This is a genomic window from Xanthomonas sp. LF06-19, from assembly GCF_034105425.1.
Lineage (GTDB): Bacteria > Pseudomonadota > Gammaproteobacteria > Xanthomonadales > Xanthomonadaceae > Xanthomonas_A > Xanthomonas_A sontii.
Genome location: NZ_JAXGGH010000008.1, coordinates 56,514 through 114,184, shown reverse-complemented (window position 1 = coordinate 114,184; position 57,671 = coordinate 56,514). Strand labels below are relative to the sequence as shown.

General features: G+C 67.1%; 44 protein-coding genes, 1 tRNA gene and 1 pseudogene (1 of these 46 only partly in view). 24 read left to right on the top strand and 22 right to left on the bottom strand.

Annotation, left to right across the window (positions count from 1 at the left end; translation table 11 throughout):
• The 5 genes from SLW55_RS16230 to SLW55_RS16210 form a co-directional block, all read left to right on the top strand.
• Nucleotides 1-2,166, top strand: partial view of a maltotransferase domain-containing protein gene (locus tag SLW55_RS16230; protein WP_320745471.1) — the 3' portion only. 936 nt of this gene lie to the left of the window's left edge; the window shows 2,166 of its 3,102 coding nt (coding positions 937-3,102); its start codon lies beyond the left edge, outside the window; the stop codon is at nt 2,164-2,166.
• On the top strand, nt 2,163-5,516 hold the full coding sequence (gene treS / locus SLW55_RS16225; RefSeq protein ID WP_320745400.1) for a maltose alpha-D-glucosyltransferase: 3,354 nt from the start codon (nt 2,163-2,165) through the stop codon (nt 5,514-5,516). Before SLW55_RS16230 ends, treS begins: the two co-directional genes overlap by 4 nt.
• Entirely contained in the window at nt 5,513-7,696 is a 2,184-nt protein-coding gene (gene glgB / locus SLW55_RS16220) for a 1,4-alpha-glucan branching protein GlgB (RefSeq protein ID WP_320745399.1), read from the top strand. The genes treS and glgB overlap by 4 nt, the downstream gene beginning before the upstream one ends.
• Before the next feature lie 120 nt (nt 7,697-7,816).
• The gene (locus SLW55_RS16215) at nt 7,817-8,182 is read left to right on the top strand and encodes a hypothetical protein (protein ID WP_295924090.1); all 366 of its coding nucleotides are present in this window, start codon (nt 7,817-7,819) and stop codon (nt 8,180-8,182) included.
• Between the two features lie 238 nt (nt 8,183-8,420).
• Nucleotides 8,421-8,496: transfer RNA gene (locus tag SLW55_RS16210), tRNA-Ile, on the top strand.
• A 100-nt stretch (nt 8,497-8,596) separates the two neighbouring features.
• On the opposite strand, the gene SLW55_RS16205 is transcribed toward SLW55_RS16210, so the two are convergent.
• On the bottom strand, nt 8,597-9,379 hold the full coding sequence (locus tag SLW55_RS16205; protein ID WP_295909970.1) for a DUF3883 domain-containing protein: 783 nt from the start codon (nt 9,377-9,379) through the stop codon (nt 8,597-8,599).
• A 366-nt stretch (nt 9,380-9,745) separates the two neighbouring features.
• Between SLW55_RS16205 and SLW55_RS16200 the strand changes: the two genes are divergently transcribed.
• The 3 genes from SLW55_RS16200 (at nt 9,746) to SLW55_RS16190 (ending at nt 11,735) form a co-directional block, all read left to right on the top strand.
• Nucleotides 9,746-10,000, top strand: coding sequence for a type II toxin-antitoxin system Phd/YefM family antitoxin (locus tag SLW55_RS16200; protein ID WP_295909968.1), 255 nt, complete (start codon nt 9,746-9,748; stop codon nt 9,998-10,000).
• Nucleotides 10,000-10,425, top strand: coding sequence for a type II toxin-antitoxin system VapC family toxin (locus SLW55_RS16195; RefSeq protein WP_295909967.1), 426 nt, complete (start codon nt 10,000-10,002; stop codon nt 10,423-10,425). Before SLW55_RS16200 ends, SLW55_RS16195 begins: the two co-directional genes overlap by 1 nt.
• A gap of 293 nt (nt 10,426-10,718) precedes the next feature.
• Entirely contained in the window at nt 10,719-11,735 is a 1,017-nt protein-coding gene (locus SLW55_RS16190) for a hypothetical protein (protein ID WP_295909966.1), read from the top strand.
• 476 nt (nt 11,736-12,211) lie between these two features.
• Here the strand turns inward: SLW55_RS16190 and SLW55_RS16185 are convergent, their stop codons facing one another.
• Together SLW55_RS16185 and SLW55_RS16180 are read right to left on the bottom strand one after the other, a co-directional pair.
• Complete coding sequence (locus SLW55_RS16185; protein WP_295909965.1) at nt 12,212-12,838, bottom strand: HEPN domain-containing protein; 627 nt, start codon at nt 12,836-12,838, stop codon at nt 12,212-12,214.
• A gap of 3 nt (nt 12,839-12,841) precedes the next feature.
• Nucleotides 12,842-13,906: a ParA family protein gene (locus SLW55_RS16180; RefSeq protein WP_295909964.1), complete on the bottom strand. Its 1,065-nt coding sequence runs from the start codon at nt 13,904-13,906 to the stop codon at nt 12,842-12,844.
• Between the two features lie 557 nt (nt 13,907-14,463).
• Between SLW55_RS16180 and SLW55_RS16175 the strand changes: the two genes are divergently transcribed.
• Both SLW55_RS16175 and SLW55_RS16170 read left to right on the top strand, forming a co-directional pair.
• Complete coding sequence (locus SLW55_RS16175) at nt 14,464-14,907, top strand: SymE family type I addiction module toxin (RefSeq protein ID WP_295909963.1); 444 nt, start codon at nt 14,464-14,466, stop codon at nt 14,905-14,907.
• Nucleotides 14,908-15,308: 401 nt separating this feature from the next.
• The gene (locus tag SLW55_RS16170; RefSeq protein ID WP_295909962.1) at nt 15,309-15,566 is read left to right on the top strand and encodes a helix-turn-helix transcriptional regulator; all 258 of its coding nucleotides are present in this window, start codon (nt 15,309-15,311) and stop codon (nt 15,564-15,566) included.
• A gap of 199 nt (nt 15,567-15,765) precedes the next feature.
• Here SLW55_RS16170 and SLW55_RS16165 read toward each other — a convergent pair whose 3' ends face one another.
• The 3 genes from SLW55_RS16165 to SLW55_RS16155 form a co-directional block, all read right to left on the bottom strand.
• Nucleotides 15,766-16,422 carry a serine/threonine protein kinase gene (locus tag SLW55_RS16165; RefSeq protein WP_295942346.1) on the bottom strand — a complete coding sequence of 219 codons (657 nt, stop codon included), beginning with the start codon at nt 16,420-16,422 and terminating at the stop codon, nt 15,766-15,768.
• A 20-nt stretch (nt 16,423-16,442) separates the two neighbouring features.
• Nucleotides 16,443-16,946: a sigma-70 family RNA polymerase sigma factor gene (locus SLW55_RS16160; protein WP_295924108.1), complete on the bottom strand. Its 504-nt coding sequence runs from the start codon at nt 16,944-16,946 to the stop codon at nt 16,443-16,445.
• Nucleotides 16,947-17,248: 302 nt separating this feature from the next.
• Complete coding sequence (locus SLW55_RS16155) at nt 17,249-17,665, bottom strand: hypothetical protein (protein WP_320745398.1); 417 nt, start codon at nt 17,663-17,665, stop codon at nt 17,249-17,251.
• A 490-nt stretch (nt 17,666-18,155) separates the two neighbouring features.
• Between SLW55_RS16155 and SLW55_RS16150 the strand changes: the two genes are divergently transcribed.
• From SLW55_RS16150 to SLW55_RS16125, 6 genes are all read left to right on the top strand, one after another.
• Nucleotides 18,156-21,548, top strand: coding sequence for a GH92 family glycosyl hydrolase (locus SLW55_RS16150; RefSeq protein WP_320745397.1), 3,393 nt, complete (start codon nt 18,156-18,158; stop codon nt 21,546-21,548).
• Nucleotides 21,549-21,843: 295 nt separating this feature from the next.
• Nucleotides 21,844-24,945 (top strand): TonB-dependent receptor, encoded by a 3,102-nt coding sequence (locus SLW55_RS16145; protein ID WP_320745396.1) that lies wholly within the window; start codon nt 21,844-21,846, stop codon nt 24,943-24,945.
• 139 nt (nt 24,946-25,084) lie between these two features.
• Nucleotides 25,085-27,529: a GH92 family glycosyl hydrolase gene (locus tag SLW55_RS16140; RefSeq protein ID WP_320745395.1), complete on the top strand. Its 2,445-nt coding sequence runs from the start codon at nt 25,085-25,087 to the stop codon at nt 27,527-27,529.
• Nucleotides 27,530-27,604: 75 nt separating this feature from the next.
• Nucleotides 27,605-28,780, top strand: coding sequence for a LacI family DNA-binding transcriptional regulator (locus SLW55_RS16135; protein WP_320745394.1), 1,176 nt, complete (start codon nt 27,605-27,607; stop codon nt 28,778-28,780).
• 184 nt (nt 28,781-28,964) lie between these two features.
• Nucleotides 28,965-29,408, top strand: a complete 444-nt coding sequence (locus tag SLW55_RS16130; protein WP_017915709.1) for a DUF2231 domain-containing protein — start codon at nt 28,965-28,967, stop codon at nt 29,406-29,408.
• A complete protein-coding gene (locus tag SLW55_RS16125; RefSeq protein ID WP_267092850.1) occupies nt 29,401-30,705 on the top strand; it encodes a sorbosone dehydrogenase family protein in 1,305 nt (434 codons plus the stop codon). The genes SLW55_RS16130 and SLW55_RS16125 overlap by 8 nt, the downstream gene beginning before the upstream one ends.
• A 205-nt stretch (nt 30,706-30,910) precedes the next feature.
• On the opposite strand, the gene SLW55_RS16120 is transcribed toward SLW55_RS16125, so the two are convergent.
• The 3 genes from SLW55_RS16120 to SLW55_RS16110 form a co-directional block, all read right to left on the bottom strand.
• Nucleotides 30,911-31,993: a macro domain-containing protein gene (locus SLW55_RS16120; protein ID WP_320745393.1), complete on the bottom strand. Its 1,083-nt coding sequence runs from the start codon at nt 31,991-31,993 to the stop codon at nt 30,911-30,913.
• A gap of 494 nt (nt 31,994-32,487) precedes the next feature.
• Nucleotides 32,488-35,619: an efflux RND transporter permease subunit gene (locus SLW55_RS16115; protein WP_295964041.1), complete on the bottom strand. Its 3,132-nt coding sequence runs from the start codon at nt 35,617-35,619 to the stop codon at nt 32,488-32,490.
• A gap of 15 nt (nt 35,620-35,634) precedes the next feature.
• Nucleotides 35,635-36,843: an efflux RND transporter periplasmic adaptor subunit gene (locus SLW55_RS16110; protein ID WP_320740201.1), complete on the bottom strand. Its 1,209-nt coding sequence runs from the start codon at nt 36,841-36,843 to the stop codon at nt 35,635-35,637.
• Nucleotides 36,844-36,933: 90 nt separating this feature from the next.
• Here SLW55_RS16110 and SLW55_RS16105 point away from each other — a divergent pair, with 90 nt between their 5' ends.
• A complete protein-coding gene (locus tag SLW55_RS16105; RefSeq protein WP_051067644.1) occupies nt 36,934-37,665 on the top strand; it encodes a response regulator in 732 nt (243 codons plus the stop codon).
• A complete protein-coding gene (locus tag SLW55_RS16100) occupies nt 37,662-38,765 on the top strand; it encodes an ATP-binding protein (protein WP_295964036.1) in 1,104 nt (367 codons plus the stop codon). The genes SLW55_RS16105 and SLW55_RS16100 overlap by 4 nt, the downstream gene beginning before the upstream one ends.
• 12 nt (nt 38,766-38,777) lie before the next feature.
• Here SLW55_RS16100 and SLW55_RS16095 read toward each other — a convergent pair whose 3' ends face one another.
• Complete coding sequence (locus tag SLW55_RS16095) at nt 38,778-39,389, bottom strand: cytochrome b (protein WP_295964033.1); 612 nt, start codon at nt 39,387-39,389, stop codon at nt 38,778-38,780.
• Between the two features lie 44 nt (nt 39,390-39,433).
• Nucleotides 39,434-40,027 carry a TetR/AcrR family transcriptional regulator gene (locus tag SLW55_RS16090; protein WP_295957675.1) on the bottom strand — a complete coding sequence of 198 codons (594 nt, stop codon included), beginning with the start codon at nt 40,025-40,027 and terminating at the stop codon, nt 39,434-39,436.
• Between the two features lie 422 nt (nt 40,028-40,449).
• Here SLW55_RS16090 and SLW55_RS16085 point away from each other — a divergent pair, with 422 nt between their 5' ends.
• A complete protein-coding gene (locus tag SLW55_RS16085; RefSeq protein ID WP_017910105.1) occupies nt 40,450-40,605 on the top strand; it encodes a hypothetical protein in 156 nt (51 codons plus the stop codon).
• Between the two features lie 39 nt (nt 40,606-40,644).
• On the opposite strand, the gene SLW55_RS16080 is transcribed toward SLW55_RS16085, so the two are convergent.
• From SLW55_RS16080 to SLW55_RS16055, 6 genes are all read right to left on the bottom strand, one after another.
• Complete coding sequence (locus SLW55_RS16080; RefSeq protein ID WP_267100289.1) at nt 40,645-40,884, bottom strand: DUF1653 domain-containing protein; 240 nt, start codon at nt 40,882-40,884, stop codon at nt 40,645-40,647.
• A gap of 191 nt (nt 40,885-41,075) precedes the next feature.
• Nucleotides 41,076-42,065 carry an MBL fold metallo-hydrolase gene (locus SLW55_RS16075; protein ID WP_320745392.1) on the bottom strand — a complete coding sequence of 330 codons (990 nt, stop codon included), beginning with the start codon at nt 42,063-42,065 and terminating at the stop codon, nt 41,076-41,078.
• A 119-nt stretch (nt 42,066-42,184) separates the two neighbouring features.
• Nucleotides 42,185-43,483: a carbohydrate porin gene (locus tag SLW55_RS16070; RefSeq protein WP_320745391.1), complete on the bottom strand. Its 1,299-nt coding sequence runs from the start codon at nt 43,481-43,483 to the stop codon at nt 42,185-42,187.
• A 281-nt stretch (nt 43,484-43,764) separates the two neighbouring features.
• A complete protein-coding gene (locus tag SLW55_RS16065; protein WP_295944954.1) occupies nt 43,765-44,694 on the bottom strand; it encodes a dihydrodipicolinate synthase family protein in 930 nt (309 codons plus the stop codon).
• A gap of 109 nt (nt 44,695-44,803) precedes the next feature.
• Complete coding sequence (locus tag SLW55_RS16060; protein WP_320745390.1) at nt 44,804-46,210, bottom strand: MFS transporter; 1,407 nt, start codon at nt 46,208-46,210, stop codon at nt 44,804-44,806.
• Nucleotides 46,211-46,314: 104 nt separating this feature from the next.
• Entirely contained in the window at nt 46,315-47,169 is an 855-nt protein-coding gene (locus SLW55_RS16055) for an IclR family transcriptional regulator (RefSeq protein ID WP_267103273.1), read from the bottom strand.
• Nucleotides 47,170-47,573: 404 nt separating this feature from the next.
• On the opposite strand from SLW55_RS16055, the gene SLW55_RS16050 reads away from it, so the two are divergent.
• The 4 genes and pseudogenes from SLW55_RS16050 to SLW55_RS16035 all read left to right on the top strand — a co-directional run bounded on the left by SLW55_RS16050 (nt 47,574) and on the right by SLW55_RS16035 (nt 52,164).
• Nucleotides 47,574-48,044: a hypothetical protein gene (locus SLW55_RS16050; protein ID WP_039728364.1), complete on the top strand. Its 471-nt coding sequence runs from the start codon at nt 47,574-47,576 to the stop codon at nt 48,042-48,044.
• Nucleotides 48,045-48,149: 105 nt separating this feature from the next.
• On the top strand, nt 48,150-48,953 hold the full coding sequence (locus SLW55_RS16045) for a YiiX/YebB-like N1pC/P60 family cysteine hydrolase (protein WP_017915697.1): 804 nt from the start codon (nt 48,150-48,152) through the stop codon (nt 48,951-48,953).
• Between the two features lie 133 nt (nt 48,954-49,086).
• Nucleotides 49,087-51,165 (top strand): annotated as a pseudogene (locus SLW55_RS16040) (methyl-accepting chemotaxis protein); the annotation flags it as partial.
• A 357-nt stretch (nt 51,166-51,522) separates the two neighbouring features.
• Nucleotides 51,523-52,164 carry a DUF6766 family protein gene (locus SLW55_RS16035; RefSeq protein ID WP_295942381.1) on the top strand — a complete coding sequence of 214 codons (642 nt, stop codon included), beginning with the start codon at nt 51,523-51,525 and terminating at the stop codon, nt 52,162-52,164.
• Nucleotides 52,165-52,274: 110 nt separating this feature from the next.
• Here SLW55_RS16035 and SLW55_RS16030 read toward each other — a convergent pair whose 3' ends face one another.
• From SLW55_RS16030 to fabR, 5 genes are all read right to left on the bottom strand, one after another.
• Nucleotides 52,275-53,177: a manganese catalase family protein gene (locus SLW55_RS16030; RefSeq protein WP_295942383.1), complete on the bottom strand. Its 903-nt coding sequence runs from the start codon at nt 53,175-53,177 to the stop codon at nt 52,275-52,277.
• A 121-nt stretch (nt 53,178-53,298) separates the two neighbouring features.
• On the bottom strand, nt 53,299-53,805 hold the full coding sequence (locus SLW55_RS16025) for a ferritin-like domain-containing protein (protein ID WP_152244919.1): 507 nt from the start codon (nt 53,803-53,805) through the stop codon (nt 53,299-53,301).
• A 71-nt stretch (nt 53,806-53,876) separates the two neighbouring features.
• Nucleotides 53,877-54,389 (bottom strand): ferritin-like domain-containing protein, encoded by a 513-nt coding sequence (locus tag SLW55_RS16020; protein WP_043094625.1) that lies wholly within the window; start codon nt 54,387-54,389, stop codon nt 53,877-53,879.
• A 454-nt stretch (nt 54,390-54,843) separates the two neighbouring features.
• Nucleotides 54,844-55,710, bottom strand: coding sequence for an SDR family oxidoreductase (locus SLW55_RS16015; protein WP_017910119.1), 867 nt, complete (start codon nt 55,708-55,710; stop codon nt 54,844-54,846).
• 146 nt (nt 55,711-55,856) lie between these two features.
• Nucleotides 55,857-56,501, bottom strand: coding sequence for an HTH-type transcriptional repressor FabR (fabR, locus tag SLW55_RS16010; protein ID WP_152235638.1), 645 nt, complete (start codon nt 56,499-56,501; stop codon nt 55,857-55,859).
• 93 nt (nt 56,502-56,594) lie between these two features.
• Here fabR and SLW55_RS16005 point away from each other — a divergent pair, with 93 nt between their 5' ends.
• The gene (locus tag SLW55_RS16005; protein ID WP_152235637.1) at nt 56,595-57,671 is read left to right on the top strand and encodes a ferredoxin reductase; all 1,077 of its coding nucleotides are present in this window, start codon (nt 56,595-56,597) and stop codon (nt 57,669-57,671) included.

The window sequence follows — 57,671 nt, the reverse complement described above, 5'->3', positions numbered from 1 at the left end:
CGCGACCACCTGCTCCCGGTGCCGGGGCCGGCGCTGCTGCGCCTGCTCGGCGACAGCGAAGGTTTGCTCAGCGACCACGGCGAGCCGATCCAGGGCGAGCAAGGCGGCACCCTGGAAGCGGGCGAGGTACGCATCTATCGAAGCCTGCCGGCGCGCCCGGTGCTGACCGCGGCGCGCGCACGCACCCCGGCGGAGGTCGCGGCTGGCGAGGCGCGGGTGTGCATCGAGTCGGTGACGCCGTCTGTGGACGACGGGCGCTTCCCAGTCAAGCGCACGGTCGGCGACCGCGTCTGCGTCGAAGCCGACGCGTTCTGCGACGGCCACGACCGCATTGCCGTGGCGTTGTTGTGGCGTGCCGCCGATGCGCGCACCTGGTCGAGCGCGCTGATGCGCGCGCTCGGCAACGACCGCTGGCGCGGCGAGTTCCCCTTGCAGCGCCTGGGCCGCTACGAATTCCGCATCGAGGCCTGGCGCGATATCTACGCCACCACCCATGCCGACCTGGAGAAGAAGCGCGCCGCCGGCACCCTGCTGCCGGTGGACGTGCAGGAGGCGCTGGCCCAGGTCGAAGCGGCGCGCGGGCGCAGCCGCGGCGCGCTGGCGACGCGGCTGAAGGCCATCGCCACCCGTATCGCCCGCACCGACGACCTGGCCGAGAAGGCGCAGCTGCTGCTCGAACCCGACACCGCCGAAGCGATGGCGCGCGCCGACGCCAAGCCGTTCCGCACCGAATACCCGATGACCTTCCGGGTCGAGGCCGAGCGCCGCGCCGCACACTTCGCCAGTTGGTTCGAGCTATTCCCGCGCTCGCAGAGCGGCGATCCGCAGCGCCACGGCACCTTCGACGACGTAATCGCGCGGCTGCCGCACATCCAGGCGATGGGCTTCGACGTGCTGTACATGCCGCCGATCCATCCCATCGGTGAGAAGAACCGCAAGGGCCGCAACAACGCGGTGACCGCCGAGCCGGGCGAACCCGGCAGCCCGTATGCGATCGGCTCGGCCGAGGGCGGCCATACCGAGGTGCATCCGGAGCTGGGCGGGCTCGACGGTTTTCGTCGTCTGCGCGCGGCCGCGGCCGAGCACGGCCTGGAACTGGCGCTGGACTTCGCCATCCAGTGCGCGCCGGATCATCCGTGGCTGCGCGACCATCCCGACTGGTTCACCTGGCGCGCCGACGGCTCCATCCCGTACGCGGAGAACCCGCCGAAGAAATACCAGGACATCGTCAACGTCGACTTCTACGCCAGCGGCGCGGTGCCGGCGCTGTGGAACGCGCTGCGCGATGCGGTGCTGTTCTGGGTCAACGAAGGCGTCACGCTGTTCCGCGTCGACAACCCGCATACCAAGCCGTTCCCGTTCTGGGAATGGCTGATCGCCGAGGTGCGCGGGCGCCATCCGCAGGTGGTGTTCCTGTCTGAGGCCTTCACCCGGCCCAAGCCGATGTACCGGCTGGCCAAGGTCGGCTTCTCGCAGTCCTACACCTACTTCACCTGGCGCCAGCACAAGGCCGAGCTGCAGGCCTATATCGAGGAACTCAACAGCGGCGCGCCCAGCGAGTGCTTCCGCCCGCACTTCTTCGTCAACACGCCGGACATCAATCCGCTGTTCCTGCAGCACAGCGGGCGCAGCGGGCACTTGATCCGCGCCGCGCTGGCGACCACGCTGTCCGGGTTGTGGGGCATGTACCAGGGCTTCGAGCTGTGCGAGGCCACGCCGCTGCCGGGCAAGGAGGAATACCTCGACTCGGAGAAGTACCAGTTGCGCGTGTGGCCGGAGCGCGCACCGGGCGACATCGTCGAGGAGATCACCCGCTTCAATCTGCTGCGCCGCCAGCATCCGGAGCTGCAGTCGCACCTGGGCACGCGCTTCTACGTCGCGCACAACGAGCAGGTGCTGTACTTCGGCAAGTTCCTCGACGCCGCACACCTGGCGCGCGGACGCAGCCTGGTGCTGGTGGCGGTGAGCCTGGACCCGCATGCGGCGCAGAACGCGCAGATCGAAGTGCCGCTGTGGGAGCTGGGCCTGCCCGACCACGCCAGCGTCGCCGTGCGCGACCTGTGGGACGGCCACGACTTCGCCTGGTACGGCAAGACCCAACACATCCGCCTCGATCCGTCGCGGCCGTTCTCCCTGTGGCGCATCCGCGCCGGAGTTCTTGCATGAATGTCGCCGCGCCGTCGTCCCCCCAACTCGAGCCGCGCGCACCGGCCGGCGATGCGCGCTGGTACAAGGACGCGATCATCTACCAGGTGCACGTCAAGTCGTTCTTCGATTCCAACGACGACGGCATCGGCGACTTCCCCGGGCTGATCTCCAAGCTCGACTACATCGCCGACCTGGGCGTGGACACCATCTGGCTGCTGCCGTTCTACCCCAGCCCGCGCCGCGACGACGGCTACGACATCGCCGAGTACATGGCGGTGCATCCGGACTACGGCAGCATCGCCGACTTCCAGCGCTTCGTGGAGCAGGCGCACGCGCGCGGCATCCGCATCGTCACCGAACTGGTGATCAACCACACCTCCGACCAGCACCCCTGGTTCCAGCGTGCGCGCATGGCTCCGGCCGGCTCGCCGGAGCGCGCGTTCTACGTGTGGTCCGACAGCGACCAGGACTACGCCGGCACCCGCATCATCTTCTGCGACACCGAGAAGTCCAACTGGACCTGGGACCCGGAGGCCGGCCAGTACTTCTGGCACCGCTTCTACTCGCACCAGCCGGACCTGAACTTCGACAACCCGGCGGTCATGGAAGCCGTGCTGGAAGTGATGCGCTTCTGGCTGGACCTGGGCGTGGACGGCCTGCGCCTGGACGCGGTGCCGTACCTGATCGAGCGCGAGGGCACCTCCAACGAGAACCTGCCCGAGACCCACGCCATCCTGCGCCGCATCCGCGCCACGCTCGATGCCGAGTACCCAGACCGCATGCTGCTGGCCGAGGCCAACATGTGGCCGGAAGACACCCAGCAGTACTTCGGCGAGAACGCCGACGAATGCCACATGGCGTTCCACTTCCCGCTGATGCCGCGCATGTACATGGCGATCGCGCGCGAGGACCGCTTCCCCATTACCGACATCATGCGCCAGACCCCGGAGATCCCGGAGAGTTGTCAGTGGGCGATCTTCCTGCGCAACCACGACGAGCTGACTCTGGAGATGGTCACCGACTCCGAGCGCGACTACCTGTGGCAGACCTACGCCGCCGACCGCCGCGCGCGCATCAACCTGGGTATCCGCCGGCGCCTGGCGCCGCTGCTGGAGCGCGACCGCCGCCGCATCGAGCTGATGACCTCGCTGCTGCTGACCATGCCCGGCACGCCGGTGCTGTACTACGGCGACGAGATCGGCATGGGCGACAACATCCATCTCGGCGATCGCGACGGCGTACGCACGCCGATGCAATGGTCGATCGACCGCAACGGTGGCTTCTCGCGCGCCGATCCCGCGGCGCTGGTGCTGCCGCCGATCATGGACCCGCTGTACGGCTTCCAGGCGGTCAACGTGGAGGCGCAGCAGCGCGACCAGTACTCGCTGCTGACCTGGACCCGCCGCGTGCTGTCGGTGCGCAAGCGCTACCGCGCCTTCGGCCGTGGCGCGCTGCGCTTCCTGTACCCGGGCAACCGCCGCCTGCTCGCCTACCTGCGCTGCCACGAGGATGAGACCGTGCTGTGCGTGGCCAACCTCTCGCATACGCTGCAGGCGGTGGAACTGGACCTGTCCGAGTTCGAGGGCCGGGTGCCGGTGGACATCCTCGGCGGCGGCAGCTTCCCGCCGATCGGGCGCCTGACCTATCTGCTCACCGTGCCGGCATTCGGCTTCTACGCCTTCCAACTGGTCGGCAATGCCACGCTGCCGGACTGGCATGTGCCGGCGCCGGTACCGCTGCCCGACTACCAGACCCTGGTGCTGCGCAACGGAACCGACAGCGCCGGCCTGCAGCCGCACCTGCCGACGCTGGAGCGCGACATCCTGCCGGCGTGGCTGTCCACCCGGCGCTGGTTCGCGGCCAAGGACCGCGCGCTGCGCAGCGTGCGCATCGCCCGGCGCACGCCGCTGTCCGGCGGCGACGGCCTGACCCTGCTGGAGATCGAGGCGGAGCTGGACGACAGCGCCCACGAGCGCTACATCCTGCCGCTGGGCATCGTCTGGGAACGCGAGCAGCCGAGCGTGCTGGCCGAACAGTTGGCGCTGGCGCGCGTGCGCCACGGCCGCGAGGTGGGCTACCTGACCGATGCCTTCGCGCTGAAGCCCTTCACCCTGAGCATGCTCGCCGCGCTGCGCGACAAGGCGGAGTTGCGCGTGGACGGCGAGGCCGGCGCCGAGGCGGCCGCCGAGCGCATTCGCTTCTGTCCCACCGCGGCGCTGCAGCGTGTGACCATCCCCGCCGACCCGGAGATCCGCTGGCTGTCGGCGGAGCAGAGCAACAGCTCGCTGATCGTCGGCGACGCGGCGGTGTTCAAGCTGCTGCGGCGCGTGTCGGCCGGCATCAATCCGGAGATCGAGATCGGCGAGCGCCTCACTGCGCTGGGCTATGCCAACGCCGCGCCGCTGCTGGGCCATGTCGCCCGCGTCGAGGCCGACGGCAGCGAGACCACGCTGGCCCTGCTGCAGGGCTTCGTGCGCAACCAGGGCGACGCCTGGCGCTGGACCCTGGATCATCTCGCACGCGGTGCCGAGGAATACGACGCCGCCCAGGACGATGCGGCGCGGCTGGAGAGCGTGGCCGGCTACGACGCCTTCGCCGCCCTGGTCGGCCGGCGCCTGGCCGAGCTGCACGCGGTGCTGGCGCAACCCACCGACGCGCCCGCCTTCGCGCCGCAGCCGGTGGACGCGGCCGCGGCGCAGCAGGTGGTGGACGGCGTGGTGCACGAGGTGCAGGCGATGTGGGACACCTTGCTGGCGCATCGCGACGCCAACGACGACCCGGCCGAACACGCCGCGGTGGACAGCCTGCTAGCCGAGCGCGCGCGCCTGGATGCCTGGCTGCAGCAGGCGCCGTCGCTGTTGTCCGGCGCATTGCTGACGCGCGTACATGGCGACTTCCACCTCGGCCAGATCCTGGTCGCGTTCGACGACGTGGTGTTGATCGACTTCGAAGGCGAGCCGGCCAAGTCGCTGGACGAACGCCGCGCCAAGGCCAGCCCGCTGCACGACGTGGCCGGCTTCCTGCGCTCGCTGGACTACGCCAGCGAAGTGTCCGCACGCGGCGAAGAAGGCACCGCGGCGCGTGTGGGCGCGGGTTTGGACACCGCGCAGGAGGCGTACCTGGCCGCGTTCCGCAGCCGCGCCAGCGCCGCGTTCCTGGCGGCCTACCGTGCGGTGCTCGATGCGAGCCCGCATCCGTGGGTGGCGCCGGCTGCGTTCGAGGCCACCACCTTGTTGTTCCTGATCGAGAAGGCCTGCTACGAAATTCGCTACGAGGCCGCCAACCGCCCGGCATGGATCATGGTGCCCATACAGGGACTGTTGCGCATACTCGACCGCTTTCCCGCGCCCCAGGAGTCGATTCGATGAGTGATGCCGTCCACGTCTGGGACGACGCGACGCAACGCGCCTTCGCCACCGCCCGCCACGGCGACCCGTTCGCCGTGCTGGGTGCGCATCGCCGCGGCGAGGCGCGGGTGCTGCGCAGCTACCAGCCGGGCGCCGATGCGGTGCTGGCGGTGCTGGAGGACGGCAGCGAAGTGCCGCTGCAGCAGGGCCCGGAAGGCTTCTTCCATGCCGAACTGCCGAAAGAGGGGCGCTACCGCCTGCGCATCCGCTGGCCCGGCGGCGAGCAGGACACCGCCGACGCCTACGCCTTCGGCCCACAACTGAGCGACTTCGACCTGCACCTGATCGGCGAAGGCCATCACCTGCACCTGGCCGACGCGCTGGGCGCCAACGTGGTCGAGGTCGACGGCGAACGCGGCACCCGCTTTGCGGTGTGGGCGCCCAACGCCTCGCGCGTGGCGGTGATCGGCGACTTCAACAGCTGGGACGCGCGCCGCCACCCGATGCGCCTGCGCCACCAGGCCGGCGTGTGGGAGCTGTTCGTGCCCGGCGTCGGCCCCGGCGCCCGCTACAAGTTCGCTCTGCGCGGCCCGCGCGGCGAAGAACTGCCGGCCAAGGCCGACCCGGTCGCGCGCCAGGCCGAACTGGCGCCCGGCACCGCCTCCATCGTCGCCGACCCCACGCCGTTCCAGTGGCGCGACGACGCCTGGATGGCCACGCGCGCGCGCCGCCACGCCCCGCAGGCGCCGATCAGCGTGTACGAGGTGCACGCCGGCTCGTGGATGCACGCCGCCGACGGCAGCATGCTCGACTGGGACGCACTGGCCGAGCGGCTGATTCCCTACGTGGCCGATATGGGCTTCACCCACATCGAACTGCTGCCGGTCAGCGAGCACCCGTTCGGCGGCTCCTGGGGCTACCAGCCGCTGGGCCTGTTCGCGCCCACCGCGCGCTTCGGCAGCCCGGAAGGCTTCGCCCGCTTCGTCGACCGCTGCCACCGCGAAGACATCGGCGTCATCGTCGACTGGGTGCCGGCGCATTTCCCCACCGACGCGCACGGCCTGGCCCACTTCGACGGCACCGCCCTGTACGAACACGCCGACCCGCGCGAAGGTTTCCACCGCGACTGGAACACGCTCATCTACAACCACGGCCGTCGCGAAGTCTCCGGCTTCTTGATCGCCAGCGCGCTGGAGTTCCTGCAGCGCTACCACGTCGACGGCCTGCGCGTGGACGCGGTCGCCTCCATGCTCTACCGCGACTACAGCCGCAACGCCGGCGAGTGGGTGCCCAATATCCACGGTGGCCGCGAGAACTACGAGAGCATCGCCTTCCTGCGCCGGCTCAACCAGGTGGTGGCCGAGCAGGCGCCGGGCGCCATGACCATCGCCGAAGAATCCACTGCCTGGCCCGGCGTCACCGCCGACCTCGCCCACGGCGGCCTGGGCTTCGACTACAAGTGGAACATGGGCTGGATGCACGACAGCCTGCACTACATCGAACTGGACCCGATCTACCGCCGCTACCACCACGGCGAGATGACCTTCAGCATGGTCTACGCGTATTCCGAGCGATTCATGCTGCCCATCTCCCACGACGAAGTGGTGCACGGCAAGCGCTCCCTGCTTGGGCGCATGCCCGGCGACGACTGGCAGCGCTTCGCCAACCTGCGCGCCTACCTCGGCTACATGTACACCCACCCCGGGCGCAAACTCCTGTTCATGGGCTGCGAGATCGCCCAGCCCACCGAGTGGAACCACGACGCCGCGCTGCCCTGGCACCTGCTCGACCAGCCGAACCACCGCGGCATCCAGCGCCTGGTCCGCGACCTCAACCGCCTCTACGCCGAGCACCCCGCGCTGCACGCCCGCGACGATGAGCCGGAAGGTTTCGCCTGGGTCATCGGCGACGACGCCGGCAACAGCCTGTTCGCCTACCTGCGCAAGGCCCGCAGCGGCGACGCACCGCTGCTGGTGGTGGCCAACCTCACCCCGCAGGTGCACCACGGCTACCGCATCGGCGTACCGCGCGGCGGGCGTTGGCGCGAACTGCTGAACTCCGACGCGGAGATCTATGGCGGTAGCAACACCGGCAACGGCGGCAGCGTGCGCGCCGAGAACGTCGGCGCGCATGGGCATCCGGCGTCGCTGGCGCTGACCATCCCGCCATTGGCGGTGCTGGTGCTGGGAGTGGAGGACTAGGAGTCGCAGTTGATCGTATGCGGTACGGCGTGGACGTGCGCGGCCATGGTGTCGCGGGCACACGCTATCCTGGTGCCGGCCCGCACCACTTGGCGGGGCAGGGGACGCATGGGAGGGCGCGTGGATGACATCCTGAAGTCGCTGCGAGCAGACGTCGACAACCAGGAAAGCGACGACGGCTACTTTTCGCTGGGCTTCCTGATCGACCAAGAGCGTGCCGGCCAGCCGTACAACATCGGGCTCTGCCGGGACGAGATCGAGGATCCCGGGTGCCTCTACATCGAGGCGGACGACCAGATCCATGGATTCGCGACCAGGCGGGCGAGATACGCGTTCAACGGGAACGTACTCGCCATCGAACTGCTGGATGACCACGTGTTCCACTGGACCGGCAGTAAAGTCGTGAAGATCATTGTGCCGGAGGGGCAGGCGCGGCAGGTCGCTGCTTGTGTCGCGAGCATGTTCTCTGGCATTGGGGGCCAGTAGCGGCGCTCGCTGTTTGTGGCTGGCGGAAGGTTGCGGCCCTGCTGATGGGTGTCAGCACGGCCCGCTACCGTTTTCACGCGTAGGGGTAAGCTGCGTGGGAGCCCCGACGCTCCCGTCTCGGGAAGACAGCGCGCCACGTCGAACTGTAAACTCACGCTGCTTCGGCGCCTCCCCAGCGAGTACGCCAGAGGCGCCAAGCCGGCGGCCGACGCATCGCCCGCCCGCTCCGGACGCATCCGGGCCTATAGCTCAACGGTTAGAGCAGAGGACTCATAATCCTTTGGTTCCAGGTTCGAATCCTGGTGGGCCCACCATCAGCATGCAAAGGCAACCGCATGCTGTCTGCTCTTCAAGATGAGCGGACGTTGGAAGTGAGTCTGATCCCATTCTTGTAGTGTTGGTGAGGCCGTCGTCTTAGAAGCGCGCGATGTACATGGCTGACTCGAGAAGGCAATGCGAAGCGATGGCGCCGGGCAGATCGAATAGGCGTGGCTTTGCGCGGAAGTCGAAGAGACGATAGAGGCGGTATTTGTCAGCATCGACTTCCGAGCGCGCCAGTTCGTTGCGGCTGACATGGAATGGAGTCAGGATGCCGAACGCGGTGGTCTTTACCTCGATGAGTCGTTCTCGGCCATCGGTCTCGTAGGAGAGTACGTCGTAGCCTAGGCCATCGCCTTGAGAAGCGGCTATGTGCTCGACCCGATTGGCCAGGCTTTTTTGGCCGGCTGCATGAAGGCGGCGGGTTTCCAACTCTATTACGAACAACTCGCCGGCCCGGCCCAACGATTGATTCCGCGCTTCTTGTGCCAGGTAGTCGCGTTGGATAGGCGAGAATCTGGGCAGGTAGATAGGTGGTGTCTCTCGTACCCGTGCCGCTGTCGGTGCCGGAACCCATACGGCATCCGTATCCTCTGGGGCGATCATGACGGCAGGCCGCAGCACCGCGGATTGAGCAGCAGCCTGTAGTGCATCGTTCGACTGCGCCTGACCTCCCACCACGTCGAACAACAGGGTCTGGTAGTTGCCGCGCGGCTTGTAGCCATCGATGTACGGGTAGCCGAGTGCGAGAAGGACTGCGCTGATGTTGCAGTGTTTGAACTCGATGGCGGCCCTGTTGCGCTCGTCAAGCCGCTGGGCCAGCGCACGTGCATGGACGGTCTTGCTATACCGCTGGCCGTTCAGTTCGAGCGTGAGCATGTGCAAGTAGTCGGCGACGCAGGCCTCCACTTCTTCATGCGACCAGTCTGTGCCTCGTGCCATATAGCTCCTCTCGCGTGTCACCAGGTTAACTAGCAGAAGTGTGGGGAGCTAGTCCTGGCAGCGATAGCTGCGTGGGGCGATGTGATGCGGGCAGTAGCGATTGCTAGTGGTCTACCAGCAGCATGCAACGGCGACTGCATGTTGTCCGCTCTTGAAAATAGCGGATGTTAGGAGAGAACCCGGCCCGTTCTCGACAGGAATGGCTGCCTGGCTGAGACACTCGTCGCCGTGTTGATCCGCCATTTGCCGCTTAAGCATCGTTGTAGTAACGTAACTACATTGAGCGGATCTAGGAGGTGCCTTATGACCATCACAACCCTATCCAGTCGGGAACTGAATCAGGATGTGACCCGTGCAAAGAAGGCTACCAAAAACGGCCCGGTGTTCATCACGGACCGCGGCAAGCCTGCGCACGTGCTGTTGAGCTTCGAGGACTATCAACGGCTGACCAGGCAGCGGCGCAACATTGCTGATGCGCTGGCGATGCCGGGCATTGCAGACGTCGAGTTCGAGCCGCCGCGCGTGACGATTGGGGTCCGGCCGGCTGATCTCTCGTGATGTACGTGCTCGACACCAATGTGCTGTCGGAGTTGCGCAAGGTGCGGCTCGGCAGGGCGGATGCGAATGTGGCGGCGTGGGCGGAAAGCGTCGATGCCGCCGATCTCTTCATCTCGGCCATCACCGTCATGGAGCTTGAGCTGGGCGTTCTGTCGATTGAACGCAAGGATGCTACACAGGGTGCCATGCTGCGCTCATGGCTGGAGCAACACGTATTGCCCGAGTTTTCCGGACGCACATTGCCGATCGACACCGCTGTGGCGCAACGCTGCGCCCGGTTGCATGTACCCGACAAGCGCAGCGAGCGCGACGCGCTCATCGCGGCGACGGCGCTGGTGCATGGTATGGCGGTGGTTACGCGCAATGTCTCTGATTTTGAACCCACTGGAGTTCCCATCGTCAATGCGTGGGAGCCGTTGTCATGATCGCCTACGAGCTCATGCGCAAGGGTAATTGGAAGTTGTCTGCTAGGAAAAAAGCGAGGGTTAAAAAGTCAACCTGATCCTGAGGTATCCTGACCCGCTATTTTGAGCTTTGGGCGACTGCCAAAAGCGGAGGGGTCACCCCCGGAATGACACCTTGAGAAGGCCGCTCACTATTGTAGGCCACTCTCTTTCATACATTGGTGTTGGGTGCACGGGAGGTCAGATCTATCATTGAAATCATAAGGCGGCGTCGGCTACGTTAGCGTTCGAGACGCGAAAGGGACCATTGAGGAATGATTCGCGAACTCTGTGATCACATTGACCAACTTGACCTTGCTCTTGATCAGCTTGTGTTGAAGGACAGAAACTTTGACCGCTTCGCCATCCTGCTTGTGGACAACGTTGTGGAGTTGACTCTCCATCAGTACGCCAAGCATAAGAAGCTCTTTGCGAGCCGATGGTTCGATGACACTGAAAGCAATATCAATGATCGAGTTCTTGAGGCGGCTTTGGGTCAAGACTTTGATGCAAAGGTGACCCTTGCGCTGCAAACAGGACTCATCACCGAGCCGTTGAGTCGGTCAATAAATTGGCTTCACTCCTTCCGGAACAGCTCCTACCATGCTGGGCTGCGGCATGAAGGAATATTGCACTCCCTCGCTAACTTCTACTTGGTGACCTGCTGTGATCTGCTGGTAGCATACAAGCCATCCAGTTGGAGTTGCGGTTCTCAACAAGCCATATCCCACAGGGCCGCAAAGTACCTCGGGCATACCGATGGTCTTCGGATGCTATTCGACGCTGCAGATCTTTTCGAAGCAGCTTGGAGGCGAATTAGGGTTGTGGCGGTGAACATGAAGTGCAACATGATCGCAGACCTAGTACTGGATATGTCCCGGACCATCGACGAAGCGGACGAACAGATTAAATTTGTTGTAAATAACTCTCCCCGGGGGGCGGTGTATTCACGTCGTCAGGTCGTCATTGATGCGCAGGCATGGCCGCTTGCCTTCTCCGAAAAAGGAGTGGAGTACGCGAAGAATAATGGTTACACCGGAGAACTCGTTCAGGGGCCAGCATTGGCGACGTGGCTTCAAGGCAACCTTAGGGGGCCGTCCACGTCAGATCCAATCCCAGGGTGGAAGAGACGTCTTCGCTCCCTATCGGAAGAGAAGGACGAACATGCTGCGCTAGATAAGTACTGCAATTTTATTCGACAGACGCAGAGACTTCGGGGCGCATTGTCCGATCAAGAAGCGCGCCTTGATCAGTACATCCAAGAGCAGATCGACATTATGCGAGGCAAGTAGCGGGTGTGCGTCCCGCTACTTCGCGCCCATACCTCGGGAGTGTGAAAATAACCGCTAATTTCCAGTTTATCAGAGACGGTGAAGCCCGCCGGTCCTGAGATGGTTTGAGTCGCCTTTCTCACCGTGCCGTCGATATCAACTTTGAAGCTGCTGACGGAGATCGATCGCTCCGCAAAACCAGTTCGACGTCACCCGAAGGTATTGATGCGAGTAAATTTAATCTGCCTCCTGGTATGGCAGGTGTAGTCTGACTCGGGATTTCAAATCCATTACATCCTGTTTGCTCTTAGGTAAGGTGGTTGTTAAAAATAAATTTGACGCCGTTCTCGGGTTGACGTTGTTTATTCTTAAAGGCAAACGTATATTAGAAGGAAGGCGGTCCCTTCACTTGGAAGTCATTGTTGATTATTCGACTTTGCTCGGATTTATATTTTATCGTTGGTGGGGGGTATATAAAATGTAGAGCGGGTGAATCTTTACGGCAATGGTGTGGCTATGGTGGCTGGTAGCTGTTCGGCGATCTGAATGAGGAATGCAATAGTTATTTCCGCATCCGCCTTGTCAATAGGCCACAGCGTGATGCCGGCTAGCGTTGGATTGATATCTGCCTCATGAGCAATTTGATTTCGTCGCTTCCAGATGCTCTTTAGTTGTGCCTTTAGGTCTTCGGCGTTTTTTCCTGGGGAGTGGGTTGTGTTAATGCCGTCAGATATAATTTTCCAGGGGTTATCGCAATAGCAAGAGAGTAGTTCTGCTAGTTTCGCAGGGTCGACAAATGCTTTATAGGAATTGGTTAGCCGGATATGTGTGTCGGCATTCGTTATTCGGACATCTATATCCTGTGATGTCAAAATATCCATCGGTAGCCTAATATTTTGTGTGGCAATACCATTTGCAAACCTGTGCCTTGCCTCAATGGCGGCGATTTCGTGAGCAAAAAAGTCAAAAGAACTAACGGCCTGAAAGTAAGCTGCTCGTAAAGCGTCATCATTCGCCGGATCTGCAGGTCGAATGGCAGTGAGTGCATCAAACAGGCTGATCATCTGGCGCGCCCGCTCCATCGCATGGGCGAAGGTTTCAATGGCGGTCGAAAACCTTTCCATGGCTTAGAATCCGTTTGTAAGTTTGATTATTTTTCTTGCTCCGGCATCAAAGCTCCGTCGAACGTCCGCAATCTTAGCTCTATATGTATCAGCAACGGTTCCCCTGTGATCGGTGTCGTGCTGTAGGTCAATTGCAAAGACTGGCTTGGCAAGTTCTTGCGCTGTTGCGATCAGTCCGTCTAGTGATCCAATTTCCATCAGAAATTTATTGAGTGGAGCTTCTGATTCGTCATAAGTGCGCTGAGGAAGTAGCATTTTTGCTGAATCTAGAGCGGGTATAAGATACTCTTCTCGAGTCTTAGCTAGCTTCTCAAACCAGACCTGAAATGCTCGCGTTGGTTTCGCCGCCTCTTTTTGTCGGGCACGTTTACGGAAGTTTTGAATAGAGGAGCCAAGATATTTTGGATTAACGCTTGGAAATGGGTAATCGGCCGTCCTCAATATCTCGTTATTAGAGGCTTTTTTTGCCCACTCGCTCCACTTTGGTAAAATTCGTGCTAGTGAACGCAAGGCCATTGATGAGAAAAGATCTGGTGCCATTGGAATGATGAATGCATCGCTCGTCATCATCAGATTTTGATTGATTGCACCCAGGCTAGGGCTCATGTCAATTAGGGCATAATCAATTTGATGTGCTAAGCCTGTTTTTTGTATGGCGTGATGTAATGCGCCTGGAATGTTCTGCAGTGCGGATAGAGTGTTAGCAAGCTCGTGAGATACTGCAAGTTGACTTTCATATTCGGCCAGGCCGACATGTCCAGGGAAAAGGTAAAGCCCAGGACGACCCGGAGCCTCATAAAGTTCAGTAGTTTCAATTGCGTATGGACGAGATTCGAAGGCCGGGCGAACTGCATCTTTTATGTTGCGTGGCGACTGCGGTGACTGACTTTCGAATGGATAGTCATCGGTATCCATCTCCCCGAGGAACGTGCCGCTAAGGTTGCATTGTGGGTCGCAATCGACGGTCATAACACGCTTTCCCATAGACGCGAGCATCCATGCAAGATGGAAGGTCATCGTCGTCTTGGCAACGCCGCCCTTGTGGTTAAAGATCGCTATCTGCTTCATTGGGTCTTTGCTTTCCTAAAATATTTCGTGGCTATGCAGTCTTGATAAGGCGGCAAAAATCTGACCGGGCATGTCCAGCGCGAAAACAAATTCGCATTGATTGTGTTGACATCCAAGTATCCCCTGTGGATGAGCCAATAGGGCTAGCTTACATCGACTACACTTCGCCAGCCGATAGTACATCGCTGTCGCTCCCACCAGGATTGCTTGAATGTAATTTCTAGCGCTGGAGCTATCTCCAGCGGATGTCTACAGAAGCTTCTGTTTTAGCGTTGACAATACTCCAGGTGCAAGTAATCATTTGGTCGCTGCGGCAAATTCCGCAGCCGGGATTGGTCTCCCGAAATCTACAAGGCGCACCAGCGCCCATCATCGATGTCCGGCGCTTTTTTTTGTTGCGCGGTCTTCGACGCGGGGCAGGGCTTGCAGCTTTATGGCGGGCGGTGCGCGGGGGCCTTCGGGCCCGCCGGTTGCCTTGTGGCCGGTAGACCAACCCGCACCGTCCGCCACCTTTGATTGGTCTCGGGGGTGGCGGACTCCACCACAAGGAGAACGTCATGCCCCGTCAGACTTCCGTTCGTTCGAACACTCCATCCTCACTCAGTAGTGGCAAGGCACCGCTTCGCCATTCCAAGGCCGAAGCGGCTGCGCCTATTTTGGTCGCGTCCAATGAGTCGCCCCAGCCTTGGCCCGATGTTGCTTCGGCATCGCTTGCGCCCACCGAGGCCGACGACGCCCCAGCCGCCAGGCGGCTCATCCCTCGCCGCCCCAAGCAGTGCACCATCGGCTACCGCTACTACGATGTGGAGCGTAATGGCATGCAGGTCGGGCGGCAGGTGCCGAGCCTTCGCTTGTATGGCCTATGGCTGGAAGGCATCGGCTTCGCGGTGGGCGGCAAGGTGCGGATCACGATGGCCAATGGCGCCCTGCTGATCACGGCCGCGCCGGCGGTGTCGCCGCCTGCGGCGAAGAAGCGACCCAGGTGCGAGGTGGCACCGTAGCCGCTTGGTGTGGGGCATCGGCCGCCCGGGTGGGCAATGCGGACGTCGTGCGGCGATTGGCCGCCCCAATCACCGCAGAAAGTGCGGTGATTGGGCCAAGGAGGCCGAGGCACCCAGGCATCGGTGCCGATGCAGTAGGCCGAGGACATCGCCTATCGATTCCCAGCAAATTCCGCCATTGGCAGGCGCGTCATGCTAGCGCGCTTGGCGCGTTCGCCAACTCAGCCCGCCCCGCCGTCCACTGCACCGCATCTCTTTCGTGAGGCATGCGCACGACCATTCGGCACCCGGCGTCTTCGCGGGAGGATCGTGCACATCAATCGAACTACCCGAATATCAGCTATTCGAATTTATGCGCTTTGCACGTATTTTTCGTTTAGCTGGATAACGGGTACACCCCAATGCCGACACGTCACGTTCTGGGCACCGCGACGCAACTAGGCGCGACACTGCAGTCCGCACGCAAGGCCCAGGGGCTGACTCAGGCTGCACTGGCCGGCCGTCTCGGCCTGAGCCAGTCGCGGGTTTCTCATCTGGAGTTGAATGTTCATGCGTTGAGCGTCGAACAACTCCTGGCCTGGTGCGCGGCGCTGGGGTTGGAGCTGACCATCGGCACCCGCGACGACTCCACCGCCGCCACCAAGCAAGTGGAGTGGTGAGATGGGGCGCCGATCGCACAGGCGCAGCCTCTCCATCTGGGCCAATGGCGTTCGCGTGGTGCGATGGAAGCTGCCTGCGCGCGGGGAGATGGAACTGCACTACGACGCGGACTGGGAGCGCTGCTCACAGGCGGCAGGTGTAGGCCGCCAATTGAACCAAGCGACATTTGTGGATGGTGACGGCCATGAGAAAGCGCGCTCAGTCGCGCTCGAAGCGCTGCAATTCGTCCAGTTGCGCCAGCGCCTTGCGCAGGCTGCCGCCGCTCAAGGAGTCGTCCATCTTCCGGCCGAGCTCGGCGCGGTGCGGGCGGCGCGCCCAGCGGTGGAACCACCAGCTGCCGAGCAGGCCGGCGATGCCGATGCCGTAGCCGCTCCACACCAGCGCGGGTGACTTGGCCAGCAGATCGACGTCGCCCAGGCCAGCCAAGGTCTGCAAGACCGCGATCCACAGGAACCACCACGGCAGACCGGCGACCATGCCGCTGCGGATGTACAGCGTGCGTGCGCGCAGCAATTGCTTCTGGATGCCGACGACCGGCTGCGCATAGTCGATGTTGCCGAGTCGCCCCAGCACCACACCGGCCGCGACGATCGTCAGCACGCCATACGCCTGCACCAGCACGCCGGCGACGATGGGCGAAGCATGTGCTGGCTTGCTCATCCACAGCAGCGACGCGAGCAGGACGAAAGCAATGCCGAACAGGATCTGGACCACCTGGCCCCAGTACAGCGGGCGCAGGCTGCCGCGCGTCCGGTCCAGTTTGCGCTCGCGCAATTCGTGCAGCTTCAACGTGTTGTCCAGTTGCAGCCGGCGGTCCAGCGATTGCCAGGCTGATTTGAAGTCGTCGAGTTCCATCATGGTCTCCAGGGCGTGGTTTAGCGAAATTCGTGGCGGATGCGCTGTTTCAGGCGTCCGATCTTGGTGGAGACATTGCTTTCGGTGATGCCGAGGATCTGGGCGATCTCGCGTTGCGGGCGGTCTTCGAGGTAGAGCAACAACAGTGCGCGGTCCAGCGGCGGCTGGCGGGCGATGACGTCCTGCAGCAGGCGAAGCCGCTGTTCGTTCTCCGGGTCCGCGGCGTTGCCGTCGGCCACGTCGTGCAGGGTTTCGTCCAGCGGCATCGCGTCGTGCCGCTGCCGCAGTTCGCGGTTGCGCAGGTGGCTGATCGCCACGTTCAGCGCGATCCGGTACATCCAGGTGCTGACGCTGCGCGCTGGGTCGTACGTCGGCCAGGCGTGCCAGAGCTGTGCCGCGATTTCCTGGGCCAGATCGGCGCGGTCCTCGGCACCGCGCGCATAGCTGCCGGCGACCTTGAACACGATGCCGGAATGGCGCTGTAGCAGCGCGCTGAAGGCATCTCTGGCGTCGTTCGCGGTCATGGCGGTTGCGATGGTATCCATTGGTTCACCGGCGCGGCCTTCGCGCCCCTCGACACCATGATTCGCGCCAGCGCACGGAATCTCACACCGCGCCAGCAAGAATCTTCAACTGGTCATTGCGCGGAAGGACGTTGCTGGATCAAGCCGCGCGGCAGCGCGGCGTCGGCTTGAATGTAGCGTCAGGCTGTTTGTCGGCAAGTGGCAATGCCAAAGCTGACGGTGCTGCAGCGCGTTACGCTGCCCTTGTCGTCGCGATACGTCGTGTTGCCGAAGGAGTCCGGCGCTCCGCGAACCACGTTGCCCTAGTCGCTACGGGTCGTGGTATTGCCGTAGGAGTCTGTGCTGCTGCGTGTCACGCTTCCGTCGTCGCCGCGGCAGGTTTTATTGCCGTACGAGTCCGAGGAGCAGCGAACTGTGTTGCCCCGGTCGTCGCGGGTGGTGGTATTGCCGTAGGAGTCTGTGCTGCTGCGCGTCACGCTTCCGTCGTCGCCGCGGCAGGTTTTGTTGCCGTACGAGTCCGAGGAGCAGCGAATCACGTTGCCCTGGTCGTCACGGGTTGTGGTATTGCCGTAGGAGTCTTTGCTGGTGCGCGTCACGCTTCCGTCGTCGCCGCGACACGTGGTGTTGCCGTACGAGTCCGTCGAGCAGCGTGTTGTGTCGGCAAGTGCGCTCGATGTGGCCAGCAGTCCAGTCAACATTGCGAGTGTGGCCATTTTCATTTTGAAACCCCCTGTGTGTGGAGCGATCCAGCGCTTCCCAGTGTAGCCGTTGATCGTCAGTCAGGCAGGGCGCCCTATCGCCTTCGATCGCTCCTCGCCGCGTGACGGTTCAGCGTCTCCCGCTTCGTATTCAACGCAACGCGATCGATGCTGGATTGCCTGTCGATCCGGAGACGAACTGTTGCGCAGCAGCATGCAACTCATCAAAAGGCGTGTTACTTCTAGCTCAGTTGGATCGATCCAAAGCCGTTGATGCAGCGCATCCGGGGAAGACGGCGGGTAGGGGTCGCGTGCTACGCGTTTGCTGAGGCCTGCTCTTCTGTCCGCATGCAGCTGCGGTCGTGAAACGGTGCCGGATGCCGACTTGAGCTGCGATTCATCGGGTCGATCCGGTCCACGTTGCGTGCCTTCACTGTGCGCCGTTGCCACCGGAAGTGCTTGACGCCACACGTCGCGGCACAACCGACCGAGAGAGTTTGGGGAGTCTGTCATGCCAATCCGTCCGTGCTTTGCGCACCGGCCTGAATCTTCGCGCCGGTGGTGGGCGTCCGTCGCGGTGTCGGCGCTATTGTGCGCGGGTAGCGGCGCGGCATGCGCGGCCGATCCCGGCTTCGCGTCTTCGTTCGAGCGGGGCGACCCTGCGCCCGCGTCGGCCAAGCAGTCCGACAAAGCGGCTCTCCAGGTCACCATCGGCAACGGCCCCCAGCAGCCCTACGCGGCCAAGGCCGGCATGGGCTACACCGGGCTGCATGCGCTTCACTATCGCGCCATTGCGGCCGGGCGCGCACAGCTGTTTGCGGTCGATCGTCCGGTGGAGCCGGACACGGTGCTGTCGTGGATGGTGCTGCCGGAGATCGTCGATGGCGAGACGGTGGCGTCGACCGGCGTGGCGGTGGATCTGCTGTTCGACGATGGGCGCCGCCTGTCCGAATTGGGCGTGGAGGATCAGCACGGAGCGCTGGTCGGTGCGGCGGGGCAGGCGGCGTCGCAGACGCTGTATCCGCAGCAGTGGGCATTCAAGCAGGTGCGGCTGGGTGAGGTGGCGGCGCTGCGCGGCAAGCGCATCCGCGCGATCGAGCTGCAGGTGCAGCCCGGTGCCGGCAAGGTGGCGTCGGGCTGGATCGACGATGTCGCGGTGCGACGCGAACCAGTGCCGCAGGTGGCGCGGCGGCCCAGCGACGAGGTGGTGACCACGCGCGGCACGCAGTCCAACGGCACGTTCTCGCGCGGCAACAACATCCCGGCCACGGCGATGCCGCACGGCTTCAATTTCTGGGTGCCGGCGACCGATGCGGGAACGCTGAGCTGGCTGTACCGCTGGAACGAGCAGAACGGCGACGACAACCGGCCGCGGCTGCAGGCGCTGTCGATCAGCCACGAACCCAGCCCGTGGATGGGCGATCGCCAGACCTTCCAGGTGATGCCCTCGTCCACGCGCGGGGTGCCGGAGGCGGACCGCGCGAAGCGCGCGTTGTCGTTCGGCCACGACCGCGAGGAGGCGCGCCCGTATCTGTATCGGGTGGACTTCGACAACGGCATCCGCGCGGAGCTGACGCCGAGCGAGCGTGCGGCGATCTTCCGCTTCCGCTTCCCCGAGGGCGGCGATGCCAATCTGCTGTTCGACAACGTCGATGCACGCGGCGGGCTGACCCTGGATGCGGCGACGCAGACGCTGCGTGGTTACTCGGACACGCGCAGCGGGCTATCCAATGGCGCCACGCGCCTGTTCGTGTATGCGCGCTTCGACCGTCCGTGGACGGCCAGCGGCAAGATCGCCACCGGGCGCCCGACTGGCTACGTCAAGTTCGCGCCGGGCGCGGATCGCACGGTGGTGATGCGCATCGCCACCTCGCTGATCTCGGTGGAGCAGGCGCAGCGCAATCTGCAGCAGGAGATCGGCGACGCCGGGTTCGAGCTGGTGCAGTCGCGTGCGCAGGACGCGTGGGACGCGGTGCTGGGGCGGATGCAGGTGCAAGGCGCCAGCCATGACCAGCGGGTCACGGTGTACTCCAATCTGTACCGGTTGTTCCTGTATCCGAACATCGCCCACGAGAACGTCGGCGATGCGGCGCATCCGGATTGGCGGCATGCCGACCAGAACAGTTGGTCCAAGGACAACACCGGCGGCGATGCCGAGCGCACCGCGGCGCCGATCCTGCCAGGCAAGGTCTACGTCAACAACGGCTTCTGGGACACCTTCCGCACCAGTTGGCCGGCGTATGCGCTGTTCGCGCCGGAGCAAGCCGGGGCGATGATCGATGGTTTCCTGCAGCAGTACCGCGACGGCGGCTGGGTGGCGCGCTGGTCCTCGCCGGGCTATGCGGATCTGATGGTCGGCACCAGTTCCGATGTGGCCTTCGCCGATGCCTGGCTCAAGGGCGTGCGCGGCTTCGATCCGCACGAGGCCTATGCGGCGGCGCTGCGCAATGCCACGGTGGTGCCGCCGGTGTCGAATGTGGGCCGCAAGGGCCTGGCCCGCTCGATGTACCGCGGCTACGCCGCCAACGACGTGCACGAAGGGCTGTCTTGGACGCTGGAGGGCGCACTCAACGATTTCGGCTTGGCGCAGATGGCGCAGACGCTGGCGGAGCAGGAACAGGAGCCGCAGCAGGCACAGCGTTACCGCGAGGAAGCCGAGTACTTCCGTGCCCGCGCCACCGATTATGTGTATCTGTTCGACCCGGCCACGCGTTTCTTCCGTGGGCGTACGCCGGCTGGCCAGTGGAGTACGCCTGCGTCGAAGTTCGATCCGCGCGTATGGGGTGTCGACTACACCGAGGCCAATGCCTGGACCTTCGCCTTCACCACGCCGCACGACGCCGCCGGCCTGGCGGGGTTGCTGGGCGGCGAGGACGCCATGGCGGTCCGCCTGGACGAACTCTTCGCCACGCCGGAGACCGCGGACAAGCGCTTTGCCGGCAGCTACCGCGGCGTCATCCACGAGATGACCGAGGCGCGCGACGTGCGCATGGGCATGTACGCGCACAGCAACCAGCCCTCGCATCATCTGCCGTGGATGTACGTGGCGGCGGGGCAGCCTTGGAAGACCCAGCGCCTCACCCGCGAGGTGTTGCGCCGGCTGTACCTGGGCAGCGAGATCGGCCAGGGCTATCCGGGCGACGAGGACAACGGCGAGATGTCGGCGTGGTACCTGTTCTCCATGCTCGGGCTGTATCCGCTGCGGATGGGCGCGCCGGAGTACGTGATCGGCTCGCCGGCGTTCCCGCGCGCCGAGGTCGATCTCGGCAACGGTCGCAAACTGGTGGTGATCGCGCGCAACAACAGTGCGCGCAACGTGTACGTGCAGTCGCTCACGCTCAACGGTAAGCCGTGGAAAAAGGCCTGGCTGCGCCACGAGGACATCGCCGACGGCGCTACCCTGGAGTTCGTGATGGGGGCGACGCCCTCGCGCTGGGGCGGCGGTGCGGACGCGCTGCCGCCGTCGCTGACGCCGCCGGGCAGCGCGCCGCGCGGGCTGGAGGATGTGGCGTCGCAGGCCGTGGCGGTGTCGCTGGAAGGACAGCCCAAGGCCGCGGCCCTGATCGACGACGATGCGACCACGGCGCTGCCGCTGCCGGCCGGTGCCAGCGTCGACTTGCGTTTCGCAGCGCCGCAGCGCGTCACCCACTACACGCTGACAAGCGGTGATGCCGCCTTGTCCGGCCTGGCATGGACGCTGGAAGGCCGCAACGGAGACGGCGCGTGGACCACGCTGGACCAGCGACGCGCGCAGACATTCGCCTGGGCGCGGCAATTGCGGCCATTCCGCATCGCCAAGCCCGGCGTGTACAGCGCCTACCGCCTGCGCCTGGATGCGGGCAAGGACGTGGCGCTGGCCGAGATCGAATTGCTGCAGCCGGTGACGCGGCAGGCCATGCCGTGACCGCGTGCGAACGCGGTGAGAGCATCCTGCCTGCCGCGCCTGGCGGACGTCGTACGACGTATTAGGCCTGTTGCGCGGCAGCATGCGCTGCTGCATGGGCTGTGATACTTAGTTTTCCACTGTATTAGAACGATCCAATCGCATCTGCGCAGAAGGGGGAGGGAGACGTAGGGAAGCCGGCTTGCCGCAAGGGCGCCGGAGAGTTTTCGTGTGACACCGCGCGGGGTTCTCGCCCGATCCTTGGATCGATAGGAACCCGCCGCAGCCGATCAATCTTTGGGAGAGGATGATTGAAATGAACTGCATGCCATCCGCACGCAACCGCAGCACGCTGTCCGCCGGCATCGCCATCGCCTTGTTCGCGACGGCCGCCTCCACCACCGCCTTCGCCCAGCAGGCCGACGGCACGCCGGTCCCCACGGGTCAGGCGGAGGTCAAGGCCACCGACCTGGACGCGGTGACGGTCACCGGCTACCGCTACGCGATCGAGAAGAGCCTGGAGCAGAAGCGCAACGCCAATGCCGTGGTCGATGTGATCACCGCCGAGGACGTGGGCAAGTTCCCCGACAAGAACGTGGCCGATGCGCTGCAGCGCGTGCCCGGCGTGGTCATCACCCGCGACGGCGGCGAAGGCAAGAACGTCAGCGTGCGCGGCCTGTCCTCGGAGCTGGTGCTGACCGAATTGAACGGCAACTACATCGCCACCGCCGAGTCCAACGGCGACCCGACGCGCTCGTTCAACTACACGCTGCTGCCGTCGAACCTGCTCGGCAGCGCCGAGCTGTACAAGACACCGGAAGCGCGCATCGACGAAGGTGGCATCGGCGGCACGGTGATCCTGCAGACGCGGCGCCCGCTGGAGCTGGAGCCAAATTCCGGCTTCCTCTCTGCCGAGGGCGTGTGGTCGGACAGCAGCAAGAAGACCGATGGCCAGTTCTCCGGCTCGTACTCGTGGCACGACCAGGACAACCGTTTTGGCGTGTTCGTCGGCTATACGCAGCAGAAGCGCACCGCGCGCACGCTCAACGCCAGCACCGAGAGCTGGCAGTGGTACGGCCGCGACGAAGGCGGCCCGGCGGTCGACGTCAACGGCAATCCGTCGGACTTCAACGCCAACTGGTGGGGCGGCACCGGCTTCTGGGACCAGAACGGCAAGTACTACACTCGCTTCATGATGCCGACGGCGGTCAGCCTGGACGTCAAGCAGGAGGAACGCGAGCGCAAGGGCGGCCAGCTGACCTTCCAGTTCAAGCCGACCGACGACCTGACCCTGACCGCGAACTACTTCCGTTTCGACCTGTCGCAGAACTCGCAGACCAATACGGTCAAGATCCCCGAGTGGAGCATCGCGCGCTACTACGGCGACGGCAACTGGCGCGGCGGCCGCCTGCTCGACGGGCTGCAGTTCGATCCAAGCGGCACCATCGTCACCGGCGCCAATTACAGCCTGCATCCGGGCAAGGCCTACTACTGCAGCGAGGCGCAGGCCGCCGCGGCCGGCCTGCCGCCGGGCGGTTGGGGCTCGGACGACTGCACGGTGCCCACGCCGCAGATCACCGGCAGCTACAACATCGAGAAGTCGCTGTCGCAGACGGTGGACCTGGGCGGCGAGTGGCGCGGCGAGAAGGTGGACGTGTCGTTCAAGGCCGGCCGCACCTGGGCCAAGGGCGGGCCGGAACTGCAGTTCTCGCTGCCGATCAAGCCGCGCCGGCAGAACGCCGACGGCAGCTGGAGCAACGGCAACTTCGCCAGCGCCTGGGACCTGACCGGCACGCCAACCATGACCTTCTCGCCGGAGCTGATGCAGAACCTGCGCGACGGCATCCTGCAGGTCGACCTGGGTTCGACCGGCTCGTCCTGGACCCGCAACACCAATCAGCAGCAGTACGCGCAGATCGATACCACCTGGCACATGGACGGCGCCTTCTTCGACTCGCTGCAGTTCGGCCTCAAGCGCCGCGACGGCGGTATCCACCGCAACACCGGCAACAACTACTGGGTGTGCCCGGGCACCGACCCGAGCGACTACAACAACCGCTACTGGAACGGGCGCTGCAATGCGCTGGCCACGCAGTTCTCGCCGGACCTGCTGTTCTCGCTGGACAACCTGGCCGGCGGGGTGAAGTCCAGCGCGTTCCCGGCGATCAACTTCCCCGGCTACATCGGCTACTTGAACCAGACCTACGGCGCGATGCAGACCCGTAACGAAGACAACTTCGTCTACAACGTCGACGAGAAGATCTATTCGACCTACCTGCAGCTCAACTTCCACACCGAGCGCCTGCGCGGCAACGTCGGCGTGCGGGTGGCGCGCACCGGCCAGCATGCCGATTCCACCGACAAGGTGACCGCCTACAACGATTATTTCTTCGATGGTGCCGACGGCAATCCGCTGGCCTGTCAGCAGGGCGCGGCCATGCCCGCGGGCGCGCCAGCCGATACCTACTGCGGCACCGAAGGCTATTGGCGGCTGTCCGACACCGAGCAGCGCACCGAGTCGTTCGTGGTCAGTGCGCTGGACCGCAAGTACACCGACGTGCTGCCGAGCTTCAACCTGGCCTACGACCTGACCGAGAACCTGCTGCTGCGCGCGGCGGCGTCGAAGGTGATCGCCCGGCCCAGCTACAACGCCATTGCCGCGCCCGGCAGCCTGGAGTACTACAGCCCGGAATACGTGGCCGACCGACGCCTGACCGGCGGTGCCAGCGAGCAGGGCTGGTACGGTTCGGGCAGCAACAAGAAGCTGGAGCCGTACAAGGCCAACCAGTTCGACCTGGGGCTGGAGTGGTACTTCCAGCCGGGCTCGGTGGCGGGCGTGGGGCTGTTCCGCAAGAACGTGGAGAACTTCTCGGTCGACGTGATCAGCGACGTCAACATGCTGATCAACGGCCAGACGGTCACGGTGCAGAACTACAGCACCAAGGCCGGCGGCCAGGATGCGGTCTCGCAGGGCGTGGAGCTGTACGCGCAGCACACGCTGCCCTCCGGCCTCGGCGTGCAGTTCAACTACACCTACAACGATGCCAGCAAGGCCGCGGTGCGGCTGGAGGACGGCACCGAGGTCGGCAAGACCTCGATGCCGGGCAGCGCCAAGAACCAGACCAACCTCACCGTGTTCTACGAGACCGACCGGCTGCTGCTGCGCGCCTCGTACAACCGTCGCGGCGAATTGGTGCAGGGCCTGGTCAACGGCTTGAACGTGTACGAGGAGCCGTACTACCAGATCGATCTGAACGCGGCGTACAACATCACCCCGGCGCTCAGCCTCACCGCGTCGGTGCTCAACCTGACCAAGCAGGAGTCGCGCCAGCACCTGGGCGACGACACCCGGGCGCGCTTCTACACCGGCGGCTACGCCGGGCGGCTGGCGTACCTGGGGTTGACCTACAAGTTCTAAGCTGGCGCGTGTCGTGCCCATGCCTGCCGCGCGGCGGACGGCATGGGCGCGACGGTCCGGCGGCGGCCGGGCCACCGTTTTCGCCGTCCACGACCGCGCCGTCGCGCCGGTCGCGGTCGTTCACCACAGGACCTATCGCATGACGTGTTCCCCGTTGCCTTCCCTGCTGCGCACGCTCGCCCTGTCCTTGCTGCTGGTGACGCCGGCACTGGCCGCCGCGCCGCGGCTCAGTGCCGAGGTCAACACCTTCATCGGCAGCAAGGACGACGGCAACACCTTCCCCGGTGCGTCCGCCCCGTTCGGCATGATCCAGGTCAGCCCGATCGGCGCGCACTACGCCGGCTGGCGCTACGACGATCCGCAGATCCGCGGCTTCGGCCATTCCTTCCTGTCCGGTGCCGGCTGCTGGGAGCAGGGCGGGCAGGTCTCGGTGCTGCCGGTGACCGGGCGTATCGGTCCCGGCGGCGCGTTCGATACGGGCGACCCGAAGGCGTTCGACCACACTCGCTATGGCGCGCACTACCAGCACGACGGCGAGCGCGGCCAGGCCGGCTACTACAAGGTGCGGTTGACCGATTACGGCGGCATTGATGCCGAAGCGACCGCACTGACCCGCGCTGCGGCCGAGCGCTACACCTTTTCCACCTCGGGCGAGGGCCACGTGCTGGTCAATATCGGCCAGGCCAACGCCCGCCATACGGTCACCGGCAGCACCCTGAACGTGGTCGGCGACCGCGTCGTGGAAGGCAAGCTGGTGACGCAGAGCTTCTGCGGCGGCCACCAGTACACCACCTGGTTCCGCCTGGAGTTCGATCGCCCGTTCAAGGCCTTCGGCACCTGGGGCGAGGCCGGCGGCGTGCCGGGCTCGCGGCATGGCATGGAGGGCGAGGGCAAGCCCAGCGGCGCGTGGCTCACCTTCGACCTGAGCAAGGGCCGCGCGGTCACCGCCATCTCGGCGATCTCGCACGTGGACGCCGAGGGCGCACGCAACAACCTGCGCAGTGAGGGCATGGCCAATGGCCGCCTGCTCGGCTTCGATGCGATGCGCGCCCGTGCGCAGGAGGCCTGGGACAAGGAACTGGCCAGCGTGCGCGTGCAGGGCGCCAGCGGCGACGACCGCGTGGTGTTCTACACCGCGCTGTACCACGCGCTGCTGCAGCCGCTGACCGGCAGCGACGCCGATGGCCGTTACCGCGGCTACGACGACGGCATCCATCACGCCGACGGCTGGACCTACCACGAGTTCTTCTCGCTGTGGGACACCTATCGTGCGCAGAACCAGTTGCTGGCGTTGCTGCGGCCGCAGCGCGCCGCCGACATCGGCCGCTCGATCCTGGCGATCAATGCACAAGGTGGCTGGCTGCCGCGCTGGGGCTATGCCAACTTCGAGACCAACGTGATGACCGGCGATCCGGTCACGCCATTCCTGGTCGATCTGTGGCGCTTCGGCGCGCTGCAGGGGCGCGAGGCCGAGGCCTACACCGCACTGCACCGCAATGCGTTCGAGATGCCGCCATTGAATTCGCGCCACGCCGGGCGTTCCGGCAATGCCAATTACCTGGCGAAGGGCTTCGTGCAGTACGACCGCGCGTTTCCGTCCAAGGGCATGGATGTCGACCCGCACCACGGCGGCTCGGCGACGCTGGAGTACGCACTGGCCGACTGCGCGCTGTCGACCATGGCCGGTGCGCTGGGGCATGCCGAGGACGCGACGGTGCTGAATCGCCGTGGGCGCAACTGGCGTTCGATCTGGGATCCATCGGTGCGCGATACGCAGACCGGCTTCACCGGTTTCCCGCGGCCGCGCACCGAGGATGGGGCGTGGTACACGCCGCCGGACGGTCACTACGATCCGCGTTCGCAACACGGCTTCCACGAGGGCACGGCCTGGCAGTACCAGTGGCTGGCGCAGCAGGACGTGCCGGGCCTGGTGGAGGCGATGCACGGGCCGGAGCAGACCGCGCGCCGCCTGGATACGTTCTTCGCCTACGACGCGCTGCTGGCCGACCCGGCCGGCGCGGCGCGCAAGGAATGGGTGATGGGGCCGTACAGCTACTACAGCCAGTTCCGCTACAACCCCAACAACGAACCGGACCTGCATGCGCCGTGGATGTACACGCTGATCGGCCAGCCGTGGAAGACCAGCACCGTGCTGCATGCGGCGCAGACGTTGTTCACCAATGCGCCCAACGGCGTGACCGGCAACGACGACCTGGGCACGATGTCGGCGTGGTACCTCTTCAGCGTGATGGGCCTGTACCCGGCGGTGCCCGGCACCGGGCAGTTTCTGCTGCACGCGCCGCGCTTCTCGCGCATCGAACTGGACGTGGGGCCGGGCCGCACGCTGCGCATCGACGCGCCGCAGGCCGGGGATGGCAAGCTGCGCTACGTCGGTGGCGTGTCGCTGGATGGCCGTGCGCACGCGCCGGTGTGGCTGGATTGGGCGCAGTTGCACCAGGGCGGACGTCTGCGTTTCGACCTGCGTGACGCGCCACAGCCGCAGGGCTGGGGCACGCAGCCGCAGGACCTGCCGGTGTCGCCGTGCGCGGCGCCGCCGTCCGCCGCCAGCCTGGGCTGGCGCTGAGTCCGTGCCGTCGCGCGGCAGGCGCGCGCAGCCGATGGTTTACGCTGCGCATCTCGTCCGAAGGGAAGCGATCCGATGAGCCAGAAGCGTCCACCCGGAACCGGATCCGCAGGCTCCAAGGCGGCCAAGGCCGCCGCGCGCAAGGCGGCGCCGGTTGCGGCGGAGCATGCGGACAAGCCGAAAAAGGCCACAAAGACCGCACCGGCCGCCGCCGCGCGCGACCGCCAGCGGGTGGTGACCGTCACCGACATCGCCGATGCGGTCGGCGTCTCGCGCGCGACCGTGTCGCTGGTGCTGCGCGGCAGCCCGCTGGTGCATGCCGACACGCGTGCGCGCGTGGAAGCGGAACTGAAGCGGCAACGCTACGTCTACAACCGCGGCGCCGCCAATCTGCGCCGGCGCACTTCGACCTGCGTGGCCCTGGTCATCAACGACCTGGCCAATCCGTTCTTCGCCGAGTTCGCCGCCGGCGTGGACGAGGCGCTGGGCGAGCAGGGCTACGTGACCCTGCTCGGCAGCACCGGCGAATCGCCCGCGCGGCAGCAGGCCGTACTGGCCTCGCTGATGGAACACACGCCGGCCGGCGTGATCCTGTCGCCGGCCGAGGGCAGCGACGCCGCCGAACTGCACACGGTGCTGGACGCACGCGCGAACGTGCTGCTGTTCAACCGCGAACTTGCCGGCGCCGACGACTGGGGTTTCCTCGGCCTGGACAACCAGCGCGGCGCGCAACTGGCCACCGAGCATCTGATCGCGCTCGGCCACCGCCGTATCGCCTTCTACGGCGGCCATGCCGATTCCAGTTCCTGCCGGCAGCGCCGCGCCGGCCACGCGCAGGCGATGCGGCAAGCCAGGCTGCCAGTCGACCCGGCGTGGCTGATCGAGTCCGCGCCCAATCGCCTGGAAGCGGCCGCGCGCCACGGTGACCTGTTCGCCCACGACGCGCCGCCCACCGCGGCGGTCTGCTACAACGACACGGTCGCGCTGGGCCTGATGCTGGGCCTGCTGGCGCGCGGCATCCGCCCGGGCAAGGACTTCGCGATCACCGGCTTCGACGACATTCCCGAGGCGGCGGTGAGCACGCCCGCGCTGACCACGCTCGCCGCGCAGCCGCGCGCCCGCGGCCGCCAGGCGGCGCAGTTGGTGCTGGAGCGGCTGGATGCGGCCGCGCCTCCGCGCAGGACGATCGTGCCGGTGAGCCTGTCGGTGCGCGAGAGCAGCGGCGCGTCGGTCGCGCGCAAGCGCACCTAGCGCGGCGAACGCGGCGGCGGCCGCCGCGACGATGCGCGATGGCACTCGGTGCGCGCAGTGCCATCGCGACGCCCTCTCGACAGGGGCGGGCAGATAGTGGGTCTCACCCTCACAACGGCGCGTCCCGCGGGTTCGTGCTGAGCGAGCGCTTCGCCCCCTTCTTCCTTTCGTCGAGAGCCGTCTCATGCATCTGCAGACTGCACCGCGCCGTTCCGTGGTGGCCAACGCCTTCTACGGCCTGCTCAATCCCATTCCGTTCGGCTGCTTCGTCGCCGCGCTGATCTTCGATATCGTCTATGCCCGCAGCGGCGTGATCCTGTGGACGAAGGCGGCGGCCTGGCTGATCGCGATCGGGCTGGTCATCGCCATCGTGCCGCGCCTGATCAACCTGGTGCAGGTCTGGATCACTGCGCGGCGCTCCACGCTGCCGGTGGAACGGCTCGACTTCTGGCTGAACCTGCTCGCCATCGTCGCCGCCATCTTCAATTCCTTCGTGCACAGCCGCGACGCGTATGCGGTGGTCCCGGCCGGGCTCTGGCTCTCGATCGCCACGGTCGCGCTGTTGGCGATCGGGCATGTGCTCATCGCCATCCGCACCACGCCACGCGAGGGTTACGTCCATGGCTAAGCGCCTGTGCCTGTCCGTTTTCGCGCTGAGCGGCGCAGTGGCCCTGGCCGCCTGCGGCGGCAAGGCCTCGCTCGAGCCCACCCAGCAGGCGGGCAACGCGCCGCCGCTGCCGCAGCCGCGCAACTTCCTGCTGCCGCCGATGCAGGTTCCCGAGGGGGTGGGCTGGAAGGAGGGGCAAGCGCCCACGGTGGCGGCTGGCCTGAAGATCGAGAAGATCGCCGGCGGCCTGAAACATCCGCGCCAGCTGTACGTGCTGCCCAACGACGACGTGCTGGTGGTGGAGGCCAATTCGCCGGGGATGGAACCCGTCACCACGCCCAAGCAACTGATCGCGGGGCTGGTCCAGAGCCGCTCCGGCAAGAGCGCCAAGGGCGGCAACCGCATCACCCTGCTGCGCAGGACTGCGGACGGCCGGTGGGAACAGCATGCGTTCCTGAAGGGGCTGCACTCGCCGTTCGGGGTGCAGCTGATCGGCGATGCGCTGTACGTCGCCAACACCGACAACATCATGAAGTTCCCCTACGTCCCCGGCCAGACCGAGATCACCGCGCCCGGCACGCTGTTCGCCGATCTCCCCGGCACCATCGAGCACCATTGGACCAAGGCGCTGCTGGCCAGCCCCGACGGGCGCAAGCTGTACGTCGGCGTGGGCTCCAACAGCAACATCGGCGAGAACGGGCTGGACGTGGAGTACCGCCGCGCGGCCGTCCTGGAAGTGGACGTGGCCTCGGCAAGCAGCCGCATCTTCGCCTCGGGCATCCGCAATCCGACCGGACTGCAGTGGGAGCCGCGCACCGGCAAGCTGTGGGCGATCGCCAACGAGCGCGACGAGATCGGCGCCGACCTGGTGCCCGACTACCTGACCTCGGTGCAGGACGGCGGCTTCTACGGCTGGCCGTACAGCTACTACGGGCAGAACGTGGATGTGCGGGTCAAGGACCAGCGCCCGGACCTGGTGGCCAAGGCGATCAAGCCGGACTACGCGTTGGGCTCGCATGTGGCCGCGCTAGGCCTGTGGTTCTCCCGCGGCGATGCGCTGCCCGCCAAGTACCGCGAGGGTGCGTTCGTGGCCGAGCACGGCAGCTGGAACCGTTCGCCGCTTAGCGGCTATCAAGTGGTCTACGTGCCGTTCCAGCAGGGCCGGCCGGTCGGCCCACCGCAGACCGTGGTCAGCGGCTTCCACTCGCAGGACGAGTCGCAGCTATACGGCGCACCGGTCGGCCTGGCGCAGGACAAGGACGGCGCGCTGCTGATCGCCGACGATGTCGGCAACAGCGTCTGGCGTGTGCGCTTCTGACCGGTCGCAGGTTGTGCCGAGCACTGGCGAGCGGGTGGAGTGGTTCTGCGTGACGCTGGACCCATCGCTGTCTCCGGCCGCTGCCGAAGCGCGGCGGCACACTCGGGACTCTGCGCGGCCGGAACGCTGAGGCCATGTGGAACGAAAAAGCGATCTGCCCGACTTCGACTCGGCAGCGCGTTGATTCCACACACTTGGCACACCTTCAGTTCAGGCGTATCCAGTCCAGCGCCACCAGCATGCGGACCGCTTCGACGAGCGCTTGCTGCGTCTGTTCGGAATCGGCCGTGGTCCTGGAAGCGAGCAGGTGCGCATGCAGTTGCTGCGCGGGGAGCGCCTGCCCGGGATGCGCCACCTGCAGCCGGCGCGCGGCCTGGAACACCGTCATGATGTCCTCGGCCTGGTCGATGTTCCTGATCTGTGCGAACAGGTCCACGGCTTTCGCGATCTCGGTGTCGTAGGGCGCATACGCCGCGGCGAACCGCGCATGCTCCTTGTCGTACTGCGGCGAGGCGCGCAGTGCCATGGTCCGCCCCTGCGGCTGCTCCTGCAGCCAGTTGCGGTTGGCCAGGTCGGTCAGGATCGGCCGGACGTCGCCCTGGCGCGGGCCGCGGCCGGCAGTGCCGAAGGTCAGCCCGGTCGGTACGCCCAGTTCGGTCATGGCCCAGCAGAGCGTCTGGAACAGCGTGCGCCCGATCGGCCGCGCCTCCGGCCGGGCCTGCAGCCGCCGCAGCACTTCCATGATCGCGATCCAGCCCGGCTGGGGCGCCGTGCGTTTGCCAACGCCCTCGGTCGAGGCGTTTGCCGGCTGCGTCAGGAAGGCGGTTTCGAGTTGCGCCAGCGGCGTGCCGTACGGCGCATAGACCTCGATGTCGACCGGCAGGTGTGCCAGCGTGCGGTAGATCAACGGGCCGACCTCCTCCCAGGCCAGGCCGCCGTTGCCGCAGCCGAGCGGCGGCAGGGCAAGACTGCGCACGTCCCATTCGCGCAGATGCGCGGCGAGATAGTCCAGCCCTGCCGCGATGTCCTCCAGCCGCGACGGCGAGCGCCAATGGCGCTTGGTCGGGAAGTTGAGAATGCGGATGCCGCTGGCGTCGTCGTACAGATAGGGCTCGCCGATACGCACGCGGCCTTCCCGGCAGCGCACGGCATAGTCCTCGAACATCGCCGGATAGCGCCGCTTGAACGCCTGCGCGATGCCCTTGCCCATGATGCCGGCGCAATTGACCGCATTCGCGTGGACGTGGGCGTGGCTGGCGAACAGGTCGCCGATTCGTGCCTTGAACATGGTGTGATCCATCGATGGAGAGATCCCCGTGGTGGCGCCTGTCGCTTGCCCGCACTGAAGGGCACCCCGTGTGCGGATAGCGCTGCCTACCGCCTGGCCGAGAGAGGCCGGGCGAGATGCTGCCGACGTCAGCGCATGTGCGCACCTGGCTGTCCTGCAGCAAGGGGCGGCCAGGGCAGCAGCGGGGAGCGCGCAAGCATGCGGCAGCGGCGTCTCACCTCCTGAGATCGGGCGAGGCCAGGAGAAGAGGTGCGGCTCAGCGCCGATCGATGGCAGCGATTGTTTTTCGTGGGAGCGGCTTCAGCCGCGACAGGCATTCCCAGTGATGCCTCGTCGCGGCTGAAGCCGCTCCCGCAGGCGCTTGCGGCGAGCCAGTCGTGTGCACTGTGGGAGGGACTTCAGTCCCGACGCATTGCGCCATCGGAAAAGCACACCACGTCGAGCGGCGCGGCTGCACGACAGTCGACGGCCACAATGGCAGCGACAGCGCCGGTCTAGCTCTCGGCAGACGCACCACCGCCGCGTCGCGCACGCCAGCGCGCCACCCGCTCCTGCAGCCCCACCACGCAGACGAAGAATGCCGGCACGAAGAAGATCGCCAGCACGGTGCCGCTGACCATGCCGCCGAACACGCCGGTGCCGATGGCGTGCTGGGTCTCGGCGCTGGCGCCGCTGGCCAGCATCAGCGGCACCACGCCCAGGGCGAAGGCCAGCGAGGTCATCAGGATCGGGCGCAGGCGCAGGCGCGCGGCGTTGGTCGCCGCCTCGAGCAGGCCCTGGCCGTCGCGGTGCAGTTGCCGGGCGAACTCGACGATGAGGATGGCGTTCTTCGCCGACAGGCCGATGATGGTGATCAGGCCGACCTTGAAGAACACGTCGTTGGGCAGGCCGCGCAGCATCACCGCGGCCACCGCACCGAGCAGGCCCAGCGGCACCACCAGCATCACCGACAGCGGGATCGTCCAGCTCTCGTACAGCGCCGCCAGCACCAGGAACACCACCAGTGCCGACAGCAGCATCAGCAGCGGCGCCTGCGCGGCCGACTGCCGCTCCTGCAGCGATTGCCCGGTCCAGGCCACGGCGAAGCCCTGCGGCAGCTGCGCGGCCAGCCGTTCCATCTCGGCCATGGCCGCGCCGCTGGACACGCCAGGCGCGGCGCCGCCGGTGATGCGCACGGCCGGGAAGCCCTGGAAGCGCGCCAGCTGCTGCGGCGCGTCGGTCCAGGTGGCGGTCACCACTTCGCGCAGTGGCACCATGCCGCCCTCGGTGCTGCGCACGCGCAGGCCCAGCACGTCGTCCAGTTGCATGCGCGACGCGGCGTCGGCCTGCAGGATCACCTGCTGCATGCGCCCGGCGTTGGGGAAGTCGTTGACGTACAGCGAGCCCATCGCCGCCGACAGGGTGTTGCTGATCGCGGAGAACGGCAGGCCCATGGCTTCGGCATGCTGGCGGTCGATCTCCAGGCGGATGCTCTTGCCCGGCGGCAGCCCGTCCTGATACACGCCGCTGACCACCTTGCTGCCCGCGGCCAGTTGCAGCAGCTTCGCCTGCGCCGCCATCAGCGCGGCCTCGCCGCGGTTGCCGCGGTCCTGCAGGTACAGGGTGAAGCCGGAAGAGGTGCCGAGCTCGTCGATGGCCGGCGGCAGCAGGCTCATCACCGTGCCCTCGGGCAGGTCGGCCATGGCCTGCTGCACGCGGTCGGCTTCGTCGCTGGAGGTGGCGCCGTCGCGCTGGTCCCAGTCCTTGAGCATGGTGAAGGCCATGGCTGCGTTGGTGCCCGAGCCGGAGAAGCTGAAACCCAGGATCACCAGGTTGGAGGCCAGCGCCGGGCGCGTGGCGACGTGCCGCTCGAACGCCTCGACCACCGCCAGCGTGCGCTCGCTGGTGGCATCGGTGGGCAACTGGATCGAGGTCATGAAGTAGCCCTGGTCCTCTTCCGGCAGGAACGCCGAGGGCAGCACGCGCATGGCGAAGACCAACGCCACGCACAGGACCGCGAACACCGCCAGCACCCGCGCGCTGCGCCGCAGCAGCCGCGCTACGCGTGCGGCATAGCTGCCGGTCAGGCGCTCGAAGCCGCGGTTGAACGCGCCGAAGAATCCGCGCTTGGCATGATGGCCGGGCGCGATCGGGCGCAGCAGGGTGGCGCACAGCGCCGGGGTCAGGGTCAGCGCCAGGAACGCCGAGAACAGGATCGACACCGCCATCGCCAGGGTGAACTGCTGGTAGATCACGCCCACCGAGCCGCTGGCGAAGGCCATGGGGATGAACACCGCGGTCAGCACCAGGGTGATGCCGACCACCGCGCCGGTGATCTCGCGCATCGCCTTGGTCGTGGCCTGCCGCGGCGGCAGGCCTTCGCTGGCCATGATCCGCTCGACGTTCTCCACCACCACGATGGCGTCGTCGACGATGATGCCGATCGCCAGCACCATGCCGAACATCGTCAGCACGTTGATCGAGAAACCGGCCAGCAGCATCACCGCGAAGGTGCCCAGCAGTGCGATCGGCGCGACGATGGCCGGGATCAGCGTGTAGCGCACGTTCTGCAGGAACAGGTACATCACCAGGAACACCAGCACCATCGCTTCGAGCAGGGTCTTGACCACCTGCTTGATCGAGAGCTTCACGAACGGCGCGGTGTCGAACGGGATCGAATAGCGCATGCCGGTCGGCATGCTCGCGGCCAGTTCCGCCAGCCGTGCCTTCACCGCCTGCGCGGTGCGCACCGCATTGGCGCCGGGCGAGAGCTGGATCGCCGCGCTGGTGGCGGGAGCGCCGTCCTCGCGGTTGGAGAAGCCATAGGACTGTGCGCCCAGCTCCACCCGCGCCACGTCGCCCAGGGTCACCCGCGCGCCGCCGCTGTCGGCACGCAGCACGATGGCGGCGAACTGCGCGGGCGTGGTCAGTTGCCCGGCCACGGTCAGCGGCACGGTCAGGCGTTGTCCGCGCACGGTCGGCTCGTCGCCGAGGCGGCCGGGCGCGATCTGCGCGTTCTGCTGTTCGATCGCCTGCGCCAGTTCGGTCATGGTCATGCCGTAGGCGACGAGCTTGTCCGGGTCCACCCACACGCGCATGGCCTGCTCGGCGCCGAACAGCTGCACGCGGCCGACGCCGTCGATGCGCCGCAGTTCCTGCACGATGTTGCGGGCCAGGTAGTCGTTGAGCGCCACCTCGTCGTAGCGGCCGTCCGGCGAGGTCAGGCCGACCAGCATCAGGAAGCCGGACGCGGCCGATTCCACCTGCAGGCCGTTCTGCCGCACCGCCTGCGGCAGGCGCGGCTCCACCGCCTTGATGCGGTTCTGCACGTCCACCTGCGCCAGCTCCGCATTGGTGCCGGGCTTGAAGGTGGCGGTGATCTGCGCGCTGCCCGAGGTGTCCACCGTGGACTCGAAGTAAAGCAGGTTCTTGACCCCCGACAGCTCGCGTTCGACCAGGCTCACCACCGAGTCGTTGAGGGTCTGCGGCGTGGCGCCGGGGTAGGACGCGATCAGCGACACCGAGGGCGGCGCCACCGAGGGATAGCGCGCCACCGGCAGCTGGCCGATGGCCAAGGTGCCGAACAGCACGATGAACAGCGCGATCACCCAGGCGAAGACCGGGCGTTCGATGAAGAACTGTGGCATGGCGGCGTTCCCGGTTCAGTCCGCGGCGGCGGTGGCGACCACCGGCGGCTGCCACGCACGCGCCTTCACCCGGGCGCCGGTGCTGAGCCGGTCGATGCCTTCGACCACCACCTGCTGCCCGGGTTGCAGGCCGGCGACGACACGGTAGTGCCCCTGCACCAGTTCGCCCAGCTGCACCGTCGCGCTGTGCGCCTGCGCATTGGCGTCCAGCACCCACACCTGCGCGCGCTTGCCGACATGGGTGATCGCCTGCTGCGGCACGCGCAGCGCCTGCGCGTAGTGGGCGCGCGGCACCCGCGCCCGCACGTACATGCCTGGCAACAGGCGCCGTTGCGGGTTGTCGACGAGGATGCGCAGCAGCACATCGCCGGTGCCGGCATCGACGGTGATGCCGGAGAACAGCACGCGCCCGCTCAGTCCCGAGGGCGTGCCGCTGCGGTCGAGGATCTGCGCCGGCAGGCCGTCGTCGCCGGTGGCCTGCGCGCGCGCGGCCGGATCCAGCGGGTCCAGGTCGCTGGCGGACTGGCGCACGTCGACGTAGACCTGGTCGATCTGCTGGATCACCGCCATCGGCGCGCTGTCGCTGGGCGAGACCAGCGCACCCTCGGTGAGCAGTGCCTGGTCGATGCGGCCGTCGATCGGTGCGTCGACGGTGGCGAAGGCCAGGTCCAGGCGCCGCCGCGACAGCGTCGCCTTGGCCTCGGCGACCGCCGCGGCGGCCTGGCTGCGCTGCGAGGCGGCGTCGTCGTACATCTGCCGGCTGACCATGCCGGATTCGACCAGCCGCTGTAGCCGGGCATGCTGCACGTCGGCAAGCACCTGCGCGGCCTCGGCACGGTGCAGTGCGGCTGCGGCGGTGTCCATGTCGGCCTTGAACGGTGCCGGGTTGATCTGGAACAGCGCATCGCCGCGCCGCACATCGGCGCCCTGCTCGAAGAAGCGACGCTGCACGATGCCGCCGACCTGTGGGCGGATCTGTGCGCTGCGCAGCGCGGCCACGCGGCCGGGCAGGTCCACGCTCACCGTCATCGGCGCAGGGTGCAGGGTCACCGCGGTGACCTGTACCGGCGCGGCCACCGCTTGCGGCTGCGCGCCGCCGCCGCAGCCCACCAGGGCCAACGCCAGCGCGCCGCCGAGTCCCAGAGTCCGTACCTGTTGCCGCATGCCCATGCCTCGTGCCTCGTCGCTGCCGCCGCGGATGCGGCGGACGCCAAAGCCGCGCATGGTCGCGGCCGCGGGTTGCGCGGCGTTCGATGCGATGTGGAGATATGATGGAGATCCGCCCGTCCGGGCCGATGCGCCTTCGCTGCCTCCATGTCCGTTTCCTCTCCGGGTGCCGCCGTGCCCGCGTCCGCGCCGCTGGTCCTGATCGCCGAAGACGAGAGCGAGATCGCCGAGATCCTCAGCGCCTACCTGGCGCGCAGCGGGCTGCGCAGCGCCCACGCCGCCGATGGCCGCGCCGCGCTGGACCTGCACCTGGCGCTGGATCCGGATCTGATCCTGCTGGACGTGCAACTGCCGGCGGCGGACGGCTGGAAGGTGCTGGCCGAACTGCGCCACCGGGGCGAGACCCCGGTGATCATGCTCACCGCGCTGGACCAGGACATCGACAAGCTGATGGGCCTGCGCCTGGGCGCCGACGACTACGTGGTCAAGCCGTTCAACCCGGCCGAGGTGGTGGCGCGGGTGCAGGCGGTGCTGCGGCGCATCCGCGGCAACGGCGCCGAGGAGGCGCGCAGCCTGCGCGTGGGCGCCTTCCATGTCGATCTGGACCAGCACGAGGCCAGCGTGCGGGTGGGCGAGCAGCGGCACACGCTGGACCTCACGCTCACCGAGTTCAAGCTGCTGGTGCGGCTGATGCGCGCGCCGAAGCGGGTGTTCAGCCGCGCCGAATTGCTCGACGCCTGCCTGCCGGAAGGCGACACCCAGGAGCGCACCATCGACAGCCACATCAGCAAGCTGCGCAAGAAGCTGGAGGCGCTGGGCGTGCAGGGCACGCCGGCCAGCGTGCGCGGCGTCGGCTACCGGTTCGGATCCGGCGCATGAGCCGCGCCCCCGGGCTGCGCCGCCAGGTCATCCTGTCGTTGGGCGCGCTGGCGCTGTGGATCATCCTGCTGTCGGTGGTCGGCTCCTACGTGTTCTACGCGCTGGCGGCGGCCTACCAGCCCAACAGCATCTCCGACACCTGGGTGCCGTCGCGGGTGGAGATGATGTGGATCGGCGCCACCGCGGCACTGGCCGTGGCGATCGCGGTGGCGGTGGCGGTGCGGCTGTCGCGGCGCATCCTCACCCCGTTGAACTCGGTGGCGCACAGCCTGCGCGAAGTCGCCCAGGGCAACTTGCACGCACGCGCGAGCATGGATGCGCATGCGCTGGGCGAGACCGCGCAGTTGGTGCGCGACTTCAACGCCATGGCCGACCGCCTGCAGGCGATGACCCGCGAGCGCGCGTTCTGGAACGCCGCCGTCGCCCACGAACTGCGCACGCCGGTGACGATCCTGCGCGGGCGCCTGCAGGGCCTGGCCGAGGGCGTGTTCGCGCCGGACTTGGCGGCGTTCGAGAGCCTGTTGCGGCAGGTGGAAGGTCTGAATCGGCTGATCGAGGACCTGCGCGTGCTCAGCCTCACCGACAGCGGGCACCTGGAGTTGCAGCCGGCGCCAGCCGACCTGGCGCGGGAAGTGGAGGCCGTGCTGCATGCCTTCGGTGCCAGCCTGGACGCGCGCGGGCTGGTGCTGGAACCCGTGCTGGCGCTGCGCACGCCGGTGCTGTGCGATGCGGTGCGCATCCGCCAGGCGCTGATGGCCTTGCTCGAAAACGCGCAGCACTATGCCGAGCCGGGCCCGCTGCGGGTGGGCGTGCAGGCGGACGCCGGCCAATGCGTGCTGTTCGTGGAAGACACCGGCCCCGGCATCGCGCCCGAGATCGCCGCGCGGGTGTTCGATGCGTTCCGCCGCGGCGATCCGTCGCGTTCGCGCAAGAGCGGCGGCAGCGGCCTGGGCCTGGCGGTGGTCAAGGCCATCGCCGTGGCGCATGGCGGCGATGCGCTGTGCCTGCCGGCCGGCGCCGGGACACGATTCGAAGTGCGCTGGCCGCTGGCGCCAGTGGAGGCCGCGACGCGCACAGCGCAGGTGCCGGCGTCGCGCTAGAGGCGCGTTGGCTCAGGCGGAGGTCGCGTCGCTGCGCACGCGCGGTGTACGCCCCGGCAGCATGCGGGTCAGCACCTCGTCGCGCCGGACCCAGTGATGGAACAGCGCGGCGGCCACGTGCAGCAGTACGACGACCCATGCGATCCATTTGCCGATGAAGTGGTGCACCACGTCGATCGGCGCTTCGAACGCCTCCCAGCTCAGGTGCCAGGTGCGGCTGATCCAGCCGAACAGCGCGGTCTCGTTGAAGCCGGGAATGCGGAACAGGCCGACATCGGTGGGTGCGCCGGTGCCAATGTAGCCGGTCAGCGGCATCACGATCAGCAGCGCGTACAGGCCCCAGTGCGCCAGATGCGCAAGCCGGTGTTCCAGCGCCGAGCCCGGCGGATCCTCCGGTTGCACGTCCAGCCAGCGCCACAACAGCCGTGGCAGCACCAGGAACCCGACCAGCAGGCCCAGCACCCAGTGCAGGTTGAGCACCGGCAGCGAGGCGTCGGAGGTGTCGTCCATGAACCAGATGACGTAGTACACCACCGCATAGGCGCCGATGAAGGCGGCGGCGGTGGTCCAGTGGAACAGCTTGGCGAGGGCGCCGAAGCGCTGTGCGGTATTGCGCCAGTGCATGTGCGTGATCCTGGTCGAGTGGCGAGGCGGGGAGTGCTGCGGAATCAGGGCGTGCGCAGGCTGTCGAGCAGTCGGTCCAAGGCGTCCAGCGCGTCGGCCAGCCGTGCGTGCAGGTCGGCGTCCGGCTCGGCGATCCAGAACGCCGCCTCGGTGATCGCGCCGTAGAGCATGCGTGCCATCACCCCGGCATGCAGCGGCGCCACCGTGCCGGCGGCGATCAGGGCTTCCAGCGCCGCCTGCAGCGCGGCGATGCCCACCGACTGCGCCGCCGGCGGCACGTCGCCGAACACGGCGCGCGCGTCCTGCAGGATGATCCGGCGGATCTCCGGTTCCAGCGCCAGTTCCAGGTAGGTGCGGCAGCGGCGGCGGAAACCGTCCCACGGCGTGGGCGCGGCGTCGGACACCGCCTGCAGGCGCAGGCCCACCTCGGCCTCGATCTGCTCGATGACCGCGATCAGCAGGCCGTCCTTGCTGCCGAAGTGGTGATACAGCGCGCCACGGGTAAGACCGGCCTCGGCGGTCAACACGTCCATCGAGGTGTGCGCGAAGCCGTGCGTGGCGAACGCCTGCCGCGCCGCAACCAGCAGGCTGGCGCGGGTGGTCTCGATCATCTCGCGGCGGCTGCGGCGCTGGTGCATGGGAGGGCCTTCATTCACATACGTGGCGTACGTTATTTGCGTACAGGGCGTATGTCAATGTGTCGCGGTCGATTCGGCGTGCGCTGGGCAGCTTGGCCGGCACGGTAGCCGGTGCGCTCCGAAGGCCTGAGATTCGAGTGGCTTGCCCGTCCTGCGAACGTCTCGGCCAGGGCCTCTCAGGCATCGACAGCGCGATCGCGGCGGCGTGCGGAATGCGCCTGGTCGCAAACCCAAGTGATGCTGTGCTTGTCGCGAAGGCCGTCGTAAAGGACGCCGTCGCGGCGGCTCAGGACTGCGCGACGGAACCGCTCATCGTGCGCATGCGATGCGCCGGCACGACGCCGACCTCACCGTCGCACTAGCCAAGGCCTTCACTGCGTGTGTGGTCTGGTGACCGCTGTGCAACCGAATTGGAGTGTCGAATGGACACCACGCTGATGCCCTGGGTCGCCGGACTGTTCGTCCTGCTGATCGCCGCGATGCTGTATCTGGTCACGCGCGCCAAGAAGAACCGCAACCGCCCGGCACAGGATCACGCCGCGACCAAGAGCGACGTGGACAGCGCGGCCAAGCGCTAGCGTCTCGCGTCGGGCGCGGCGCGGTCGCCTGCGCCGTGCTCAGGCGTCCGCGTCGATCGGCGCGAAGCGCGGGCGGCGTATGCCATCGATCTCCACCTGCTCGACGAACATCGGATACGGCCGCACCCACAGCGTGCCTTCGCCGTACAGCGGCCGGTACAGCACCAGCGGTTCCAGCGTCTCGCTGCTGCGGACCACGCCCAGCACCTCGTACTCGCCGCCCTTGAAGTGGCGGTAGCGGCCGAGGGCGATGGAAGGCAGCGGGCTGAGGTCGCGCATGACGGTGTCCTGGTGGGCGGGAGCGCGAGTGTAGCCGTCTGCACCTGCGCTCTCTGCGTCGCGAGGGCGAATTGCGCGACCGCGGCGGTTCGCCGCGTCGTGACGACGGAACGCTCCTGCGGGGGAAACTCAGGCAACCGGCCTTAAGAAGCAGCGTCCATTGTCGCCCGCAGGCTTCACTTCTGCGCACGTCAAGGCGCCAAATCGGCGAAGTCGAACGCCTGCCCCGGCTCGGCGGCGACGAAGTCCGTTGCGGCGATGCCGGCCAGGTGCAGTGCGGCGGCCAGCGCTTCGCGCGGCTCATTACGCCCTTCGTCGGTGAGCTGGAACGTGCCCCAGTGGATGCCGAGCGCGCGCCGCGCGCCGGTGTCGCGGAAGATCCGCACCGCTTCGGTGGGGTCGATGTGCTGTGGAGCCATGAACCAGCGCGGTGCGTAGGCGCCGATCGGGATCAACGCCACGTCGGGCGCGCCGTGCCGGTCGCGGATCTCGCGGAAGATGGCGCCATCGCCGTAGCCGGTGTCTCCCGCGAACCACACCGATCCCCGCGCGGTCTCGACGAAGAAGCCGGACCACAGTGCCATCCTGCGGTCGGCGATGCCGCGGCTGGACCAATGGTTGGCGCGGGTCAGCGTCGCCGTCGCGGTGTCGCCGATCGGCAGCCGGTCGTGCCAGTCGCCGGTGGCGATGCGCGCATCGGGCACGCGCTTGCGCAGCAGGACGTCGTTGCCCAGCGGCATCACGAACAGCGGCTGGTGCGCATCGTGCAGCGTGCGCAAGGTCGCCAGGTCGAAGTGGTCGTAGTGGTTGTGGCTCAGCAGCACCGCATCGATGGGCGGCAGGTCCGCGAAGCGGATGCCCGGTGCCGTTACCCGCTTGGGCCCTGCGATCTGCGAAGGGCTGGCGCGCTGCGACCACACCGGGTCGGTGAGCAGGTTGAGGCCGGCGGCCTGGATCAACAGCGTGGCGTGGCCGACCATGGTGATGCTAAGGCCGTCGTGCCGCGGTGCAGGCATGGCCGGCGTCACCGGGACCTGCGCAGGCCAGCGCACCGCGCCCATGGCGGCCTTCCAGCGCAGGACCTTGCTAAGCGCATTGTCGATGGTGGGCTGGCCGGGGTTGAAGAAGCGTACGCCATCGAAATGGTCGCTGACGGGGCCACGGTAGTAGGGGTTGGCCATTGAGGCGCGATCCAGGCGATGCATGGGGAAAGGGGAGGTTACCCGCAGCGGCGCAAGCGCGCGTGCGCGCCTGCCTCGGCTGCCGCGATATCGGTCCCCGGCCGGTGCCAAGTGCGGCCTCACTTCGGCGTGCCCAGCCCACCCATGTTGAGCATCACCCGCAAGCCGATCACCAGCGCATCGTCGGGCGCACGGCGCGCCGCGGGATTGCCCAGGATGTCGGGATGGACGATGTACTGCACGTTCGGCACCAGAAACAGCGGCGTCTGCGCGATGCGGTAGCTGTAGTTGAGTTCGAACATGAGTTCGTTGCGCGCGATGTCCGCGGCCGCGCCGCGCTTGCGCAGCAGGTCGTTCATGTAGCCCTGCTGGTCCGCACTGAAGCGGTAGTAGTGCGCGATCGCGCCCATGCCGTCGCCGGGCCGTGCCGCAAACGGGCCGCTGTAGTACAGGCCGGCGGTGACCTGCAGGTCGTAGACCTGGTGCTTGTCGAACGGTGCGGCGATGTTGCCGAAGGCGACCAGCATGCGCTTGCTTGCCATGCCCTGCGGCCGGTACAGCGCGCGTTCGCCGAGCGCGTAGGCGCCCCAGCGCCCGCCGTCGTACAGGCGCGCGGGGCCGCCGACCAGCCCGCGCAAGCCGCCGGCCTGGTTGTAGCGCAGGTCGCTGTAGTCGGCCGAGTTGTACCAGAGGCCGGCGAGGTAGCGCGGTGCGCCCTTGCCCGGTGCGGGATCGGGTTCGTAGCCGACCTCGAGCGTGCCCAGCACGCCGGTGCTGTCGGCGGTGCTCCAGTCCAGGCCGTGGTTGTTCTTGCGCTGCGGGTTCAGTTCGAATGCGCCCACCGAAACATAGGTGGCGTCGGGCTTGTAGCGCAGCTTCGCGCCCCAGTTCACGTAGGGAAAGCCGACGAAGCCGCCATCGGCCTGGCTCAGCTGGAACGGACAGTCCGAGGCGCTGACGAAGCGGCAGCCGTAGCGGCTGCGCGCGAATTGCCAGGTGGTGTTCATGCGCCCGGCGACCAGTTGCCAGCGCCCGTCGGCGAAGCTCTGTTCCCAGGTCAGCTGCGCCAGTTGCGTCTGCTGCTGCGGGTACCAATAGCCCTGCACCTTGACGCCGTTGCCGATCTGCCGCTGCGACAGGCTGTCGCCGTAGTACCAGGCGCCGGTGGCGTGCAGCGTGGCACCGGGAATGCCGAACAGGCGTTGCAGATCCAGGTCCGCGCCGGCGACCACGCCGCCGGCGTTGCGGTCGCCGCGCGACAGGCCGCCGTCGACGTTGCGCGCATAGTCGTTGGACCAGACCAGGCGCGGCGCGATGCCGTGGTCGTCGAGCCATTGCGTGGTGTCGGCGGCAATGGCGGAGGCCGGCAGGGCGGCCGCAGCCGCCAGCAACGAGACGCAGGAAAGAGAACGGGACATGGGACGCTCCACGGACGAGACGAAGCACTCGCCGGACGTGCGCGGTGGGTGCGCGGCGACGCGGCAGTGCGCGAAGGGAAGACACCTTCCGGTCGTGGAGCCGCAGCACGGCGTCGCGTCCGTCGGCGACGGGCACGCCTGTGTGCAGACCTGTGGGGGACCGGCAAAGAAACGCGAGGGCAGACCGGAACGCGTTGCGCGGCGCCGAGGCGCACGCCATCGCCGCAGCGGATGGGCCGCGCAACTGCGCGGCCCATCGAGCTGGAGGCAACCCGTGCGGGTCAGCCCACCTTGCCGAGGCCGGCGGCGGCCATCGCCGCAGCGATCTCCTTGTCGGCGCCCTCGGCCAGCGGCAGCAGCGGCGAACGCACCGTGGCGTGGTCGAGCAGGCCGCGCGCGACCAGCGCCCACTTCAGCGCCACCGAGCCTTCCATGTGCGAGCCGCGGTGATAGACGCTCTTGGTCACCGGCAGCAGGCGGTCGTGCAGTGCGCGCGCCTTGGCGTAGTCCTTGGCCTTGCCCGCGGCGATCATCTCCAGCAGCGGCTCCGGGGCGATGCAGCCGTAGCCCACCAGCGCGCCATCCACGTCGAACATGGTGTGCAGCAGATACTCGTCGTGGCAGGTCAGCACCGGCACGTGCGGGCGCTCCTTGCGGAACACCGGGATCTCGGTGTCCCAGCGCTTCATGTTGCGCACGCCGTTCTTCATCGCGACCACGCCCGGCAGCGCGGCGATCTCCAGCAACGTCTCCAGGTCGTAGGTGGCCTTGGTCGCGTCCGGGTACTGGAACAGGATCATCGGCAGCCCGCTGGCCTCGTGGATGGCATTGTAGCGGTCCTGCGGCGCGCCCTTCTGGTAGCCGAAGCGCAGCCAGCCGTGCGACGGATAGATCAGGCCGGCGGAGGCGCCGGCGGCGACCGCGCGCTTGGCTTCGTCGGCGGCGACGCGGGTGCCTTCCAGGGTGATGCCGGCGATGATCGGGATGCGGCCGTCGACGGCGTCGCGGAAGGCGGTGATCACCTTGGCCTGTTCGTCGCGCTCCAGGAACGTGCCTTCGCCGGCGTGGCCGAGCACGGTCAGGCCCTTGACCCCGTCGATGCCGCCGAGCCAGGCGCCGATGCGCTTGATCGCGGGATAGTCGACGGCGCCGTCGCGGGTGAACGGGGTGACCGGGGCGGGGACCAGGCCTTTCAGGTCGATGGTGCTCATGCTCATTTCCTCTTCTTCGGATCAACGGGGGATGGAATCGAACGCGGGGTCCGACGGGGGTGGTGCGGAGGTGTTGTGCGATGCGCCGGCGGCAGTGCCGGCGATGCGTTCAGGGCGACAGCTGTTCCAGCGATTTGCCCTTGGTTTCCAGGGCGAAGCGCCAGGTCACGACGGCGCCGACCAGCAGCACGGCGGCGAAGGCGGCGAACACGTAGCGGATGCCGAGTCCGGCGATGACCGCGCCGACCAGCAGCGGCCCGCAGGCCGAGCCCAGGCGCAGCCAGGCGCTGCCCAGTCCGGTGCCGATGGCGCGGATGCGGGTGGGGTAGAGCTCGGCCGAATACAGGTACAGCGAGAAGGTGATGGTCTGCACCGCGGCGTAGCCGAGCGCCGCGAACACCAGCACCTGCGGCGCCGAGGTGCCGCCGAGCGCCGCCAGCGCCAGCAGCGGCACGCCGCCGGCCACGAACGCCAGCCCATACCAGCGCTTGCGTCCGACCTTGTCGATCGACAGCGCGCAGGCCACCGCGGCGGCGACGCCGGCCAGCGAGGTGAAGAAGCCATAGGCGATGCTCTGCTGCAGCGACAGCCCGAAGTGCGTGCGGTACAGCGTCGGCAGCCAGGTGATGATGCCGTTGGCCACCAGGTAGGAGCAGAACCACAGGCTCCAGATCACCAGGGTGCGCTTGCGATAGACGCTGCCGAACAGCTCGCGCCAGTCCGAGCGCTGCGCCTTGGGCAGCGCGCTGCGGTCGAACACCGGCGCCGGCAACGGGCCATGGCGGCGCTCGGCGCTGCGTTCAAGTTCGGCGACGATGGTATCGGCCTTGGCGTAGCGGCCCTTGGCGGCCAGCCAGCGCGGCGATTCGAACATGAAGAAGCGCAGCGGAATCATGATCGCCGCCGGGATCAGCCCGACCATGAACATCGCTTTCCAACCGTAGGCCGGCACCAGGAAGTAGCCGATGCCGCCAGCGGCGACCAGGCCGAGCAGGAACATCACCTCATACAGCAGGAAGAAGCGCCCGCGCTTCTTCGAGCCGATCAGTTCGTTGATGTAGGCGCTGGCCACCGGCACCTCGCCGCCGGTGCCGATGCCCTGGACGAAGCGGAACGCGATCATCGCCGCGGCGCTGCCGGCGAACAGGCAGGCCACGTCCATCGACACGAACAGCAGGATGGTGAACAGCAGCACGTGCAGGCGGCCGATGCGCTCGGCCAGCCAGCCGAAGAACACCGAGCCCAGCAGTTGGCCCAGGTAGCCGGCCGACAGGATCGTGCCGATCTGCGCCGGCGACAGCTGCCATTCCTTGGTCAGCACCGGCATCGCGTAGGCGATGGCGATCACCGTGTAGCCGTCGAAGAACGTGGCGGCGCCGACGATGTTGCGCGCCCACCACACTTTGCGGGTGATCGGCAGGCGTTCGAGGCGTGCGCCGATCTCCGCCTGCGCCTCGGCGATGGAGGGGGTGCGGGCGGTGGCGTTGGCGGTGGGGGCAGGGGCTGTGGTGGGCATGAGCATCGTGGCTGCCTTTCGCAGGACAAGGGGACCCCGACGCGGGCGCCGAAGCGTCCACGCAGCGAGACCGACAGGGAGGGCCGGGCGGTGGCCCGGGCGGATCAGGTGCTGGGGGCGGTCACGGCAACACTCCCGCTGGCCTGGATCGCGAAGGCGATGTCCTTGGCGGCCAGCAGCGTCGGCTGCAGGGCGGTCTCCAGCAGTTCGGCGTGGCTGGTGCGCACCGACGGCGCGGCGACACTGATCGCGCCGAGCGGATAGTCGTCCGCATCCAGCACCGGGACCGCCAGCACGCGCAGGCCCTCCGTCAGCATCGACTCCAGGATCACGTAGCGGTCGCGGCGGATGCTGTCGAAGGTGCGCCGGATCGTGGCGATCTCCGGCGTCTGCGCACCCTGCACGTCGACCCCGGTCACCCGCGTCACTTCCGCCGGCGCCAGGTGCGCCAGCATTGCCAGGCCGATCGCCGTACGGGTGCTGGGCACGGTGGTGCCGATGCGGATGTCCACGCCCAGGCGGGTGATGCCGGCGCGCACGCGCTCGATGTAGAGCACGTCGGGGCCTTGCAGCACCGCGAAGCTGGCCGCTTCGTTGACGTCGCTGACCAGCGTGCGCAGCAGCGGCCGCACCACGCTGCGCAGATCGCGGCGGGCGATGGCGTGGAAGCCGAGGTCGAGCACCTTCAGGGTCAGGCGGAAGCGGCGGCTCTCCGGCACGCGGTGCACGTAGCCCAGCTCGACCAGGGTGTTGAGCATGCGGAAGGTGGTGCCGGGATCGAGCCGGGCCAGGGCCGCGATCTGGCTCAGCGACAGTTCCTCGTGCTCGGACGAGAACGCCTCGAGCACGCGAAAGCCCTTGGCCAGTGACTGCACGGTGCTGCGCAGCTTCTTGTCCCCGGTCTCGTCGCCGTCGTCGGGCGCGGCGCCGGCCGCGCGCTGGGAAGTCGTCTTGATCATCTGCAGTTCCTGGAGGACCCGGGGGAATCGCCAGCTTGCTCGACCCGCCCGGTGATGTCGCTTGACAAGTGAATTTCGGATTGCGAAAATAATTTCGAAATTTCATGCCAAGACTCCGCCCGGGCGCTCGATGCGTCAAGTTGCGGCGCAACATGCGTGGGCGGTTCTCCCTGCGCGTCGACGATCCGTGGTTTCGAAACCTCCGAAAGACGAGTCATCGCCTGCTGGGAGTTGCATAGGCGCGAGGCCATGCCGCGCCATCGCGCGATGTCCGTGCTTGGGGCGGCGCTTATCGCGAGGCACGTGGCGTTGCGTCTGTATCGCCAGGTAGACGAACGCGGCCGTGCGCGGTGATGTCAGCCGTGCTGGCAGACAGCGGCATGGCGGCATCGATACCGTGATGCATGGCTCGAACGACCCGACAGACGCCGCCCCCGCCGGCGCAGACATGGTGGCAAGCACTCTCGTTCAAGCGCACCGCCGCCGAGGTGTCGGCGGTGCTGGTGGTGATCGGCGCGACCTACGGCTTCGTGCAGTACGTGGAGGTCAAGCCGCTGCAGCGGCAGCTGGCCGAGGCGCAGGCCGGTGCCTGCGACGCCAAGGCCGCGGCGATGTCGCTGATGCTGAGTCTGTTGCCGGGCGAGAGCCGCACCCTCTTCGATGGCGCGCTGACCATCGCCAATCTCACGCCAGCGCAGGACGATGCCAAGGTGCGGCTGCGGATCGCGCCGCTGGGTGCGGCCGCGGTCGACAAGCTCCAGCCGGTGCCGGGAGACCGCTTTCTGGTGCAAGTGCCGGGCCGTGGTCGCTATGCGGTCTACCTGCGTTCCAGCAGCGCGCAGTTCGTGGAGCTGTCGATCCTGCGGCAACCGTGAGCCGGTCGCTGGCGCCGGCACGCCATTCAAGAAATCCAGCGCATGGCCGCCATTGCGGATAGCGGAGCCGTTTCGCCGAAGCGGCCGTCCCTCGGGGGAACGCGCATGCTGTCCTTGCCACGTTTGCTGGGCCGCCACCTGGCCAAGTTCCTGTCCAAGCCGCGCCGCCATGGCTCGCAACTGCCGACCAGCCCGCCGCAGCTGTTGCGTGCCACGCTGCGCAAGGGCGACGTGTTGCTGGTCGAGGGCAACAGCCGCTTCTCCACCGCCATCAAGTACCTGAGCCAGTCCACTTGGTCGCACGCGGCGCTGTACATCGGCGACCACGTGGCCGCGCTTCCCGGGGAGGAAGCGCCGCTGTTCTGCGATGTCGACATCAACGTCGGCGTGCGCCTGGTGGGATTGAGCGAGTTCGCCGGCCTGCACACCCGCATCTGCCGTCCGGTGGGGTTAAGCGCGCAGGAGATCGAGACCGTGGTGGAGTACATGGTCTCGCGGGTCGGCAACAGCTACGACCTGAAGAACATCTTCGACCTGGCGCGCTACCTGATCCGCACGCCGCCGCTGCCGTCGTCGGTGAAGCGGCGCTTCCTGGAGCTGGGCAGCGGCGAGCCGACGCGGGCGATCTGCTCGACGTTGCTGGCGCAGGCGTTCGGCGCGATCCGCTATCCCATCCTGCCGGAAATCGACCAGGCTCCGCCGACGGGAAGCGATGCCGGAGAAGACGCGGAGATCCTGCATCCGCGCCATCACAGCCTGACGCTGCCGCGCGATTTCGACGTCTCGCCGTACTTCAACGTGGTCAAGCCGCGCTTGCAGCAGGGCTTCGATTTCCATCGCCTGGTGTGGGAGCCGCACGCCGCCGGCGTGCCGTCTGCGAGCGCGCCGATGGATGCCGCACTGGCCTGACGGAAGACGGCTGCAGCGTGAAACTGTGGTGCGCGTTGCTCTGGCGAAGCACTTCGCAGTTCAAGTTCGAGCGCGCGCTGGCCGATACAAAATTCCGTTCTCTGCTTTCTACGCCATGAATCCCATCCAATTTCTGCGCCGCCATATCGCCAATCTGCCGATGGCGCGCAAGTTCGTCGTGCTGTGCACGCTGATCGCGCTCGGCGTGATCCTGCTCGCCGTTGCCGCAGCGCGCCTGCAATATCTCAACCTGATCGATGCGCGCAAGCAAAGCGTCAAGACCCAGGTCGACATGGGCCTGAGCGTGATGCAGCACTACGCCGATCTGGCCAAGCGCGGCGAGATGACGCAGGCGCAGGCGCAGGCAGCGGCCAAGGGCGCGCTGGCCGACATGAAGACCAACGGCGGCGTGGACTACTTCTTCATCGTCGACCCGCAGATGCGCATCGTCATGCATCCAAAGCGTGCGGTCGGCACCGACATGAGCGGCTACAGGAGCGATGCCGGCGAGTACGTGTACCGCGACATCCAGACGGCGGTGCGCAGCGGCGACGGTTTCAGCTACTACACCGCGCCCAAGCCCGGCAAGTCGGTGCAGCTGCCGAAGATCAGCTACGCCGCGCTGTACCCGCAGTGGAACTGGGTGCTGGCGATGGGCGTGTATGCCGAGGACATCCAGGCCCAGGCGATGGGCTTCACCAAGATCCTCACCGTGATCGGTGGTGGCCTGGTGGCGCTGGTCGTGGGCCTGTGCTGGCTGATCGCCGGCGCCATCGTCGCGCCGCTGCGCGGCGCCACGCGGACCGCCGAGGCGATCGCCTCCGGCCGTTTCGACAATCCGATCAAGGTCGAGTCGCGCGACGAGACCGGGCAGTTGATGGCCAGCATGCAGCAGATGCAGACCCAGCTGCAGCGCTTCAACGGCGAGATGCAGACCCTGGTGCGGCTGCAGCAGGGCGAGGACATCAGCCACCGCATGCCGGAGGACTTCCCCGGCGACTACGGCACGCTCGCGCACGGCATGAACACGGCGCTGTTCGAGCACCTGGACGCGATCGTCGAGGCGATGGCGATCATGGACGAGTACGGTCGCGGCGACCTGCGCCGCGACATGCGCCGGCTGCCGGGACAGCGCGCCGCACTGCACGAGGCGCTGGACGTGGTCAAGGCCAACCTGTCGGCGGTCAACGGCGACATCGCGCGGCTGGCCGACGCGGCCGCCCGCGGCGACTTCACTGCACGTGGCGACGAGGCGCGCTACGCGTTCGCGTTCAAGGAAATGGTGGAAGCGCTGAACCGGCTGATGCGTCAGGCCGACAGCGGCCTGGCCGACGTCGGCCGGATCATGGGGGCGATCGCCGATGGCGACCTGTCGCAGCGCGTGGACGTGCGCTATGAAGGCGCATTCGGCAAGCTCGCCGACGCCGCCAACCGCACCGCCGAGCAACTGACCGGCATCGTGCAGGGCATCCAGCGCGCGGTCGGCTCGATCAACACCGCCGCCAGCGAGATCGCCAGCGGCAACAGCGACCTGTCGGTGCGCACCGAGCAGCAGGCGGCCAGCCTGGAAGAAACCGCCGCCTCGATGGAGGAGCTGACGTCCACCGTGAAGCAGAACGCCGACAGCGCGCGCCAGGCCAACCAGTTGGTGCTGAGCACCGGCGAGGTGGCCGAGCACGGCGGCCGCGCCGTGGAGGAAGTGGTGGCGACCATGGCCTCGATCAGCGCCGCGTCCGCGCGCATCGCCGACATCATCGGCGTGATCGACGGCATCGCCTTCCAGACCAACATCCTCGCGCTCAATGCGGCGGTGGAAGCGGCGCGCGCCGGCGAACAGGGCCGCGGCTTCGCCGTGGTGGCCTCGGAAGTGCGCACGCTGGCGCAGCGTTCGGCGGCGGCGGCCAAGGAGATCAAGGCCCTGATCTCCGACTCGGTGCAGGAAGTGGAGCAGGGCTCGACCCTGGTCAACCGCGCCGGCACCACCATGACCGAGGTGGTCGCCTCGGTGAAGCGGGTCACCGACATCATGGCCGAGATCTCCGCGGCCAGCGCCGAGCAGAGCGCGGGCATCGACCAGGTCAGCAAGACGGTGATGCAGCTGGACGAGGGCACCCAGCAGAACGCGGCATTGGTGGAAGAAGCCAGCGCGGCGGCCAAGAGCATGGAAGACCAGGCGGCGGAACTGGCACGCGCGGTGGCGGTGTTCCGCCTCGCCGGCGGCGCCGCCATCAGCGTGGCACCGGCCATCGCGGCAAGGCCGCAGCCGGCCAGGCCGGCAGTGCGGGCTGTCGCCGCCGCCAAGCCCAAGCCGGCGGTCCCGGTGCGGCAAGCGGCGGCCAAGCCGCGCCCGATCCAGGGCATGCCGGCGGACAGCGCGGAGTGGGAAGAGTTCTGATCGAGTGCAGCGTGGTGGCTCTGCCGCCACGCCGTGGCCGCTCCTGCAGGTGATGGCATCGCCTGGCATCCGAGGCGTATCGCCCCAGCTTCTTCATCCACTTTTTGCCTGTGGCTGCCTATGGTCGCAGCGACGGCGCGCCGGCAGTGCGGCGGTGGAGGAGGAGCCGAGTCGATGTTCTGGAAACGCAACAGCCTGTCGATCGTGTTGCTGGCGCTGAGCCTGCTGTTCATGGCCGCTCAGGCGCTGAGTGGCCACCAAGCCTACAACGAGGAACTGCGCCAGCAGGGGCTGGCGGCGCTGCCGATGTGGCAGTACCTGCACAGCGGGCACTTCATCGGCGCGCTGTTCGAGAACTGGGAGAGCGAGTTCCTGCAGATGGGCATGTACGTGGTGCTGACGGTGAAGCTGCGCCAGTGGGGCTCGGCCGAGTCGCGGCCGCTGTCGCCAGGGCAGGAGGACGACGCCGTCGCGCCGGGCCCGGCGCCTTGGCCGGTGCGCGCCGGCGGCATCTGGCTGGCGCTGTACGAGCGCTCGCTGGCACTGGCCTTCGGTGCGCTGTTCCTGCTCAGCTTCGTCCTGCATGCACTGGGCAGTTGGCGCCACGAGTTGGCCGAGCAGGCCATGCAGCATCGGCCGCTGCCGTCCTTCTGGGAACACGCCAGCGGCGCGCAGTTCTGGTTCGAATCGATGCAGAACTGGCAGAGCGAGTTCCTGGCGGTGTTCGCGCTGGTGGTGTTGAGCATCTGGCTGCGGCAGAAGGATTCTCCGCAATCCAAGCCGGTGCACGCGCCGCATCGGCAGACCGGCGATTGATCGCGGCGCCGAGGGCGGTGTCGACCACGGGCAATGGCCCAGACATGCGAACGCCGCGGTGCTTGTGGATCGCGGCGTCGGCGTCGTTGCGGTGGACCTGCAGTGAAGCGCTAGCGCGCCACGCTGCCCTTGGTCGAACCGGCACCCGGGCCGGCGCCCAGGTCGGCACCGGTGGTCGGGTCGCTGTCCGGCTGCGACAGCGTACGCGCCGCCAGCGCCTGCACTGCGCTCTGTTCCAGTTCGCTCAGGCCCACGCTGGGCATCCCGCTGCCGCCATCCACCGCCACCTGGCGATTGCGGTCGGCAATGGACTCCCACTGGCTGCCGCTGTTCCAGGGCCCCTGCATGTCGTCGTCGCCCTGCGACATGTCGTAGTAGCGATCGGTGAAGGCCGGATCGCCCGGCAGCTTGCCCGGCGGGAAGTTCGGCTCGATCGCGTACAGCGCCTTCTCGAAGGATTTCTGGTGCGCCACCTCGCGGGTCATCAGGAAGGTCAGCGCATCGACGATGCCCGGATCGTCGGTGACGTTGATCAGGCGCTCGTAGACGATCTTGGCGCGCGCTTCGGCGGCGATGTTGGAGCGCAGGTCGGCCGTCGGCTCGCCGATGCTGTCCACGTAGGCCGCGCTCCACGGCACGCCACTGGAATTGACCAGCGCCGGGCCGCCGCCGTAGAGAATCTGCTGGGTCTGGCTGGTGTTGTTGTTGAGGGTGAGGTTGCGCATATCCTCGGCTTCGGCCATGCCTTCGGACAGCACCGCCTTCGGCCCCTGATTGAGCATGGCGATGATCGAGCCGATGATTTCCAGGTGGCTGAGCTCCTCGGTGGCGATGTCGTAGAGCAGATCCTTGCGGCCGGGATCGACCTCGCCGATGGCCTGGGTGAAGTAGCGCATCGCCGCGGCGAGCTCGCCTTGCGGGCCGCCGAACTGTTCCAGCATCAGCGAGGCCAGCGCCGGGTCGGGTTGTGCTACGCGGACCGTGTACATCAGCCGCTTGTTGTGCATGAACATGGGGTTCTCTTGGAGTGCCGCCCGAACGTCGAGACGACGCAATGGCGCGACCGACGGCCGCGCGTGGGGGATAGGCGTCTTGGACACTGCGACCCGCGCCGGCGGGCCGCAGCTGGGGCGGTCAGGCCGCCTTGCGCTTGCGTGCCGCTTCTTCGTTGCCCCCCTGCTCGGCCAGCAGGGTCAGCTTCTCGTCGGTGGACTTCTCTTCATTGAGCGTTTCCAGCAGCAGGCTCAACGCATCGTCCATGCCCAACTGCTTGGCCATGGCGGCAAGTGTGCCGTAGGAGGCGATCTCGTAATGCTCGACCTTCTGCGCGCCGCCGATCAACGCGGCATCGCGCACCGGGCCAGCCTCGATCGAGTCGATCACTTCCTTGCCTTCTTCCACCAGGCCTTCCATGGCGGCGCACTTGATCCGCTTCAGGCGCAGGTTGCCTTTTTCGACGATCTGGTCGATGCGTTCGATCTGGCCTTGGGTTTCTTCCAGGTGCGCTTCGAACGCCGCGCGCAGCGCCGGGTTGGTGGAGGCGCGTGCCAGTCGCGGCAGTGCCTTGGTCAGCTGCTTCTCGGCGCTGTAGATGTCCGACAGCTCGTGGATGAACAATTCGTCGATGGTCTTGACGGCCATGGGGAGTCTCCGGTCGATGATGGTGGGTGCTGCGGGGGAATGCGCACGCGTCGTGCGGTGCACGACGACGCTCAGTGCTTGGCGGTTTCGCCTTCGGTGCGTTCGCGCTTCAGGAACGCCAGGATCGTGGCTTCCTGGTGCTCGATCAGCCACTCGGCCATGGCGATTTCCTGGTCGAGGATGGCGGCGCAGATGTCGGCGATCTCGGTCTGCCCGGCTTCCTTGGCGGCGATCACCAGGGAACGGTAGCTGGCGATCTCCATATGCTCGAACGCGTAGCTCACGCCCAGGCTCTTGGCCACCTCGTCGCTCATCATCGAATTGCCGGCGGCGTGCACCGAGGCCATCACGCTCGCCACCGTGCCCTTGATCGTCGGGACCGAGCCGTCGAGGATCTGGATGCAGCGCTTGACCTGCTCGGACTGATCGCGGGTTTCGTCGACGTGCTGCTCGATGCGCGCCTTCAGCTGCGGGTAGTGCTCCAGGCGGCCGGCGGTGGCAGTGAGCATGGTGTTGGCCTCCTGCTCCATGGCGTAGGCGTCCTGCAGCCACTTCAACAAGCGTTCGGTGTTGCTTCGGGTCATGGATATCGCTCCAGATGGTGTGCGCGACGCACCTGCATCGCATCGCGCGTCCGTGTGTTTTTCCCCTGTGCGATCAACCTAGACTTGCCGCCGTTAGAGCAGTTGCAGCGCAGAGTGAATGCCGTGCGAGATGCCGTGTGAGGAGATGTACACGGTGGCGATACGCGTGATGCGCGGGTGCTGCATGTCTTTTGCGCTCGCGCTCGAAGGAGCGGCTTCAGTCGTGACAGGCCTTCATGGGAATGCCTGTCGCGGCTGAAGCCGCTCCTAAAGAGGGGAGTGCGCTAGATCTGTGGCCTGCTAACGAGACAGCAGCAGGCGCGATGCGTGTGCTTGCGTGAGGATCACGGCGACAACATCAGGAGAAAGCCTCTCGCGGCCAGAGCCGCACCTACAGCGCCGCCAGCCCGCAGCGCTTTTCCCATTCCCGATTCCCCACTTACGATTCCCGGCCTTACAGCGTCACTGCGCCACCCGAGATGGTCAGCAACGTGCCCGAGGTATAGCTCGAGGTGTCCGCAGCCAACAATACATAGGCCGAGGCCAGTTCCGCTGGCTGGCCAGGACGGCCGAACGGCGTCTGCTCGCCGAAGGTGCGCACCGATTCCTCATCCATGCCGGTGGGAATGAACGGAGTCCAGATCGGGCCTGGCAGCACCGCGTTGACGCGGATCTTCTTCTCGGCGAGCAGGCCGGCCAGGCCGATGGTCAGGTTGGCCAGCGCGCCCTTGGTGGCCGAGTACGGCAGGATGTTGGGCGTGGGCTTCTTCGAGTTCACCGAGGCGGTGTTGATGATCGAGCCGCCCTCGGGCATGTGCGGCAGCGCCAGCCGCACCAGGTGGAACGGCGCATGCACGTTGGTGGCGAAGGTTTTCTCCCATTCGTCGAGGGTGATCTCGTCGAAGCTATGGAAATAGCGCTGGTAGGCCGCGTTGTTGACCAGTACGTCGAGGCCGCCGAAGGCGTCGGTCACGGTCTTGATCAACGTCTCGGCCTGCGCGCGGTCGCTGATGTCGCAGGGATGCAGCAGCACGCGCACGCCGGCATCCTCGACCAGCTTGCCGATGCGCTCGGCGTCGTCCTGCTCGTCGGGCAGATAGGCGATGGCAACGTCGGCGCCTTCGCGCGCATAGGCGATCGCCACCGCCGCGCCGATGCCGCTGTCGCCGCCGGTGATCAGGGTGCGCTTGCCCTGCAGCAGGCCGTGGCCGACATAGCTGTCTTCACCGTGGTCCGGTTTCGGATCCATGGCCTGGGTCTTGCCGGGAAAGGATTGCTGCTGCGCCTTGAACGGCGGCGACGGATAGTTCGGAACGGCCATGTGCATGCCTCGTTGGGGGAGTGTCCGACGAGGGTGGGCAGGCGCAGGTAAAGCCGGGGCCAAGGCCATGTCGGCGGCATGTCACGATGCAGGCAAGCGCCCGTGCCGATGGCTGTCTGCGGTGGCGACGCCGCTGCGCCGCGAACTCAGCCGGCGGCGAGCGTGCGCGCGCCGACGATGATCATCCGCAGCATCGCGGTGATCTGCCGGATCAGTTCCGGATCCTTCTCCGGCGGCAGGTCCATCGCGGTGGCGCCCATCGCGAACACCAGCCGGGTGATCGCCTTGGACACCAGTGCCGGCTCGTGCAGCGGCGCGCCCTCCAGCGCGGCCAGGCGGATCAGGTCCACCCGCAGTTCGTCCTCGAAATAGTTCAGCTCGCGGTCCACCGCATGCTTGAACGCGTCCGAGCCGACCGTGCCCTCGCGTAACAGGACGTGCAGCAGCTTGTCGTCGGCGCGCAACTGTTCCATGAAAGTCTCCACGGAACTGAGGATGATGCTGCGGCGGTTGCCGGCGGCACGCTGCCGCGCCTGGCCGATGATGGTGCGCAGCGAGCTGCCGGCCAGGTCGATCAGCGCCACCGCCAGCTCGTCCATGTCGCGGAACTGGCGGTAGAAGCTGTTGGGGGCGATGCCGGCCTCGCGGGTCACCTCGCGCAGGCTCAGTGTGGACACGCTGCGGTGCGGCCCGATCAGTTTGAGCGCGGCGGCCAGCAGGTCCTCGCGCGAGATCGCGCCCTTGCGGGCGTTCGGCGTGTCCGCGAACGGGGGAGGGGAGAGCGTCGTCATGGGCAGACCGGGCCAGGCAATGAGGGATGATAACGCCATTGCTGAATGCACAACTGTATAGACATCTGTATCTTCATCTGTATAGTGGACCCCATGAACGCTGCCCGCCGTCCCGCCAAGCTCCGCCCCGCCGCCCGCGCCCTGCGCGCCTGGGTCAAGCCGGACGTGTTCGATTTCTGGTCGACCCGGCTGCATCCGTTGTGGACCTGGCAGCGCCCGCGCGCCCGGCTGGTGCAGCGTGAGGCCGCCAGCAGCGATGCGGTGACCCTGGTGCTGCAGCCCAACCGCCACTGGCGCGGCCTGCGTGCCGGCCAGCACGTGGAACTGGGCGTGGAGATCGACGGCCGCCGGCTGCTGCGCAGCTACAGCCCCACGCCGTTGCCGGGCGGGCGCCTGGCGATCACGGTCAAGACCGTCGACGGCGGCCGGGTCAGCCAGTACCTGGCCGGCGCGGCGCGCATCGGCGAGGTGTTCGAACTCGGCCAGGCCTACGGCGAGATGGTGCTGCCGACCGCGCCGCACGGCCGCTGGCTGCTGCTGGCCGCCGGCAGCGGCATCACCCCGATGCGCGCGCTGCTGCGGCAACTGGCCGATGCCGGCATGCCGGCCGATGTCGACCTGCTGTACTGGGCGCGGCGCCACGACCAGGTCTGCTTCCGCGACGAACTGCAGGCGCTGGCCGCGGCGCATCCGCGCTTCCGCCTGCACCTGGCCATCACCGGCGAAGGCGAAACGCCGGCGCCGCGCGTGGACACGCTGCCGCTCGACGCCCTGGGCGGCCTGGAGCAGGCGCAGGTGCTGGCCTGTGGCCCGGGCGGCTTCGTGCAGGCTGCGCGCGCGCGCCTGCAGCATCAGGTGGCGCGCTTCCAGGCCGAGGCGTTCAGCCCGCCGCCGGCGCCTGCCGATGTCGAACAGGGCACCGTGGCGGTGACCCTGGCGCGCAGCGGCCGCGTGCTGCAGCTGCCGCGCGGCCAGTCGCTGCTCACCGCGCTGGAAGCCGAAGGCCTGCGTCCCAAGCACGGCTGCCGCATGGGCATCTGCAACAGCTGCGCCTGTGGCAAGCAGGCCGGCATCACCCGTGATCTGCTCAGCGGCGCCCACGCCGCCGAACCCGGTTCGCTGAAGCTGTGCGTCAACAGCGCCAGCAGCGACCTGACCCTGGACCTCTGA

Bases quoted from the DNA above. Each gene is read 5' to 3' on its own strand.
- treS (WP_320745400.1), top strand. From the start codon at position 2,163: ATGAATGTCGCCGCGCCGTCGTCCCCCCAACTCGAGCCGCGCGCACCG.
- glgB (WP_320745399.1), top strand. From the start codon at position 5,513: ATGAGTGATGCCGTCCACGTCTGGGACGACGCGACGCAACGCGCCTTC.
- SLW55_RS16205 (WP_295909970.1), bottom strand. From the start codon at position 9,379: ATGCTCACGCTCGAACTGAACGGCCAGCGGTATAGCAAGACCGTCCAT.
- SLW55_RS16200 (WP_295909968.1), top strand. From the start codon at position 9,746: ATGACCATCACAACCCTATCCAGTCGGGAACTGAATCAGGATGTGACC.
- SLW55_RS16195 (WP_295909967.1), top strand. From the start codon at position 10,000: ATGTACGTGCTCGACACCAATGTGCTGTCGGAGTTGCGCAAGGTGCGG.
- SLW55_RS16190 (WP_295909966.1), top strand. From the start codon at position 10,719: ATGATTCGCGAACTCTGTGATCACATTGACCAACTTGACCTTGCTCTT.
- SLW55_RS16185 (WP_295909965.1), bottom strand. From the start codon at position 12,838: ATGGAAAGGTTTTCGACCGCCATTGAAACCTTCGCCCATGCGATGGAG.
- SLW55_RS16180 (WP_295909964.1), bottom strand. From the start codon at position 13,906: ATGAAGCAGATAGCGATCTTTAACCACAAGGGCGGCGTTGCCAAGACG.
- SLW55_RS16175 (WP_295909963.1), top strand. From the start codon at position 14,464: ATGCCCCGTCAGACTTCCGTTCGTTCGAACACTCCATCCTCACTCAGT.
- SLW55_RS16170 (WP_295909962.1), top strand. From the start codon at position 15,309: ATGCCGACACGTCACGTTCTGGGCACCGCGACGCAACTAGGCGCGACA.
- SLW55_RS16165 (WP_295942346.1), bottom strand. From the start codon at position 16,422: ATGGAACTCGACGACTTCAAATCAGCCTGGCAATCGCTGGACCGCCGG.
- SLW55_RS16160 (WP_295924108.1), bottom strand. From the start codon at position 16,946: ATGACCGCGAACGACGCCAGAGATGCCTTCAGCGCGCTGCTACAGCGC.
- SLW55_RS16155 (WP_320745398.1), bottom strand. From the start codon at position 17,665: ATGAAAATGGCCACACTCGCAATGTTGACTGGACTGCTGGCCACATCG.
- SLW55_RS16150 (WP_320745397.1), top strand. From the start codon at position 18,156: ATGCCAATCCGTCCGTGCTTTGCGCACCGGCCTGAATCTTCGCGCCGG.
- SLW55_RS16145 (WP_320745396.1), top strand. From the start codon at position 21,844: ATGAACTGCATGCCATCCGCACGCAACCGCAGCACGCTGTCCGCCGGC.
- SLW55_RS16140 (WP_320745395.1), top strand. From the start codon at position 25,085: ATGACGTGTTCCCCGTTGCCTTCCCTGCTGCGCACGCTCGCCCTGTCC.
- SLW55_RS16135 (WP_320745394.1), top strand. From the start codon at position 27,605: ATGAGCCAGAAGCGTCCACCCGGAACCGGATCCGCAGGCTCCAAGGCG.
- SLW55_RS16130 (WP_017915709.1), top strand. From the start codon at position 28,965: ATGCATCTGCAGACTGCACCGCGCCGTTCCGTGGTGGCCAACGCCTTC.
- SLW55_RS16125 (WP_267092850.1), top strand. From the start codon at position 29,401: ATGGCTAAGCGCCTGTGCCTGTCCGTTTTCGCGCTGAGCGGCGCAGTG.
- SLW55_RS16120 (WP_320745393.1), bottom strand. From the start codon at position 31,993: ATGTTCAAGGCACGAATCGGCGACCTGTTCGCCAGCCACGCCCACGTC.
- SLW55_RS16115 (WP_295964041.1), bottom strand. From the start codon at position 35,619: ATGCCACAGTTCTTCATCGAACGCCCGGTCTTCGCCTGGGTGATCGCG.
- SLW55_RS16110 (WP_320740201.1), bottom strand. From the start codon at position 36,843: ATGCGCGGCTTTGGCGTCCGCCGCATCCGCGGCGGCAGCGACGAGGCA.
- SLW55_RS16105 (WP_051067644.1), top strand. From the start codon at position 36,934: ATGTCCGTTTCCTCTCCGGGTGCCGCCGTGCCCGCGTCCGCGCCGCTG.
- SLW55_RS16100 (WP_295964036.1), top strand. From the start codon at position 37,662: ATGAGCCGCGCCCCCGGGCTGCGCCGCCAGGTCATCCTGTCGTTGGGC.
- SLW55_RS16095 (WP_295964033.1), bottom strand. From the start codon at position 39,389: ATGCACTGGCGCAATACCGCACAGCGCTTCGGCGCCCTCGCCAAGCTG.
- SLW55_RS16090 (WP_295957675.1), bottom strand. From the start codon at position 40,027: ATGCACCAGCGCCGCAGCCGCCGCGAGATGATCGAGACCACCCGCGCC.
- SLW55_RS16085 (WP_017910105.1), top strand. From the start codon at position 40,450: ATGGACACCACGCTGATGCCCTGGGTCGCCGGACTGTTCGTCCTGCTG.
- SLW55_RS16080 (WP_267100289.1), bottom strand. From the start codon at position 40,884: ATGCGCGACCTCAGCCCGCTGCCTTCCATCGCCCTCGGCCGCTACCGC.
- SLW55_RS16075 (WP_320745392.1), bottom strand. From the start codon at position 42,065: ATGGCCAACCCCTACTACCGTGGCCCCGTCAGCGACCATTTCGATGGC.
- SLW55_RS16070 (WP_320745391.1), bottom strand. From the start codon at position 43,483: ATGTCCCGTTCTCTTTCCTGCGTCTCGTTGCTGGCGGCTGCGGCCGCC.
- SLW55_RS16065 (WP_295944954.1), bottom strand. From the start codon at position 44,694: ATGAGCACCATCGACCTGAAAGGCCTGGTCCCCGCCCCGGTCACCCCG.
- SLW55_RS16060 (WP_320745390.1), bottom strand. From the start codon at position 46,210: ATGCCCACCACAGCCCCTGCCCCCACCGCCAACGCCACCGCCCGCACC.
- SLW55_RS16055 (WP_267103273.1), bottom strand. From the start codon at position 47,169: ATGATCAAGACGACTTCCCAGCGCGCGGCCGGCGCCGCGCCCGACGAC.
- SLW55_RS16050 (WP_039728364.1), top strand. From the start codon at position 47,574: ATGGCTCGAACGACCCGACAGACGCCGCCCCCGCCGGCGCAGACATGG.
- SLW55_RS16045 (WP_017915697.1), top strand. From the start codon at position 48,150: ATGCTGTCCTTGCCACGTTTGCTGGGCCGCCACCTGGCCAAGTTCCTG.
- SLW55_RS16035 (WP_295942381.1), top strand. From the start codon at position 51,523: ATGTTCTGGAAACGCAACAGCCTGTCGATCGTGTTGCTGGCGCTGAGC.
- SLW55_RS16030 (WP_295942383.1), bottom strand. From the start codon at position 53,177: ATGTTCATGCACAACAAGCGGCTGATGTACACGGTCCGCGTAGCACAA.
- SLW55_RS16025 (WP_152244919.1), bottom strand. From the start codon at position 53,805: ATGGCCGTCAAGACCATCGACGAATTGTTCATCCACGAGCTGTCGGAC.
- SLW55_RS16020 (WP_043094625.1), bottom strand. From the start codon at position 54,389: ATGACCCGAAGCAACACCGAACGCTTGTTGAAGTGGCTGCAGGACGCC.
- SLW55_RS16015 (WP_017910119.1), bottom strand. From the start codon at position 55,710: ATGGCCGTTCCGAACTATCCGTCGCCGCCGTTCAAGGCGCAGCAGCAA.
- fabR (WP_152235638.1), bottom strand. From the start codon at position 56,501: ATGACGACGCTCTCCCCTCCCCCGTTCGCGGACACGCCGAACGCCCGC.
- SLW55_RS16005 (WP_152235637.1), top strand. From the start codon at position 56,595: ATGAACGCTGCCCGCCGTCCCGCCAAGCTCCGCCCCGCCGCCCGCGCC.